The sequence below is a fragment of the Bacillus sp. SRB3LM genome (assembly GCF_015712745.1).
Lineage (GTDB): Bacteria > Bacillota > Bacilli > Bacillales > Bacillaceae_G > Bacillus_A > Bacillus_A thuringiensis_K.
In genome coordinates this window covers 288,357-346,027 of sequence record NZ_VWVQ01000103.1, presented here as the reverse complement: position 1 = coordinate 346,027, position 57,671 = coordinate 288,357, and the positions used below count along the sequence as shown (strand labels likewise).

Below are 57,671 nucleotides of genomic sequence, written 5' to 3'. Positions count from 1 at the left end.
AAAACGTGTTAGTTTTGGTTTTTGGCAAAGAAGGTTGCCGCCTTTTTTAAAAATTCATTTTCCTTTTTTAATGCCTGGATTTCTCTTCGTAAAGAACGTAGTTCTGCCATATCAGTTCCCTTACTATCTAAAAGTGGAGAAGAATATTTTTTTATCCATGAATTAAGAGTCCCATGTCCTAGATCAAATTCTCTTTGAATACTGGAAATTGTACGCCCTTCTTTGATTACCAATTCAACACATTGTTTTTTAAATGTTTCATCATACTGTTTTTTCATCTGAAACACCTCTTATATAGAATAATTTATCTCTATACTGTGTTCCAGTTTTACTGTACCACCTCAAAATGAATAAAAGTAACGAACAGAAAAAGGGCGCTCATAAGAGCGTTTTTTCTGTTTGTAGAATTCTAAACATATTTTATTTTTCAATATACATAGAAAGTATAATTGTACATGTATATGGGTGTCCTGTTTTATTTATTCCTTTCACATCAATTATAAGATTGTATATATCCGATTGCTCTATATGCTGTAACGTAGCAGATAAAATATTTGTATCTACTTGTCGAAATCCATCAGATTATGAACTCAGTGTAGCTGTCCAATGAACAACGCGAATCATAATAGAGACCACCTCCGCTTCAACAGTTTTTTATCAAAAGATGGGATTTTTAATTTTGCTTTATTAGCGGGTATTTTCAAATGGAAAGGTGCTTATTGTTGATACCGTACCATCATTAAATAGGCATCTTTACCTTCCGTGTTCATACGTATCTGCCAGTCTCCCACTTTCATACTTTTTAGTTGAAACATATGAATGAAAACCCCTTTAAAAAGATATTATGACCCTTTGTTACTAATGTATCTTGTTTATTATAAACCTTCCCTGATGAGGAAATAAGTTGTATCTCTACCTGTTTACTCGTTATTAAAATTAATACGGTTCCTGTTTTTAACGTATCTACAGAAAACATTGTGCCATTTTCTTAATGGGGAATCAGTTCTACACCTAAAATCGTTTGGTTTTCTGTCGTTCCTAACTCTGTATAGGGCTCACTCATAGAAGGAAAGGAAGATGTTGACTGCACTTCCTTTCCGAATGGAATCATGGTCTAATGTAACATCAGAAAAAAGGTGGATAGCGTACGGCATAAGTAAAAAGCAAAAGCTTGATAGCCATTATTAATGTTTTTGAGGTTTTACCTAATATTGAAATCATTCAAGCCAATGGACACGATTCACAGTTTACACATAGTGATTATAATCCTATGAGTACTGTGTTTACGGGGATTCAAATCCATTGGAATTACATTAAAGGCTCAAACGAATCAATTGGAAAAAATGAGGTTTGTAGCAGTTGTTGATTCAGGTGTTCAGAGCACACATCCTAATTTAAAGATAAGATAAACCTCGGTTATGATTATGTACGAAATAATATGGTTGATGTTTAAATAATGTAATTCCTTTTACGTCGAAAAAGAGAAGTCTGGAATGTAAATTTCCCTTTTTTGACTCACATATACACATACTTTTACTTTTTGAACAATTTTGTCAGACTACGGAAAACATTGTAGTTTTTTATATAAAGAAAATAACAGGAATAAACAGAGTATTTCACGTATATCTTAAAATGGTGATAACAACCCAAAACATTCCATTCACACAAAAAAATATGTTTATAATACCAATAAAACATATAAAGCTCTGAGTTTCTTCACCGTCTCGAAAAGAGAGTATGCTATATCAAATCCATTTTTATAGGGGGGTATTTTATGAATTCATTACAAGAACAATCCATTATTCCTTATAATGTACTGGTAAGCCCGCCAAGGGGCACTGCAGGGAGTCAATTTGGTGATTTTGAGGACCTTATTACTTCCCTAAAAGAAGCATGGGTGGAATTTCAAAAAACAGGTAGTGACAAATTATTAACAACGGTTCTACAGAACGGATTCTCAGCAGCGAGTGGGGGAAGCTTCAATTATCTAGCAGTTTTACAAGCTGGTATAGGAATATTAGGAACAGTTTTAGGCGCTGAAATTCCTGGCGTTGCTGTTGCAGCACCAATTCTCAGCATGGTGATTGGTTGGTTGTGGCCACACAGTAGTAAAGATGATACTCAACAATTGATTAATTTGATTGATGCAGAAATTCAAAAACAGTTGAATCAAGCCTTATCTAATCAGGATAAAAATAATTGGCAGGGGTATTTGAATGCTATTTTTACATTAGCGAGCGAGGCAGCGGACACCGTAGTCGATGCGCAGTTTACTGGCGTACAAGGAGATCAAAACAGACAACCAAGACAACCAAGCCCTTCAGATTATGTAAATGTTTATAATGAACTTGTTGCGGCTAATTCCGCTTTTATTATCGCCCTAAGTCAAATGGTCACTGGAAATTTTGACACGCTTGCGATACCTTTCTTTGTTATAGGAGCAACTGTACAATTATCAACGTATCAATCTTTTATCCAGTTTGCAAATAAATGGATTAATGTAGTGTACCCAGATCAAACACAAGGTGATGGGCTTACACAAAAACAAAATCTAGTTAGAATAAAAGGAATCATGCGGACAGCTATTCATGACAACACACAAAAAGTGTTTGATGCTTTTAAATCGGGGATGCCTTCATTAGGATCTGATAAAGCTTCGATCAATGCCTACAATGTATATATTCGAGGAATGTTGTTAAACGGCTTAGATATGGTTGCAACATGGCCTTCCATGTATCCTGATGATTATACTTCTCAAACAGAATTAGAACAAACACGTGTTATTTTTTCAGATCTAGTAGGGCAAGATCAATCTCGTAATGGAAATGTAACGATTCGAAATATTCTCGACAATACAACTAGCTATCAACATGGGACAATAGATTTTAACTCTATTTTTTATTTCCCTGATGAATTACAGAAGGTGCAAACCAGAGTCTATAGTTATAATCACGGTTCCTATTGTGGTGATTGTTACTGCTGGCCATATGGAGTTATTCTAAACTATCCAAGTAACACGTATAGATATGGTGATAATGATCCAGGTACCTCAGGTGATCATTGGCAAAACGCTCCTATAACAAACATTAATGCTGCAACTCAACATACGACATATGTTGATGGGGAGAACATGTGGGGAGATGTTAGTAGTTTTTCAGGTTGTAATCTACCTGGATACTGTTCTGGAGACTGCTCACCAGGAGGCAGTTGTCCGAGTAATAATGGCTATTTTCAAAGTTGTAATAGTCAGCTACCAAATCAAAAAATAAATGCGCTATACCCTTTTACACAAACAAATGTGTCGGGAGCATCTGGGAAATTAGGAGTAATGGCGAGTTTCGTTCCCTATGGTCTAAGTCCAAACAATGTTTTTGGTACAATCGATCCTGATACACTAAATATCGTTGGAAAAGGGTTTCCGGCAGAAAAGGGATTTCTTACGAATGGGAACCGTCCTGTAGTGGTAAGAGAATGGGTGAATGGTGCGAATGCTGTAAACCTTACTCCGGGAAATACTTTGTTGATAACAGCAACAAACTTAACAGCGGGAAAATATAAAGTTCGTGTACGTTATGCAAACGCTGGTACAACTACTGCATCTTTAACGCAAAGTGTAGTAGCAAATGGTGGCCAGATTCAAGGTGGTGGATGGGGATTTAAAAGTACTACAAATGCCAATATACAAGCAAACTTCCCAAATCAAGTATATGTATCGGGACAACAAGGAAATTATGTAGTCCAAGACATCTCATGGCCTGCAGGTGGCGGATCTGGTGATCCTCTTACTTTACCTTCAGGAAATGTGGTAGTAGCACTTACCTTACAGCCACAGGAAACAAACACACAAGTATTTATCGATCGCATTGAGTTGATTCCTATGCCTTATAATGCTGAAAACCTTAATTATACGATTACATCCCCAGTCCCTGGCGGCGCGAGTAATAATATGGACATTTACCCGACGATATGGACGGCACAATCAGGAGAACGTGGCGTTACTGCTACTATAACTATAGCTGGACTTAATGATGGTTGGCTGCGTGCGGCCCTTCTAGCTAAAACTGGTCAGGGATCTGACTCAGACCCAAATAATTGGGATTATATGTGTCCAGTCGGTTATCAAACAACTACGTCTCTAAGTAATGGCACATACAATTTTGACTTTCAACGTCCTTCTCAAGACTCTCAAGGGGTCTGTGCTGATAAGTCTTTTACAGCAATAAAATTGTCATCTTCCGGGTATGATACTAACCAAACTCTCAACACTGGAACATTTACTGGTACAGTTAATACAGAGAAAATTTAATGTTTTCTAAATTATAAGAAGAACCTCTTCTAATAAACAATTTAAAGGAGTGGTGATATGGCAGCAAATATGAATCAAGTAGCATCGGCCTTAACCACATCTAACGATATGGTTCTTTTGCAAAAATAGTGGGTTTATGAAAAATGAACAAAAGATTCCTAACGGAATTGAAATTTATGCTGTTAAACCAAAGATTTCATCGATAAGATACATTTGCTTTTGAACAGACTTCTCCCCTTGGAGCGTTTGTCCTTTTTTGATCAATATGCATAGCTTCCATTCCAGCGATCATTTTTGTAGCCGTTCGCAAGGATTTCAATCCAAGCATATTCCGAATCCGTTTTTTGATAAATCGATAATCTTGCTCAATGAGGTTCTGTTGCAAAGTTTTTTAAATGCAGCTAAACTGTAGGGAAAATGTGCTGAGGAGAATGAGACATGAGATATTTTAAAGGAAAGCAATTCAAAAAAGATATTATTTTAGTAGCCGTTGGCTATTACTGCCGTTTTTCTTTAAGTTATCGCGATGTATCTGAACTTTTGAGAGAGCGTGGAATATCGGTTCATCCAACAACTATCATGCGTTGGGTCCATGAATATGGGAATTTGATTTATCAAATCTGGAAGAAGAAAAACAAGCAGGTACGATCATCGTGGAAATTAGACGAGACTTATATAAAAGGAAAATGGGTTTATTTATATCGTGTGATTGATAAAGATGGATACACATTAGATATTCAGCTTCGAAAAACACGAGATCATCAGGCGGCATATGCCTTTATGAAAAGATTGGTAAAGGCTTTTGGAGAACCAACGGTTCTCACAACAGATAAAGCCCCAGCGTTACTATGTGCATTTAACAAATTAAAAGAACAAGGTTTTTATAAACATACAACTCATTGCACTATCAAACATCTGAATAATCTTATAGAACAGGACCGTAGGCATGTTAAAAGACGTTTTGTTAAATCCGCAGGATTTCAAAACCTTCGACATGCTTCTCGTACCTTGAAAGGCATTGAAACCGTTCATGCTTTATATAAAAGAAACCGAAGTCTTGGCTCAGACTTCGGTTTTTCAATGTACAATGAATTACAACAATTACTCACAATTGCATAAGATTCAGATATACTCAATTTCACCTTTTTATTTCTTAAGAAACTTTGCAACAGAACCTTTCACCTAATATTGGAATCATTCAAGCCAATGGACACGATTCACAGTTTACACATAGTGATTATAATCCTATGAGTACTGTGTTTACGGGGATTCAAATCCATTGGAATTACATTAAAGGCTCAAACGAATCAATTGGAAAAAATGAGGTTTGTAGCAGTTGTTGATTCAGGTGTTCAGAGCACACATCCTAATTTAAAGATAAGATAAACCTCGGTTATGATTATGTACGAAATAATATGGTTGATGTTTAAATAATGTAATTCCTTTTACGTCGAAAAAGAGAAGTCTGGAATGTAAATTTCCCTTTTTTGACTCACATATACACATACTTTTACTTTTTGAACAATTTTGTCAGACTACGGAAAACATTGTAGTTTTTTATATAAAGAAAATAACAGGAATAAACAGAGTATTTCACGTATATCTTAAAATGGTGATAACAACCCAAAACATTCCATTCACACAAAAAAATATGTTTATAATACCAATAAAACATATAAAGCTCTGAGTTTCTTCACCGTCTCGAAAAGAGAGTATGCTATATCAAATCCATTTTTATAGGGGGGTATTTTATGAATTCATTACAAGAACAATCCATTATTCCTTATAATGTACTGGTAAGCCCGCCAAGGGGCACTGCAGGGAGTCAATTTGGTGATTTTGAGGACCTTATTACTTCCCTAAAAGAAGCATGGGTGGAATTTCAAAAAACAGGTAGTGACAAATTATTAACAACGGTTCTACAGAACGGATTCTCAGCAGCGAGTGGGGGAAGCTTCAATTATCTAGCAGTTTTACAAGCTGGTATAGGAATATTAGGAACAGTTTTAGGCGCTGAAATTCCTGGCGTTGCTGTTGCAGCACCAATTCTCAGCATGGTGATTGGTTGGTTGTGGCCACACAGTAGTAAAGATGATACTCAACAATTGATTAATTTGATTGATGCAGAAATTCAAAAACAGTTGAATCAAGCCTTATCTAATCAGGATAAAAATAATTGGCAGGGGTATTTGAATGCTATTTTTACATTAGCGAGCGAGGCAGCGGACACCGTAGTCGATGCGCAGTTTACTGGCGTACAAGGAGATCAAAACAGACAACCAAGACAACCAAGCCCTTCAGATTATGTAAATGTTTATAATGAACTTGTTGCGGCTAATTCCGCTTTTATTATCGCCCTAAGTCAAATGGTCACTGGAAATTTTGACACGCTTGCGATACCTTTCTTTGTTATAGGAGCAACTGTACAATTATCAACGTATCAATCTTTTATCCAGTTTGCAAATAAATGGATTAATGTAGTGTACCCAGATCAAACACAAGGTGATGGGCTTACACAAAAACAAAATCTAGTTAGAATAAAAGGAATCATGCGGACAGCTATTCATGACAACACACAAAAAGTGTTTGATGCTTTTAAATCGGGGATGCCTTCATTAGGATCTGATAAAGCTTCGATCAATGCCTACAATGTATATATTCGAGGAATGTTGTTAAACGGCTTAGATATGGTTGCAACATGGCCTTCCATGTATCCTGATGATTATACTTCTCAAACAGAATTAGAACAAACACGTGTTATTTTTTCAGATCTAGTAGGGCAAGATCAATCTCGTAATGGAAATGTAACGATTCGAAATATTCTCGACAATACAACTAGCTATCAACATGGGACAATAGATTTTAACTCTATTTTTTATTTCCCTGATGAATTACAGAAGGTGCAAACCAGAGTCTATAGTTATAATCACGGTTCCTATTGTGGTGATTGTTACTGCTGGCCATATGGAGTTATTCTAAACTATCCAAGTAACACGTATAGATATGGTGATAATGATCCAGGTACCTCAGGTGATCATTGGCAAAACGCTCCTATAACAAACATTAATGCTGCAACTCAACATACGACATATGTTGATGGGGAGAACATGTGGGGAGATGTTAGTAGTTTTTCAGGTTGTAATCTACCTGGATACTGTTCTGGAGACTGCTCACCAGGAGGCAGTTGTCCGAGTAATAATGGCTATTTTCAAAGTTGTAATAGTCAGCTACCAAATCAAAAAATAAATGCGCTATACCCTTTTACACAAACAAATGTGTCGGGAGCATCTGGGAAATTAGGAGTAATGGCGAGTTTCGTTCCCTATGGTCTAAGTCCAAACAATGTTTTTGGTACAATCGATCCTGATACACTAAATATCGTTGGAAAAGGGTTTCCGGCAGAAAAGGGATTTCTTACGAATGGGAACCGTCCTGTAGTGGTAAGAGAATGGGTGAATGGTGCGAATGCTGTAAACCTTACTCCGGGAAATACTTTGTTGATAACAGCAACAAACTTAACAGCGGGAAAATATAAAGTTCGTGTACGTTATGCAAACGCTGGTACAACTACTGCATCTTTAACGCAAAGTGTAGTAGCAAATGGTGGCCAGATTCAAGGTGGTGGATGGGGATTTAAAAGTACTACAGATGCCAATATACAAGCAAACTTCCCAAATCAAGTATATGTATCGGGACAACAAGGAAATTATGTAGTCCAAGACATCTCATGGCCTACAGGTGGCGGATCTGGTGATCCTCTTACTTTACCTTCAGGAAATGTGGTAGTAGCACTTACCTTACAGCCACAGGAAACAAACACACAAGTATTTATCGATCGGATTGAGTTGGTTCCTGTTAGTCAACCTACTCAGTCATCCGATAATATTATAAATTATACAATTACAAGTCCGCTTTGGGCTTACTGGAATGAATCCGGGGTAGGACCAGATAATTTTCCAACAATCTGGACAGCTAGCTCTGGTGAAAATGGGGTTTCTGCTAGCATTAATGCAACAAACCTTGATAACAATGTAACTTTTATTGCTATGAATGGAGATGATTGGTCTTCGGCAGTTCCAATGCAAGATGCAACTGGGGATTATTCGATAAGTAATGGGGATTATATTTTAAAACCTTATGGAGACCAGCCGTTCACCGTAATAAAAATAGGTAGCTATTCTTCAAACTACGTTACACGAGGAACGATTACTGGTACAGTGAATATACCTCAAAACTAATATGTTCCATTATTAATTAGTAGAGCCAAAGAAATAGTATGTCCTATTAAAGATCTAAAGGAGTGATTATATGATGATAAATACAGATCAAATAACATCCGCTGTTAAATTCCCTTTCAACAATTTGGCACAAACACGTGTGATGACACAAAGTCTTTTTTCGACCGATAATCCGAATCAACTAGCTCCCGGTGTGACCGATTACTGGATTGATTATGTGCATCAACAAGTTCAATCTCTACCAAATAGTTATGCAATAGAAAAACGGGAATTAAATACACAAGTGAATCAGGCAAAACGTCTGAGTAAATCACAAAATGTATTGCGCAGTGGGAGTTTTACAGGTGAAGGGTGGCAACTTGGACGCAAGGTGTTCATCTCATCAGGAGACTCACAATACGCGGGGCAGCAACTGGTGTTACCTCCTTCTTCCCTTGTATATCCATCTTATGCCTATCAGACTGTACCGGAATCAGTATTAAAACCGTATACACGTTATTATCTATCCGTTTTTGTCTTACAAGCGGATTCTCTACAAATTATGGCTTCCCGCTATGGAAATGAAGTCAATCAAGTCGTGAATGTAGCCTATTCTACGTCTCTGCCAACTTCTGTAGAAGGTGTTAACAGTAGTCCAAACTTCTTTCAATATCCAATTGATGTAGGTGCATTACATCCAGAAGCGAATATAGGCATTACAGTTGGTTTTACCGTACCGTCGAATGGATTCGCAAAAATAAGTCAAGTTTCCTTGACAGAGGGACGCCCACTAACTGCGGCAGAAATAAGAAAAGCACAAAACCAAGAGGAACAATGGCTACAACCCTATTTGGCGCAACAGGCACAAATCACTGCGGGTTTACAGCAGGCTACAAATCAATTAAATGCCATGTACGATTCATCCAATTGGAGCGGAACGATCGGACCAAACGTAAGTTATACCGATATAGAGAACTTAACAGCACTTCAAAACAGTGCTCCTCAAGAAGGATCTATGCCAGGTATACCAATGCAAGATCGATATGCACAACAAAAAGCAGCAATCTATCAAGCCGCTCTTCGCGCTTGGAATCAACTACAAGCACGGAATATTGTTCAAAATGGTTTGTTTCTTCAACAAGCACAAAACTGGAATATAGCCGGTACAGTGAGTTTCCCACAAGACAGTAATCGGAAACCTGTCTTGACATTATCGAATTGGGATAGCACAGTTACTCAAATCATTACCTTACCAAGTGAGGGCGGCAACACAGAGTATCGTGTTCGCGTTCGTGCCAAAGGACAAGGAACGATTTCCATTGTGCCACCAGGAAATCAAAGACATATGTTATTCTTCACCCAACCTACTTTTATGACCCAAGAATTCTATTTCTATCCAGATGCGAATACGAGCCAAGTGGATTTGATTATTCAATCAGAGGGTGCAGAGTTTACGGTAGATTGGGTAGAAGTACAAGAAATGATATATGAAGAAATCACACCACATAGTGTTTCAGGTGGAGATACAGTAATAAATACCATTGGGGTTGCTACTCCACTCGCACAACCAGGAGCATCTATAATGGCAACGGACTCTTCTCTAGGAGCACAGACAAACGTATCTGCGAATAACGCGAATTGTCAGTGCGGGCAACCTTCAAATAATATGAAGTCGCCTTGCCAATGTAAATAATCTGTTGTATTTTGGCTGTTTTACTCCAGAGAGAAAGGGCCTGATAAAAGAGCACTCCTATGTGCCATAGGAGCAAATTAGCCCATAAAAACGGAGTTGGAGGTATATGGTATTACCCCCTATAGGTAGACAGTAAAAAAAGAGTCCATCTGATATGATGGACTCAATACTGTTTTATCTGGAGGGGATTTTTTTATGGCAAGAAAAGGACAATCATTTCAAAAATATACAGAAGAACTAAAGCGAGAAGCAGTTCGTCTTCGATTAGAAGAGAGAAAATCATTGCGAGAAATTCGTGAACAACTCGGTGTGAAGAGCGATGCCCAGATTATTGAGTGGGTAAAACGTGCGCAACAGGGGGAGTCCTTTGATGATCAACGTGGTGTCTGGAATCGAAAGAATTTTAATAGTCTAGAAGAAGAAAATGCTTATTTGAAGGCACAGGTTGAGTATTTAAAAAAGCGCAATCCAAATCTACATGGGAAGGAATGGTCCTAAAGAAAGAACGATTTTCTCTTATCGATTCATTACGCCAAGCCTATCCACTCCGATGGTTGCTTCAAATCGCGGAAGTTTCTAAGGCTGGCTACTATAAATGGCGGAAATATCATAACGTGCAGCGTTTACGTCAGAAAAGGGATAGGTGGCATAAAGAACATATTTTATCTATTCATCGTCAGCACCCTTACTATGGGTATAAACGTATGACTCGTGCTTTGGCTCGAGAAGGAATGGTAATGAATCATAAACGTGTTCGTCGTCTTATGAGAGAGCTGGGTATTCAATCTATCATTCGAAAAAAACGTCCGTTTTATGGAAGAAAAACATCTGTGGTATTTAAAAATCATTTGAATCGAGAGTTTCAAGCTGAAAAGCAAAACCAAAAATTCGTAACAGATATTACTTATGTACGAATCGGAGAACAATTTGCCTATTTGTCAGCTGTGTTAGATCTATACAACAATGAAATTGTTGCCTGGAAGCTATCTTCAAGAAATGATTTAGATTTGGTTTTAACTACATTACGTCAATTAGAAGGGAAGTCATTAACTACTAAGCCCCTTTTCCATTCAGATCAAGGGTTTCAATATACATCTAAATCCTACGCAAAACAGTTAGAGAAATTAGGATTTGTCGGTAGTCATTCTAGACGTGGAAACTGTTTTGATAATGCGTGTATCGAATCATTCTTCTCACATTTAAAAACAGAGAAGTTGTATTTAGTGCGCCCAAAAACATATGAAATGGCCTACCGAGCAATTCAAGAATATATTCAGTTTTATAATACAGAAAGATTCCAAGAAAAACTTCACGGCCTTTCCCCGATAGAATATCGGGAAAAGGCCGTGGCATAATACTCTTTTTATTACTGTCTACTTGACAGGGAGATGACCAATATTCCAAACTTAAAGTCTTGTTTTATTGTGTATAATATACATAATAAAATGTTGTTATTAGTTTTATAAAAAAGTTTAGGTAGGTGTTGTTTATATGAAAACGATAGGTCTTATAGGTGGTATGAGTTGGGAATCAACTTCAGAATATTAGCGAATTATTAATGAAGAAATAAAAGAGAGATTAGGAGGGCTACATTCAGCAAAATGTTTGATTAATAGTGTGGATTTTGAAGAGATTGAACGATGTCAGTCTAGCGGAGATTGGGATGGTGCTGGAGAAATTCTAGGGAATGCGGCATATTCATTACAAAAGGGAGGAGCAGACTTTATAATTATTTGTACAAATACAATGCATAAGGTAGTTGGAAAAATAAAGGCGAAAATTGATATTCCAGTCTTACATATTGCTGATGCAACTGCAAAAGAAATTAAAAGAAAAGACATTCAAAAGGTTGGTCTGCTTGGAACTAAATATACAATGGAGCAAGATTTCTATAAGTCACGTATAGAAGAAAATAATATAAAAGTAATAGTACCATCAGAAAAAAATAGAAAAGAAATAAATAAAGTAATATATACAGAATTATGTTTAGGAAAAATAGTATCTCAATCTAAAGAATATTATAAAAGAGTCATCGAAGAGTTAGTGCAAAAAGGAGCACAGGGAATCATATTAGGTTGTACAGAAATAGGATTATTAATAAAGCAAGAAAACGTATCTGTCCCGATATTTGATACAACTCATATACATGCAATTGAAGCAGTCAAGGTAGCTCTAGATAGAGTATAATTATATTATGTAAACTTGATTCGTATATCTGGAAAACATTCAGAAAATATTTTATAATGTAAGTGGTTACATTTAAGGGGGAATGCGTATGTTTTCAGTTCAACTAATCGCATTTGTACATAATGAAAGAAAGGAAATAAAAGATGATGAGTGGGGGAAAGTAAGATCCCGTATAACTTTAACTGAAATGTATGCAGAAGAAAGTATACAAGGGATTGAAGATTTTTCTCATATTGAAGTTGTTTTTTATTTTCATAAAGTAACTGACGAGCAAATTCAGTATTTTGCTAGACATCCTAGAAATAATAAGGATTATCCTGAAGTAGGTATTTTTGCACAGCGCGGGAAAAATCGTCCGAATCGCATAGGTGTAACAATTGTCAAGATGATCAAAAGAGAAGGTAAATCAATTATTGTTGAGGGATTAGATGCTATTGATGGCACTCCTATATTGGATATAAAACCAATAATGAAAGGGTTTATGCCGACAGAAGAAATACACCAGCCTAAATGGGCAACGGATATAATGAGACAGTATTGGAAGGGGAATGGAGTAAAATGAGAATATATGAGGCAACAATTGCAGATTTAGATGGACTAGCATCAGTTTTTAATAACTATCGCATATTTTATAGACAAGATTCTGATTTAGAAGGGGCAAAAGTATTTTTACGAAATCGAATTGAGAGAAAAGAGTCCGTTATTTTCGTAGCAGTTGAAGACGGCGAATATATTGGGTTCACGCAACTATATCCATCATTTTCTTCCATTTCAATGAAAGAATTATGGATTTTAAATGATTTATTTGTACAAGCTACTAAGCGCGGGGCAGGAACAGGTAAAAAATTATTAGAAGCTGCTAAAGAATACGCATTAGAAAATGGAGCAAAAGGTGTAAAATTGCAAACAGAGATTGATAATTTATCAGCACAACGATTATATGCTGAAAATGGCTATTTGAGAGATAATCGTTATTTCCATTATGAATTAACGTTTTAAATAATAATAGATTAAAAGAGGCGCTTTCATTTTGAAAACGCCTCTTTTAATTTGTATTATAGTTGATTTAAAATCCAGTTTGTTGCATCTTCAAAGTTATCTGCAATGTAGTTTGGTTCAATATGTGCCCATTTGTCTCGGTACGTATGCAAAGCATCATACCCAGCGCCTGTTCGGACTAGAATCGTTGTCGCATTTACTTTTGCCCCTGCAACAATATCAGTCCAGCGATCGCCAACTACAGCACATTGTGTTAAATCAAGTCCATGTTTTTTTGCTGCTTTAAGCAGCATGCCTGTACTTGGTTTACGGCATTCACAACCATCACCGTGTTTATGAGGACATACATAAACATCATCAAAACCGAAGCCTTCTAATTCTTGTACAAAATCGGCTACAGTTGCTATTCCATCTGCGATACCAGGTTGATTTGTGAAAGAGAAAATTTTTATATTTTTAGCTTTTAGTTTTTGCAAGGATGTTTTTGTGAATGGAAATAATGAAAAAGATCCTGGATAATGTATTGTAGTGTCACCACCAATTGTACCGTCACGATCAATGAAAATTGCTTTAATGTTTGTCATAGTTATAGTCCCTTCAATTTATAAGTAGTTTAAAAATGTTTTACAAATCGGTAGCCATTTACCTCATAGCCTAATTTTTTGTAAAAAGGATGAGCTTCTACTCTTTTTGTTCCACTAACTAGCCATGTGCCAATGCAATTATGTTTCTTTGCTAATTGTTCTGCATAATCCATCAAAACTTGTCCAATGCCTTTACGTCGTATGTTAGAATCAACGCTAATAATTGAAATCTCTCCATAACGTGTTACATCTTCTAAATTTTCACGTATACGAAATCCAAGTAATCCAAATATAGCTTCTTCTTCCTCGTAAACATATAAAAAATCAAACGGACTCATTTGTACGAATTGTAGGCGGTTGTTCATATCTTCATAGGAAATAGAGGAACCTTTTAATTCTTTCGTTAAAGAACAAAGTGTATCTATATCATCTATCGTTGCTTCACGAATTTGAAAAGACATATTATCAACTCCAATAAAATGTAATCAAACATTTAATATTCTGTTAAAAAATGTTTTTTCCTGCTATGAAAATAAATATTTTATAATGATATATAGATAGTTATATGTTATTCTTTTCCTTGATTGTATTGGAAACGGAAAGAAGGGGAATGCATGTTAAAAGTAAATATCCGCTCAGCTGGATATGAAATAGGCGAAAAAACAATTCATGATATAGCTTTTTCTATCGAAAAAGGTGAACTAGTTGCTCTTATTGGAGCAAATGGTGCTGGGAAAAGTACGACGATTAAAACGATACTCGGATTACTTGTAAATATGGACGGTGAAATATCATTCGGTGAAAAGAAAAATCCGTATGCATACGTACCAGAACATCCAACATACTATGATTACTTGACGCTCTGGGAACATATTGAATTATTAATGGCAGCTCGTGGAAGTGAAATGGGAAGTTGGGAAGAACGAGCGGAACAATTATTACATACTTTTCGAATGAATAAGCATAAACATGAGTATTTATCAAAGTTTTCAAAAGGCATGAAACAAAAATCTATGCTAATATTGGCGTTTTTAACTGAGCCAGATTTTTATATCATTGACGAACCTTTTATCGGTTTAGATCCAGTAGCTACGAAAGAGTTTTTAAATTATTTATATAAAGAAAAAGAGCGCGGGGCAGGAATTTTACTTTGTACGCACGTATTAGATACTGCTGAAAAAATTTGTGAAAGATTTTTACTCATTTCACAAGGTACATTAGTCGCAGATGGACATTTAGAATCTATTCAAATATTAGCGGAAATGCCGGGTAGTTCATTATTAGACTGCTTTGATGTAATTGTAAGGCGTGAACAACATGATTAAACAACAATTTTATAAGAGATTACGCCATGAACTTGAGCGGAAATGGAAGTCTATACGTTCGGTAACAGATTGGACAGTCGCATTATATATTATTATTCCAGCACTTATATTTATGGGAATCTATTATCGATCGCTATGGATAAATGAATTATCAACGGAAGAGACGATTTATTTCGGATTAGGATTACTCGCATTTTATCTAGTAACATATCCAAGAGGAGTTCGTTCATTTTTTGAGCAAGCGGATAGTTTATTTTTAATTTCGTATGCAACACATATGCGAAAATTAGTCCAGTATGGCATGATGTACACATTTGTTCGAATAGCGATAACGAATATAATAGTAGTCGTTATTATGTTACCGGTGTTGATGAAAAGTATCGGAGTAACAGAGATACAAGTCCTATTATTTTGGGTATTCTTTACTATATTTCGATTTATGTTGTCGTTGTTAACGAGATTTGTTCATGTACATGTGGGGAAACGATGGGTTTTATGGATTGTAAAAAATGTAGTATTTTCTATGAGCGTGTCCTTTTTTGGAATTAGTTTATTTTTTATTTATAAAAATCCGTTGTATTCAATTTTATTTATCGGTCTAGTAATTTTCTTAAGTAGTGTATTAGTAAAAGAGAAAATGAATTATAAAAAGTTCTTTTTTAAAGAAATCGAGAAAGAAAAGGAGGAAAGCATGCGCTGGACGAGCGGAATTATGCAAGTTGGTGGTCATGCGGCTAAACCGAGTAGTTCGAATAAAAAACCGTGGATGTTTCCGCGCTCTAAAAGACTTTTAGGGAAAAAAGCTGATTCTCGTATTGTCGAATCTTTTTTGAAAGAATTTTTCCGTACAAGTACTGCACGAATATTTTATATTCAAATTGTATGTATCAGTACTGCAAGTATAATTATGACTCCAAGGTGGATTGCAGCTATTGTTCTCGTATTTGCTGTAGTTGCAATTTCTCGCTATGCACGTGATTATTGGAATGAATTTACGAATAAGATGTTTCTTCGTTTATATTGTGATGAAGGGAAATTACTATTGTTAAGATGGAAGGCAGATCGTTATTTACTATTACCAGCAATACTTTTATATGGAATAGTTATACTTTCACAGTTTTATTTATTGCCAGCTGTGGTAGGCAGTGTTGTTTTTATTTTATTAATTGTATGGATTGTATTTCTACCATTAAAAAAGAGCCATTGACGGCTCTTTTTCTAGTCTGTAACACATTGATAAATAAAATATACTAAAACGAGTATACTTGCGGCGGAATACATGACATCTAAAGTCATCTGATCGCCTCCTTATTGTTGTTGTATTTTTATTGTATGAAATCTTACAATTTCATATTCAAATGAAAAATATGTGAACGTTAACAAAATTGTAAAGTGCAAAAATTATAATCATTTTGTATAATAGAAGAAACCACCGTTATATAAAAAATAATGAGTGAAAGGGGAGGGAACATAAATGCCAAATTGGTTTAGAAAAACCTTAGTCGCATTAATTACCGTATTTACATTTGGTTTAGTGACGCCTCCTTCCATATTACTTGATAATGCCAAAGCTGCGGACAAGCCTACGAGCACAGCTGGGCAACAAAGTTTGGAGAGCACGTCCTATACATATGAAGAAACGAATGACAGGTTAACCACCGATACTTTTATTACTTATGCAATGCAAGAAGCAGAGAAGCAGTCGATGCAAAAGTTTGGTACTAAAATTGGTCCAGTAATTGAAGATGAATTTAAAGATGTAATATTACCAAAAATTGAAGAGGCAATTGCTGAGCTTGCTAGTGATGTACCAGAAGACTCACTACAATCATTAGCGATTTCTCAAAAACCAGCTGGTGGAAATAATGAAAAGATTTTTCACGTCTACGATACGAAATCAGGAAATGATTTATTGCGTTTCCATGTAAGAAGAGATCATCCGCCGCAAGATGGTTATTATTTTAATTTCCATTATCACCGTTTTGATGATGGATACTCTGGACATCATGAGTTAGGAAATATTTATTGGAATACAAATGTACCGCCGAAATGGTTGTCTTAAAAAGAACAAGAGAAAATCTTGTTCTTTTTTATTTTTATAGAAGGGACAGACAACTATGTTGTTGAATAACATAGGTTTAGAAAAAAGAAGCAAAAGGAGTATGGAGATGCAAAAATATATTGTTTTTGACTTTGATGGCACATTAGTAGATTCACAAAATATATTTGTACGGATTTATAATCAACTTGCTGAAAAACATGGGTATAAAGCAGTAAAGGAAGAAGAAATTGAGCATTTACGTAAATTAACGATGCCAGAGAGATGTAAACAACTTGATGTACCACTGTATAAATTACCGATATTAGCGTTGGAATTTTATAAATTATATCAGCCTGCTATAAAAAATCTCGTTTTGTTCCATGGAATGAAAGATGTATTAGATAAACTACATAAAAAAGGCTACGGAATTGCAGTCATATCATCGAACTCAGAAGAGCATATTCGGGCTTTTTTACACAAGAATGGTATCGAAAATATTCAAGAAGTGTATTGTTCTAAAAATTTGTTTGGTAAAGATAAAATGATAAAAAGGTTTTTAAAATCGAAAAAAATAACAGAGAAAGATATGTTATACGTTGGTGATGAACAGCGAGATGTAGCAGCGTGTAAAAAGGCTGAAGTGAACGTAATTTGGGTATCTTGGGGATATGATGTTATTGAAACAGTGAAAAAAGATGCACCAGATTATATGGTTCATAAGCCGATGGAAATTGTGGAAGTAGTACAAGGAGCGTATTCTTAATATGAATACACTTCGAGCAGGCATTCATCATATTGAATTTTGGGTAGCGAATTTGGAGGAGTCCATTTGTTTTTATAATAAGTTGTTTTCCATAATTGGATGGAGAAAGTTAAATGAAGTAGCATATAGCACAGGAGAAAGTGAAATATATTTTAAAGAAGTAGATGAGGAAATCGTAAGGACGTTAGGGCCTAGACATATTTGTTATCAAGCTATTCATAGAGAGGTAGTTGATGAAGTAGCAGATTTTCTTTCTAGTACGAAAGTGAAGGTAATACGTGGTCCAATTGAAATGAATCATTATTCGGAAGGTTACTATACGATTGATTTTTACGATCCAAATGGATTTATTGTAGAAGTTGCCTATACACCAAATGCAGAAATGTAAGGGGAATAGATATGAAGATAATTACAGCACGGCAAAACAATATACAAATTGTAAAAGATGCAGTGGATATTAAAGAAATTTCTAAAGGTTTTTCGCCTGATAAGAAATATATAATTACGAGTGCGAATAATGAAAAATATTTATTGCGGACAGGCGATATAAAAGAGTATGAAAGAAAGAAAATAGAGTTTCAAATTTTAAATGAAATGCAAAACCGTAGTGTGCAAGCACAAAAACCAATTGAAATGGGTTTGTTGGCAGAAGAAGGTTTATGCTATGGTATCTTTTCATATTTAGAAGGGGAGGAGGCGAAGAAGCTATTGCCTACGTATTCACCAAAAGAACAATATGATATTGGTATAGAGGCAGGAAAAGATTTAGCAAAAATGCATACATATGAAGCTCCTAATGATATACTTCCATGGTATGAAAGAGCAATGAAGAAACATAGTAAATATGTAGAGGCATACAAAACATGTGGAATAAAAATAAAAAATGATGATAAAATCATAAAGTTTATAGAAGAAAATGAAAAATATTTAAAGAACCGCCCGAATCGATTTCAACACGATGATTTTCACTTAGAAAATATAATTGTACGGGATGGAAAATATGTAGGTGTTGTTGATTTTAATGGCTACGACTGGGGCGATCCACTTCATGATTTTGTAAAAATTGCACTGTTTGCAAGGGACATTAGTATTCCGTATTCAATCGGACAAATAGAAGGATACTTTAATAGGAAAATACCAGAGGAGTTCTGGAAATTATACACGGTGTATGTTGGCATGACAGTTTTCTCCTCGATTGTCTGGACATTACGAACAGCGCCGCATATGTTAGATGATATGTTAGAGCGTCTTACTATAGTTTTAGAGGATCATAATAACTTTGAGTTATCGAAGCCAATTTGGTTTCAACTAGATAAGATTGATAAGGAATAGAAAAGGTAGGTGTAATTCGCACCTACCTTTATTTTTTACCATCAAAATACTTATTTAATTTTCTTAAATGTAAGCGGCTGAGTACTTAATGTAGCTGGTACATATAACTGAAGGGATGGGAATTCACCACTTACATTCATTTCATAAGCGAATAATAAGCTCATTTTCATTTGGAATAAGTCAACTTTTGCAGAGAAGATGTCGTAATGATGATGCCCTAATTGAATATCCATTTCCATAAATTGTACATATAACGAATCATCTCGTTTGTATACTTGTAATGTTCCGTATGCAGGATGTTCAAAAGTACCAGTATAATCCTCTAACTTGTGCGAAGGTGTAGTCCCTTTAATTTGTTCAGGGAGGGATTCAGTTGCTTCTTTCATCATTTCCTTCATTTTTTTAGTATCTTCTACAGCACGTTTATGCCAATCAATGGATTCTAATTCAAGTAGTTCGTCATAAATTTGATTAGCCAGATAAGTAGGAAGTAATGTTCCTCCAGCATTCGTTAAAATGACAAGGCCTATGTTTTCTGTTGGTATGAATGAAACAAGCGCTGAAAATCCATCGATATTACCGCCATGATGAATCACTTTTTTACCACGATAAGCGCTAATAAACCAACCAAGACCGTAACTATTTAATGGAGATTCAGGGAGTGATAAAACCGGTTGATCTGGAATTGAATTGTGTGGTGTATACATTTGTTGTAATAATTCAGAGGAGATTAATTCATGATCTCCAAATTTTCCTTCATTTAAGTGGAGAAGTACCCAGTTTGCCATATCTTCAATTGTAGAATTAATACACCCAGCAGCGCCAACTGTATCGATGTTATGGAATGGAACTTCTTTTATTTCACCTTCATTTTCAACGTAAGGTAAAGCATAATCATCTGTAGTTTGTGAATCTGTAACAGAGAAGTTTGTTTGATTCATATTTAAAGGCTCTAAAATATGTTCTGTAGTGTATTGCTCCCACGTTTGATTTGTAATGTTTTCAACAATGTAGCTAATTGTTGCATACATTAAGTTGTTATATAGAAATGCAGTCCGGAACGGTGCATCAAGTGGTAAATGTTTTATTTTTTCAACGAGATCTTTTCGAGATAAGGAAGAACTGTACCAAAGGGCCTCATGACGACTCACTCCAGTTCGATGAGAAGCTAAATCCAGTCCTGTAACTTGTGAGCTAGCAAGTAGTTCAGATAAAGTAAAGTTAGGTATATAAGACTGGATAGGGGTATCCCAATTAAACTTTTTTTGCTGTGCTAACAAACTTAATGAAAGTGTGCCAAATGCTTTCGTTGAGGAACCGATTGCGAATCGAGTATTCGGTGTAACAGCCTCTTTTGTTACTATATTACGATAGCCAAAACCTTCTGAAATAATAACGTCACCGTCTTTTATAACAGCGACAGCAGCACCAGGAACATTTAAATCCTTCATCATTTTTTCAACCGTTGTTTGTAAAGAAGTCATAACAGGCGTTCCAAGTTTAGACATACTTCTAACCTCCAAATATAAATTTTGTTCTACCGCACTATACTTTCGGTAATAGAAAATGAAAACCTTTTAAAATATGGAAAGTTAATAATTTTGTAAGAATTAATGTAAGAAATTTTATTAATTAAGATTATTAAATTTACCATTTTTCATGTTATGATAAATTGCATATACGATTGAAAGAAGGTTTTCCTACATATGAAACATGCTGAAAATGAATACTTAAATTTATGCCGCCATGTAATGGAACATGGTACGAAGAAAGAAGACCGTACAGGGACAGGCACTGTATCTGTATTTGGATATCAAATGCGTTTTGATCTAAGTAAAGGTTTTCCTTTATTAACAACAAAGAGAGTACCGTTTCGCCTTGTAGCAAGTGAACTGCTTTGGTTTATGAAAGGTGATACAAATATTCGCTATTTATTGCAGCATAATAATAACATTTGGAATGAATGGGCGTTTAAGAGCTGGGTAGAAAGTGATGAGTATACTGGTCCTGACATGACTGATTTTGGTCTTCGCTCACAACAAGATGAAGAATTTAAAGTACAGTACGATGAGCAAATGGAATTGTTTAAAAAGAACGTTTTAGAAGATGATGAGTTCTCAAATAAATATGGTTATTTAGGAGACGTTTACGGTAAACAGTGGCGTGCTTGGAAAACGACAGCTGGTGAGACACTTGATCAATTAAAAGATGTAATTGAAATGATTAAAAAAACACCAGACTCACGTCGTTTAATCGTTTCTGCTTGGAATCCTGAAGACGTACCAAATATGGCATTACCCCCTTGTCATACATTATTCCAATTTTATGTAGCGGACGGAAAACTTTCTTGTCAGCTATATCAAAGAAGTGGTGACATATTCCTTGGAATTCCATTTAACATCGCAAGTTATTCACTACTAACACATTTAATTGCACATGAATGTGGTCTTGAAGTAGGAGAATTTGTTCATACAATTGGAGATGCACACATTTATACGAATCATTTTGAACAAGTAGAAAAGCAATTGGCACGTGAACCACGTCCATTCCCGAAACTTACATTAAATCCAGATGTGAAATCTGTTTTCGATTTTGAAATGGAAGATTTAACGATTGAAGGATACGATCCGCATCCAGCAATTAAAGCACCGGTTGCAGTATAATTGAAGAGGAGATGAAAAAATGATTGTTTCATTTATGGTCGCTATGGACGAAAATAGAGTAATTGGTAAAGATAATAATTTACCTTGGCGTTTACCGAGTGAATTACAATACGTGAAGAAAACAACGATGGGTCACCCGCTTGTTATGGGAAGAAAGAACTATGAAGCGATTGGTAGACCACTGCCTGGAAGACGTAATATTATTGTAACTCGTAATGAAGGGTATCATGTTGAAGGCTGTGAAGTTGTTCATTCTGTAGAAGAAGTGTTCGAACTATGTAAAAATGAAGAAGAGATTTTTATTTTTGGCGGAGCGCAAATTTACGATCTCTTTTTACCTTATGTAGACAAGTTGTATATAACAAAAATCCATCATGCATTTGAAGGAGATACATTCTTCCCAGAAATGGATATGACAAATTGGAAAGAGATTTTTGTAGAAAAAGGTTTAACGGATGAAAAAAACCCGTATACGTATTATTACCATGTATATGAGAAACAACAATAATAATAAAGATTGATGTGAGAATTCACGTCAATCTTTTTATTTATATTCACCAATATAAGTTTATAGATGAGATTCGATAGTGCTATAATGAGAGGTAGCATGTAAAAATGCTAAAATTTTCAAAAGTACTAATATAGAAAGAGGAGGAGAATCGATTGAGAAAGATATGGGGGATTCTTTTTCTTTGCTTAACATTCATGTTAGTTGGATGTGGTAAAGAAGAAAAACCACAAGAAGTGTTTGATACATATGTAAAAGCGTGGAATAAACAAAAATTTGCAGATATGTATGATCAACTATCAAAAAATGCAAAAAAAGATATTTCAAAGAAAGAGTTTACTGAAAAATATGAGAAAATTTATTCTGGTATCGAAGTGAAAGACTTAAAGGTAGAAACAGGGGAAGTAAAAGAAGATAAAAAAGATGAAGGCCCTGTTCCTTTTAAAGTAAGCATGGATACAGTTGGTGGTAAAATTACATTTGGTCATGAAGCAAAAATGGTGAAAGAAAAAGATGGAGATAAAGAATCTTGGAAAATAGATTGGACTCCTGATTTTATTTTCCCTGGCATGACGAAAGATAGTAAAGTGCGTATGCAGACAACACAGCCAAAACGTGGTGAAATATACGATCGTAATGGAAAAGGTCTTGCAACGAATGGGAAAGCTTCTGAAATCGGATTGATTCCTGAAAAGTTAGGCGATACTGCTCCGCAAACGAAAGAAACAGTAGCGAAGTTGTTAAATATGTCTGTAGAAGAAATTGATCAAAAATTAGCTGCTAAATGGGTAAAACCAGGGTATCTCGTACCAATTGGAATTTTGCCTGAAGGGGCAACACAAAATACGTACATTGATTTACCAGGTGTTTCAACAAAACCTGTAAATGTTCGTACATATCCGTTAGGGGAAGCGGCAGCTCATCTGACTGGTTATATTGGAAAGGTAAATGCTGAAGATTTAAAAACGCTACAAAAGAAAGGCTATCAAGCTGATGATCCAGTTGGTAAAGCTGGTTTAGAGCAAGTATTAGAGGAAAAGCTACGCGGTAAAAAAGGTGGCCGTGTCTTTGTAGAAGATGCGCAAGGAAAAGAAATTAAAAACTTGGCAAAAACAGATGCTGTTGATGGAGAAAATGTAACTTTAACTATTGATAGTGTTGTTCAAGAAAAAACGTATAATGAAATGAAGGGCGAAGCTGGTTCAAGTGCAGCAATTAATCCGAAAAGTGGAGAAACAATTGCACTAGTAAGTAGTCCAGCATATGATCCTAATATAATTGCACGAGGGACATCAAAGGCACAACGCGAAGCGTGGAATAATGATCCGAAAAAACCAATGACAAATCGCTTTACACAATTGTCGGTACCAGGTTCTGTATTTAAACCTATTACAGCTGCAATTGGTCTTGAAACGAAAACGATTGATTCAAAAGAAGAGTTGAAAATTGAAGGATTAAAATGGACAAAAGATTCTTCTTGGGGTAATTACTATGTAACGCGTGTGAAAGATGCAAATCCGATTGATCTTGATAAGGCGATGAAATACTCGGATAATATTTACTTCGCACAAGAAGCTTTAAAAATCGGAAAAGACAAGTTTATGAGTGAAGCAAAAAAATTCGGATTCGATGAGAAACTACCAATTGAATATGGATTCCCTGCTTCTAAAATTGCAAATGACGGTATTAAAAATGATATTCAAATGGCAGATACAGGATATGGACAAGGACAAGTATTAATGACTCCTCTTCATTTAGCTTTAACGTATGCGCCAATTGTAAATGATGGAGCGATTCCGTCACCGTATATTATTAAAACAGATAAACAACCAAAAGCTTGGAAAGAAAATGTAATTTCTAAAGGAAATCAGGATATATTAAAAACTGCAATGACGAAAGTAATTAATGATCCAGATGGTACAGGGAAAATTGCTAAAATTGATGGCATGACTCTTGCTGGAAAAACAGGTACAGCGGAATTAAAAGTATCAAAAGAGGCCGAAGGAAAAGAACTAGGTTGGTTCGCTGCATTTGATTTAAATTCACCAGATGTGGTCATTACAATGATGATTGAAGATGTAAAAGGTAGAGGTGGAAGTAACATTCCAGCTGAAAAAGTAAAACATGTTTTTCAAAAATAATATGTAATAAAAGACTATCTCTATAATTTATAGAGATAGCTTTTTTGTGTGAGAAGTCTTAATATCTGTATACTAAATTTTAAAGAAACAAAATAAATCATTAACTTACGAAAAAAAAGTAGCTATTTTTTATTGACATCGATTGAAACTTTTTGTATCATACTTACATAAGGTAAGTTATTAACTTTTGAAAAATAAATCTTGAATTAAAGATAAAGAGAAAAAAGGGAGAGAATACAATGACAAAAGTACTATTTATTACAGCAAATCCAAATTCAGCAGAAGGTTCTTTCGGAATGGCAGTAGGGGAAGCTTTCATCGAAGCTTATAAAAACGAACATCCACAAGACGAAGTTGTAACAATTGATTTATTCAACACTACAGTACCAGCAATTGATGCAGATGTATTTGCTGCTTGGGGTAAATTTGCAGCAGGTGAAGGCTTTGAAGCTTTAACTGAAGTTCAACAACAAAAAGTAGCAGCAATGAACACAAACTTAGAAACATTTATGAATGCAGATCGTTATGTATTCGTAACTCCAATGTGGAACTTTAGCTATCCACCAGTAGTAAAAGCATACTTAGATAACGTAGCAATCGCAGGTAAAACATTCAAATATACTGAAAATGGTCCAGTCGGCTTATTAGAAGGTAAAAAAGCACTTCACATTCAAGCAACAGGTGGTGTATATTCTGAAGGAGCATACGCAGCTGTAGACTTCGGTCGCAATCATTTAAAAACTGTTTTAGGATTTGTTGGTGTAAATGATACTGAATATATTGCAGTTGAAGGTATGAATGCAAACCCTGAAAAAGCACAAGAAATTAAAGAAGCCGCAATTGCTAATGCTCGTGAATTAGCAAAACGTTTCTAATATAGAATGCTTAAAAAGTCCAAACACTTGCTGTTTGGACTTTTTTTCTTCTTTTTCCTTCGTTTGTCTAGTATAATGAAGGTCGGAATGATAATAGGTGGGGGTTCTGTATGATTCAAACGTTTTTTAAAATCTTTTATTTAATTTTAATTGTAATTGCGATTACACCAAGAATGTGGCGTCTTAAAAGACAAGTAAATATGATGGCGCCAAAAGAAAAAGATAATGCTGTGTACAAAACGACAAATTGGTTTGGTAAGAAAATGGTACGTGTAGCTGGAGGGACAGTAGAAGTTAAAGGACTTGAAAATGTTCCGAAAGACAAGCCGGTACTAGTTGTAAGTAATCACCAAAGTAATATGGATATCCCTGTTTTACTAGGTTACTTAAATAAACCAATTGGATTCGTGTCAAAAGCAGAGATTAAAAAGTTCCCAGTTGTACCAACTTGGATGGAACTGATGAATTGTGTATTTATGGATCGTAGCGATCGTCGTCAATCTCTTAAAGCAATTAAAGATGGAATCGAACTATTAAAGAATGGACATTCTATCGTAATTTTCCCAGAAGGAACGAGAAGTAAGGGTGGGGAAGTTGGAGAGTTTAAGGCTGGTAGTTTCCATCTTGCAGTAAAGTCAGGTGTAGCAATTTTACCTGTAACGTTAGATGGTACATATAAGATGTTTGAAGCGAATGGAAATCGTATGAAGCCAGCTCATGCAATAGTAACAATTTCTAAGCCGATTACACCTGAAGATTATGCGAATATGGATATTAAAGAATTAACGAAGCATACACAGGAAGTTATCGCATCACAATTACATAAGTAATAAAAAAGGTTTCAGCTTATAGTAAGCTGAAACCTTTTTTATTATGCTGTAGGTAAGACATAAAAGAGTACACAGAAGAACATCATCGCACTACCACCTAAAACGAAAAGATGCCATATGGCATGGTTGAAAGGTAGCTTTTCCCAAAGGAAGAATATAGCTCCGACAGAATATAAAATTCCTCCTGCTAAAAGTAGTGAAAAACCATGTCCAGTTAGATTTTCATAAAGTGGTTTAATGGCAACGATTATGAGCCAGCCCATAATGATGTAACATAAAGTTGATGCCTTTATAAAGCGACGTACAAAGAAAATTTTGAAGATGATACCTCCGATTGCAAGTGTCCATATAATAGCAAGCAACGTCCATCCTAATGGCCCACGAAGTGTAATAAGTAGAAAAGGAGTATACGTGCCAGCAATTAATAAGTAAATGGCTGAATGATCTAAAATAGTAAATACTTTTTCTACTCTAGGATGATGAATGCTATGTAGCAACGTTGAAAACAAGTACAGTAAGAACATGCTTACACCATAAACAGTAAATGCAACTACAGCTGATGCGGTACCATGCTTTGAAGCATGAATAATCAATATGATTAAGGCAGGGATGCTTAAAATGGCACCGATACCATGTGTAATTGCATTTGCAATTTCTTCTTTTACAAATTGGGTCATTCGTGTCATTTTTTCAGTCATAATGCAAATCCTTTCTACTATCATAAAGTGAAACTTTAATCAGTGGGGGGGATCCCCCACTGATTATTAGTTGAACCAATCGGGCTTTTACGGGCAGTTGAGCCCCCACGTAACTTCTTGGCTTGCATTGAATTTTGAGGTGGTGGTTCTTACTGCCCGTTAAAGCGGGATAAAATAATATGTCATTTCCCTTACCATATCATACACAAGAGCAATAGAAAATGAAATTTGTATAATTGATTATATTTTTGAATTTTTTTGACAAAAGACAATGGATTTGTTGACGTTTTCAAACTTTTTTGACAAAATAAAATTATGTAATAGTAGGACAAGGAAACTACTAATAAAGGGGATGGGGAAATGTTTTCAAATATTGGCTTTCCAGGGTTAATTTTAATTTTAGTAGCAGTACTCATTTTATTTGGACCTAAAAAATTGCCGGAAATCGGGAAGGCTTTAGGGGAAACGTTAAAAGAGTTCAAAAAATCAACGAAAGAATTGACAGATGACGCATTTCAAGAAAAGGAAAAGAAAGAAAAAATGTAGTGTATTTTCCTTGTAATGGATAAATAAAGTGTGGTGAACGAGATGGAAGATCGGGAAATGAGCGTAGTAGAACATATTGTTGAGCTTCGAAAAAGAGTAATATATACGGTGTTATCCTTTGTACTATTTTTAATTATTGGATTTACTTTTACAAAGGATATTTATTTTTGGCTTGTAAAAGATTTACCAATGAAATTAACTGTTCTCGGTCCAAGTGATGTATTGTGGATTTTTTTCTCGATTGCTACAGTATTTGCTATCGTTTGTACAATTCCTTTTGCTGCTATACAAATTTGGTTATTTGTAAAACCAGGTTTACATCCAAATGAACAAAAGTTGACAATAATGTATATACCGGTATTGTCTATATTATTTATTGCAGGTTTATGCTTTGGATATTTCGTTGTAATGCCGTTTTTATTTCATTTTTTAACTACGATAGGTAATGAAATGTTTAATACGATGTTTACGACAGAAAAGTATTTTCATTTTGTTCTTAATTTAACAGTTCCATTTGCTGTAATTTTTGAATTGCCTGTAGTAGTAATGTTTTTAACGAGTATTGGACTATTGACGGCGGAACTTCTAATAAAAATAAGAAGGTATGCTTACGTAGCATTGATTATCATTGCGTCGTGTATATCACCGCCAGATTTTTTATCTCATAGTTTAGTTGCGGTACCGCTTATTTGTATTTATGAAATTAGTATTGCTTTATCAAAGATTGTTAGTAAGCGAAAAAAGAAAAGAGAAGAAGAAATTCAGTCGAAAAGTGCCTCGTTATAAAGGCACTTTTTTTATTTATTTGTTATACTCTAGCTATAAACGTATACAATATAGAGAAGAAAAAAAATATAGAATCTCCAAAATTTAGACAAACTTTGCGCTTTTATAAGTTTATACTAAATATATTAAGCAATATACGGATAACGAGTCCTCGTCTTATTAGAAATTTAGGATGAGGGATGGATTAGGTGGAGATGAATAGAGTATAAATCTTCTAACCATAAGGACTACAGAGATTGTCTAAGGATACTTTTGTATTCATGGGAGTCGCCACTTTAAACAACGTGTTACAAGCGTAAAGTAGAAGTTCAAAAATCCAATGAAAAAGAGGATTGATATTGTGATTACGAAAAGTTTTTATTTCACTCATTCAACAGGGGATTGTATTAAAATATTTGAAATCCCTGTCCTACAGGCACAGCATCCATTATCGTTTCTAATTCAGTCTCGTCTTCAATTATTTATTGCAAAAATTCAAAAACAAAAACACCCAAGATTTTCATATTCTTTCCGTGAATATTTACAAAAATGTTTGAAGTGGAATGATTATTTAAATGTATATAAAACAAATACCCTTGAAAAAAATGCATGATACGAAGTACGGACAGGGTTAGTAAACTCTGTCTTTTTCATTTTAGGTATGAAAATATAATTAATTTGATGAAATTTCGTTCCAAATTGTTGAAAGCAATGGGAATACTAGTATAATAACAAGGAGAGCGTATTGGAAAGGGAAGAAGTATAGTATGCAAAAAATTAAAATTGTAACAGATTCAACGGCAGATTTATCACAAGACGTAATCGAAAAATATGACATTCATGTTTTACCATTATCAATCTCTGTAAATGGACAAACATATTTAGATCGCGTTGATTTACAACCTGACGAATTTATTGAAGAAATGATTAAATCAGAGGAATTACCAAAAACATCACAACCAGCTATGGGTACATTTGTAGAAATGTATGACAAGCTAGGGGAAGATGGAAGCGAAGTCCTTTCTATCCATATGACAAGTGGAATGAGCGGTACTGTAGCAACTGCAAATAGCGCTGCATCAATGACCGATACAAAAGTAACAGTTGTTGATTCTCAATTTATTACACATGCTTTAGCATATCAAGTAATTGAAGCTGCAAAAATGGCAAATGACGGACGCTCACTAGAAGAAATTTTAAAACGTGTAGATGAAGTAAGAAAGAATACTCGTTTATATGTAGTAGTGGATACATTAGAAAACTTAGTGAAGGGTGGACGTATCGGTAAAGGAAAAGCGTTTATCGGTTCGCTACTTAATATAAAGCCAATTGCTAGTCTTGAAGACGGTGTTTATAATCCTGTAACGAAAGTTCGTAGCCAAGGCCAAATTGTAAAAACATTAGCTAAGTTATTTGAGCAAGATACGGCTGGAAAAGTTGTAAAAGCTGTTGCAATTCCGCATGCGAAAGCAATTCCTTTAGCTGAAAGTATGAAAGCGGCGGTTGAAAAAGTGAGTGGATTTGCTCAATCAGAAATTTTCTATACAACGCCTATTATTAGTACTCATACAGGTCCGGGCGCAATCGGATTTATGTATTTAGCAGAGTAATAAAAAAGCTACTTGAAAATATATTTCAAGTAGCTTTTTTATGTAAATAGAAAGTAAGAAATAAGAAGAGCTACACAGGCACTACCGCTAATGATATAGCGAGTCTGTAAATATTCATTCATAGAAAACACCCTTTATCCCGCTATTTGCGGACAGTAAAACTCTCTACCTCAAAATTAGCTGGAGCAAAGAGGTAAGGTAGCGGGCTGCCCGTAAAAGCTTGATTATTTGCCTTCACTATAGGATTTTCTATATTATATGTTGGATATAGAAAATCAGTCATTACGTTACACATGTAAAATTTCAATTTTTTCGTTTATTTGCTTATCATTTGTTGCGTTACTATAAATAAAAGTTTGGCCTAAAAAGAGTACATGCAGTTGTTCCCATGGTAACATGCGCAAATTCCAATTATTTCGAAGTCTAGTTATTGCCTCGCGGGGTGTTTCATCGGCGAGTGCAAAAGCTCCGTAATGCATCGGTATAAAATGCGTAGCGTTTAAATCTAAATAAGCTTGCACGGCCTCTTCAGGTGAAACATGAGATACTTTCATAAACCATTCTGGTTCATAAGCGCCAATGGGCATAAGAGCAATATCAATTAAAAAGCGTTCACCAATTTCTTTGAAACCTTGGAAATAGCCACTGTCGCCACAAAAATATATGGTTTCCATATTCATTTCATTATCAATAATCCATCCGCCCCAGTGAGACGTATTCATATCAAATAAGAATCTTCTTGTCCAGTGCTGAGCAGGTACGAAGTGAAAAGAAACTTCGTTAATTATCGTACTTTCCCACCATTTATACTCTTCTACATGTTTAAATTTCTTACGAGTAAATAATTTTTTTAATCCAATAGGTACAAGATATAGAACATCATCATTCAACTGACGAAGAGTTGAAAAATCTAAATGATCATAATGACCATGTGAAATAAGGACAATATCAATTTTAGGTAGTTCTTCTATAGAGAGTCCAGGTTCGGTAAGTCTTGGAACTAGCTTTAATTTATTAGCCCATACTGGATCTGTTAATATATTAAGTCCATTCGTTTGAATAAGAAAAGTGGAATGCCCAATCCATGTGACAGTCGTTTTTTCAACATTGCTTTGCAAAAATGCACTTTGTTTAACGGGTGATTGTTCTACTAAGAAAGAAAAATCTTTTTTGTTTTGCTTTCGTTCTTTACGCCAGCGTAAAAAAGAGCGAATTGATTTTTTTGTACTAACATTATCCATATTTTCATAGCGCTTTGCCATGAACATCACCTCATTTAAAATCGTTGTATTTGTATTGTACCGAAATGTTGTTAAGGAATACAGTGTAAAACATGGATTAATGTTTAAGGAATTGTTAAAAAATAGGGAGAGGTATTTACAAAAGTAACAATAAAATTAGTTTTATCAATTCTATTTAGAGAAATAATAGTAAAAAAATATATTTTGTCTAGTAATTCGCTTGAAATAAAGAAGTAACATGCGTAAAATCGTACGATTTCGTGAACAAATGTAGTAAACAATTTTCTCGTAGTGTTAACTTTTGTTATTATAAACATAACCTATTTTTAGGATAGAGAAAAGAGGTTTATAAATGAAGCGTTATCAAAAAATAATTGGTCTTATGGTTGTATTTTGTCTCTTTGTACTTGCCGGATGTAGTGAATCAGGTTCAAAGCTTCGTAAACCATTAAATTGGGATTTAGAAACTTTCCAATTTACAAATCAAGATGGAAAGCAATTCGGTACAAAAGATTTAAAAGGGAAAGTTTGGGTTGCAGATTTTATGTTCACAAATTGTCAGACAGTTTGTCCGCCAATGACTGCAAATATGGCCAAGCTGCAAAAGATGGCAAAAGAAGAGAAATTAGACGTTCAGTTTGTTTCATTTAGTGTAGATCCAGACCTTGATAAGCCAGAAAATCTGAAAGCTTTTATTCAGAAGTTTACAGAGGATACTAGTAACTGGAATTTATTAACAGGGTATTCGTTAGAAGATATTACAAAGTTTTCAAAAGATAATTTCCAATCACTTGTAGATAAGCCGGAGAACGGTCAGGTCATACATGGTACATCATTTTATTTAATTGATCAAAACGGAAAAGTAATGAAAAAGTATAGTGGCATTAGTAATACGCCATATGAAGACATTATACGTGATATGAAGCGATTAGTGGATTAAAAATAAGGGTGCATAGCACCCTTATTTTTTTGCATTAGTCTATGGATAAAATGTCATGTTGCTGGGGAAGTTTCGGCGCTCGAATTTCTAATACGCCGTTTTGATAAGAAGCTTTTGCCGCTTTTTTATTAATTGAATACGGTAACTTAATCAATCTTGATGCTTCTGAAATGGAACGTTCTCGGCGATAATAGTTATGGGATGTTTGTTCTTCTTCCTCTTCAAGTATCTCTTCTTTTACAGAGACTTTTAAGTATTCACTTTGTATTTCAATTTGAATTTGTTCTTTTTGTATACCTGGTAGTTCAGCTGTAACAACGAGTTCTTCACCAACTTCATATAAATCTACAGGGAATGTTAATAAACGGTTTCCTTTTTGGAAAAAATGATTTAAATCAGCGATTACATTGCGAAGAGGTGTTTGCTCGAAGAAATCATCAATTTGCTTTAAGTAATTACGAACCGGTGGGCGAGAAGAATCTTTTTTTTCTTCACTCATGGTATTCCCTCCTAGAAATCAATTTGCAATATCATATGACAAAAGCGGAGAAAGGTGAGTGCCTAGTTTTCATGTTTTCATAAAAAATTGTTAAAAATGTGAAATGGAGTGATTTTTTTATAGTTTTTGGTCGCCATATTCAGTTGATTATGCTAGTATAAATAGGGTTGATATAGTAGTATAGAGACAGAATGAAAACTGAAAGAGGGTAAGAAGTATGTGTGGTTTTGTAGGATGTTTATGTGAAAACCCTAGAGAGTTTTCAGAAACAGAAAAACATCAATTTGAAAATATGAACACGATGATTTTCCACCGTGGTCCAGATGACGAAGGATATTTTCGTGATGAACATGTACAATTTGGCTTCCGCCGTTTAAGTATCATTGACTTAGAGGCAGGACATCAGCCGCTAACTTATGAAAATGATCGATATGTAATTATTTTTAATGGTGAAATTTACAACTATGTAGAATTACGTGAAATGTTACTTGAAAAAGGTGCAACGTTTGCAACGCAATCTGATACAGAAGTTATCATTGCATTGTATGCACATATGAAAGAAAAATGTGTAGACTACCTTCGTGGTATGTTTGCATTTATGATTTGGGATCGTGAAGAAAAGAAACTTTTCGGTGCACGTGACCACTTCGGTATTAAACCTTTATACATCGCACAACAAGGTGATACTACATTCTTCGCATCTGAGAAGAAAAGTATTATGCATGTGATGGAAGATAAAGGCGTTAATCCAACGTCACTACAACATTACTTTACGTACCAATATGGTCCAGAGCCAGAAACGTTAACAATTGATGTTAATAAAATCGAGCCTGGTCATTATTTCGTAAAAGAAATCGGTAAAGAGATGGAAATCCATCGCTACTGGAAACCTTATTTCAATGCTTCAAGTGCAACGAAAGAGGAGCATATCCAAGCGATTCGTGATGTGTTATATGATTCAGTAAAAGTGCATATGCGTAGTGATGTACCAGTAGGTTCATTCTTATCTGGTGGTATCGATTCATCTATCATCGCTTCTATCGCAAGAGAAATGAATCCAAATCTTTTAACATTCTCTGTTGGTTTTGAGCAACGTGGTTTCAGTGAAGTTGATGTTGCGAAAGAAACTGCTGAGAAATTAGGCGTTAAAAACCATAACGTATTCATTTCAGCGAAAGAATTTATGGATGAGTTCCCAAAAATCATTTGGCATATGGATGATCCTTTAGCTGATCCAGCAGCTGTACCATTGTACTTCGTTGCGAAAGAAGCACGTAAACATGTAACAGTTGTTCTTTCAGGTGAAGGCGCAGACGAGCTATTTGGTGGTTATAACATTTACCGTGAGCCAAACTCACTAAAAATGTTCTCTTACATTCCTAGCCCAGGTAAGAGCGTTCTAAAAGCATTAAGTGGTGCTCTTAAAGAAGGGTTTAAAGGTAAGAGCTTCCTAGAGCGTGGATGTACACCAATTGAAGAGCGTTACTATGGAAATGCTAAAATCTTCCGTGAAGAAGAAAAAGCTGAATTAATGAAGTATTACAATGAAAGTGTTAACTATATGGATATCACGAAACCATTGTATAATGAGATTAAAGATTATGATGATGTAAGTAAAATGCAGTACATTGACATGTTCACATGGTTACGCGGTGACATTTTATTAAAAGCTGATAAAATGACAATGGCAAACTCATTAGAACTTCGTGTACCGTTCTTAGATAAAGAAGTATTCGATGTTGCATCTAAAATTCCAACTGAATTTAAGATTGCTAACGGAACTACGAAAGCTATTTTACGTGAAGCAGCACGCGGAATCGTTCCAGATCACGTATTAGATCGTAAAAAACTTGGATTCCCAGTACCAATTCGTCACTGGTTAAAAGACGAAATGCATGATTGGGCTATAAATATTATAAACGAAAGTAAGACAGAGCATTTAATCGACAAACAGTATGTATTAAACTTACTGGAAGCACATTGTGCAGATAAAGGCGATTATAGCCGTAAAATTTGGACTGTACTTGCGTTTATGGTATGGCACCAAATTTATGTTGAGCATAAATACGATACGAATAAGTTCCATGAAGAAACAAAACGTGCGTATAGCTTAGTTTAAATAGAAAAACCTTAAGATCGCATACGGTCTTAAGGTTTTTTTCATAAATAGGAAGTATTATTGATACAATAATAGTAAAAGGATGGACAACATATGATTACGTTTGAGAAAGTTACTGTAGAAAATGAAAGCGTTGTTAAAGAAATGTTTAAATCGCATAGTTTAGGTGAGAAAAAGGTACAGTACTGTGTAAAAGTTGATGATACATATATTGGTGTAATAGATTATAGTGTACAAGAGGAACAGGCTGTTTTATCACAGCTAATTATTCATTTTGATTACCAAGGTTACGGTTATGGTACAAATACGTATTTTACATTTGAAGAAATGATGAAACAAAGAAATGTGAAAGAAATAAAAGTGCTACAAGAGAAATTAACAGAAAAGGCGAAGTCTTTCATAGAGAGTTTTGGTTTTGCTTCAGAAGATGAAGAGTATGTAAAGAAAATATAACGATGATTATTTATGCGATACAATAAACATAAGGCAGGTGGATGTATGACGATGACTTCTGGTCTTGTATTAATTGGAGGGTGCTTTATAGTAGCAGAATTATGTCATATAATCATTCGGAAAAGAATGAGTAAGAAAAAAAAGCCGTATGAATTACAATACGTCTCTGTCTTTTTCATTATGTTTTGTATGCTTAGTACATTACAAAATCTAATGAACTTTCCACCACTTTTAAATGTTTTTTTAAAGTTCGGTTTACTTTATAGTGGTGTTGGAATAGCACTTTTATTTATTTTATTTTGCATACGTTATGTTCACTATCAATCGTATATATTTATTTTAAATTGGTTAAAGCAAGATGATAGAAACCGCCTTACATAAGGCGGTTTTTTTATTTGCAATTGTAACAGAACTTGTACATTTCACATAAAATAGGACGAGTAGAAATGCAAACATATTACAAGAAAGGGGCGGGGCAATAAAATGAAACTTGTTATAGACGCAGGGCACGGTGGATATGATTCTGGTGCTGTTGGTAATGGTTTAGTAGAAAAAAACTTAACACTTCAAATTGCTAGACGCGTTCGAGACATTTTAACGGTAAATTACCCAATTACAATTAAAATGACACGTGATAGTGATGTGTTTATTTCTTTATCGGAACGTGCTAATATTGCTAATGCTTTCAGTGCGGATTATTTTATTTCATTTCATATTAATAGCGGCGGGGGTACAGGTTTTGAAAGTTATATTTATAATGCGTTATCCAATACCAGCACTGCATATGCAAAGCAACAAAAAATGCATACAGCTGTCAATCCTGTATTAACAAAATACGGTCTTCGTGATCGAGGAGCAAAAAAAGAAAATTATGCGGTATTAAGAGAAACCAAAATGGATGCAATTTTAACTGAGACTGCTTTTATTGATACAGCGTTTGATGCAAATTTATTAAAAAATCCACAATTTATTGAAGATCTAAGTCAAGCGTATGCAAATGGAATAGCAGCTATTTTTGGAGTAGATCCAAATCCACAACCGACACCTCAAACGAAGGGAATCGCTTATATTCTTGGGAAAAATGTAAATTTAAGAAATGGTCCATCAACTTCTTCCTCAGTTATTCGTCAATTAAATTCTCCAGAATCTTACGTTGTATATCAGGAAAGTAACGAATGGCTAGATTTGGGGAATGGACAATGGGTGTATAATGATCCTTCTTACATTAATTTTGTAAAGACAAGCAACAGTGATGGAAGCCCGATTGGGGTTGCATATATACAAGGGATGAATGTAAATTTAAGAAGTGGTCAATCAACTACATCTGCAGTTATCCGCAAATTAAATTCTCCAGAATCTTATTTAGTATATATAAATGAAAATGGTTGGTTAAACCTTGGTGGAAATCAGTGGGTATATAATGACCCAGCATATATTAAATATACTCAATATTAGGAATTAAAATGATAATGCAATATGGATGCGTATTCTTGTTATGTATAACAAGAATACGCATTTTAATAACAACATTTATTTTCATACTTATGCACTATGTTTTAAAAAGAAACATTAGAAAAGCGGATAGAATCTAAATAGTATATATTAAAAAAGTTTTCTGATATACATTGACAATGTATGTAACATCCATTAATCTTTAATTGTTAATGATAATCGATTTCATCTAGGGAGGACATATGATACATACTAAAAAACTAATTATGTTCTGCATTACGATACTCATGGTTGTAATTGCAGGATGTAGTAAAGAAGAGAAAAAAGAAAATAATATATCAGCGAAAGCAAAAGATTCATATACGATAAAGCATGCAATGGGTGAAACGATAGTAAATGGTACACCTAAAAAAGTTGTTGTTTTAACAAATGAAGGCGCAGAGGCTCTCCTAGCTGTGGGCGTAACGCCAGTGGGGACTACGAAACCACGTGCTGGTGATGAATGGTATCCTCATATAGCGAAAGAGTTAAAAAACACGGAAGTTGTAGGAACTGAACGTGATATTAATTTAGAGGCTGTAATGAAGCTTAAGCCAGATTTAATTATCGGAAATAAAATGCGTCATGAAAAAATATATGATCAGCTAAAAGAAATCGCACCAACTGTTTATGCAGAAACATTACGCGGTGATTGGAAAGAAAACTTTACACTTTATACAAAATCTGTAAATAAAGAAAAAGAAGGGCAGAAAGCTCTTGATGATTATAAAAAACGTATTGAAGGAATGAAAGAGAAGTTAGGCGATAATTTGAATTCTAAAGTTTCTATTATTCGTTTCGTACCAGGTGACGTTCGTATTTATCAAAAAAACTCATTCTCGGGCGTTGTTTTAAATGATATTGGATTTAAACGACCACCATTACAAGATAAAGATGATTTTGCGATAAAAGGAATTACAAAAGAGCAAATTCCAAATATGGACGGAGACTACTTATTCTATTTCACGTCTGATAAAGATGCAGATAAGAATAATGAAGGAAATTCGTTAGCAAAGGAATGGATAGAAGATCCACTCTTTAAGCAACTACAGGCTTCTAAAAATAATAAAGTATTCCAAGTAGACGAGGTAATCTGGAATACAGCAGGCGGTATTAAAGCTGCGAACCTTATGTTAGATGATATTGAAAAATATTTCCTTAAATAAATGATAAAATACATCACTTTTACGAAGTGATGTATTTTTTGTTTGTGAAAATACAGAAAATTCCTTCTTTCAGGGTGTCATAAGTTGTACAATAAAATCAATCATGTGATAAAGGAGTGGGGAAGAATGAAAGCTACTCATAAAGATTGGATCTTGTTTAATGGGAGAATGATTAATACGAAGGAAGAACAGCCGATGGTCGCATTAGAAGAGCGAGGCTTCCAATTTGGTGATGGGATTTATGAAGTATTTAGACTATACGACGGCAAGCCTCATTTATTAGATTTACATTTGAAAAGATTCTTTAACTCTATGGCAGAAATAAAACTAATTCCACCATTTACGAAGGAAGAATTAGTAGAAGAGTTATATCAAATGATTGAAAAAAATCAATTTCAAGAAGATGGGAATGTATATTTACAAATATCAAGAGGTGCACAACCGCGCAATCATGTATATGAATCAGATTTACAACCGACATATTTTGCAAATCTTGTTTCGTTCCCAAGACCAGTTGCTTCAATGGAGGCAGGGATTAAGGTGACAGTAGAAGAGGACATCAGGTGGAAATTTTGCCATATAAAATCTTTAAATTTGCTTCCTAATATCATGATCAAAAACAAAATAAATGAACAAGGTTATCAAGAAGCAATATTAGTACGAGATGGTATTGTGACTGAAGGATGTCATTCCAATTTCTTTATCGTGAAGAATAATAAGTTAATTACACATCCAGCGGATCATTTCATTTTACATGGTATTACACGTCACTACGTAATTACATTAGCGAAAGAGTTACATATCGATGTAGAGGAACGAGAGTTTTCATTACAAGAAGTATATGACGCTGAGGAGTGCTTCTTTACAGCGACGCCACTTGAAATATTCCCAGTCGTTCAAATTGGTGATGAACAATTCGAGGCTGGTGAAAGAGGACCAATTACGAAAAAACTACAAGCTGCATACGAAGAGAGTATTCGTTTGTTTAAAGTGACAAATTAATCATGAAGAAAAAAGCTGGTATTCTTCCGGCTTTTTTTCATGATATAATTCAAGCATAGGACAAGTTTTGAAAACGCTGTAAAAAGGGGATTTAATATATGAATTATGAAAATTTTAAAGAAGTAATTCACGGAAGACGAAGTGTTAGAAAGTTTACAGATCAAGAAGTATCTACTAATGATATAAAAGAAATAATTGATTGTGCTCGTTACGCACCGAGTGATACCAATTCACAAACGTGGGAATTCTTAGTTATCATGAATCGAGAGAAGATTAAAGAAATTGAACAAATGACATGGGATGCATTACATAAACTTGCGGCAAAAGCAGCAGAAAATGGAGAAGAGAAAGCAGGGAAATTACTTACACGTTCTTTCGGACCATATGCAACAGCTTTCTCGGAGGCACCAGTATTAATCGTATGTTTGGCAACACCATATGAATCAAAGTTCCGTGAAAAGATATTTGATCCAATTGCTTTTGTTCCAAATTCAGTTTGGGAAGAAGAAGGCATTAAGAGTAGTTGTTTAGCGGCACAAAACTTAATGTTAGCTGCACATGCAAAGGGGCTTGGTACTTGTCCAATGACAGGGCCAGTATTGCTAGCTCAAGATGAACTGCGCCAATATTTACAAATTGAGCTTGAAAAACAAATAAATATGGTTATTTCACTCGGATTTCCGAAAGATAAACCGAAGAAACTTCCAAGAAAAGAAGTAGATGAGATTACAACGTTTGTTTTTTAATTGCTGTATAGAAAAGACATTGAACTAACAATGTCTTTTTATTTTTGAGGGTATGTAATTCATATGTTGGGCTAAAATGATAGATAAGAGGAAATTACTATTTATTTCATAAAAAAAATTAATGTTCTATTAAGGAAAGTATGATACATTAATCGTGAGCAAGATTCTATTTGTTCATGAAAGTGTTGAAAGTAGTCTCAAAATTTAAAAGTTATTTTTGTATAATAAATTATAATGAAGTTACAGGGGGGATGAATTTTGAAAAAATTCATAATCACTGGATTGTCTGTATTGTTATTAGTTGGTTGCGGTGCTCCACAGGAAAAAGAGGACGCGCAATCAAAACAGGAAGAACAAGTTGTAAACGCAAGTGATGAGAATATGGTTGAATTTCCTGAAGGAGCAATGTCAATTGGAGAAGGGAAAGTAAAAGTTATTACTCCAGATGGTACTTCAGAAAACGGCAATATACCGACTGTATTCATCAAAAAGGATACGTTAATTCAGCAAGTTGAATTAGAACTTTCTAATTTTCAAAGTGATAAAGAAACATTCGTATTTGTAGATCAAATGTATACGGATAAACATCAAGTAACTAGTACAACGCAGACAACAGTGCAGTTAAAAGAAAAAACGCTGGAAACAGGTAGTCATACAATTACTGCAGTTCAGTATGAAAACAATGACCCGAAAGGAAAGGTTATTAGTTTTAATCAAGCAACATTTGAGACAAAACCAGCGTCTTAATATGAATAAAAAGTACATTACTCAAAAAGTAGTGTGCTTTTTTGTTTGGACTAGAGTGTGCAAGAGTGAATAACTTATTTCATTTTCTAATACGATTAAATAGGAAGTAATCACTTGTTACTACTATGACAGAGAAAGAGGTTGAAGATGTGAATCGGTGTATTCGTATCATTTTGATTAGCCTAATGATGGCAGTAATTTGGTTTACGATACAAGAGATGATTCAAGCTACGCTCAATTATCAAATTCATGACTTGTTAATAGGAGCTATTTGTTTTACCATTGTTTATCTATTATATGATAAACTCGGACTAAGGTAAGTTTCAGAAGAAAAATGTAGGTATTTCATTTAAAATGTCGAATAGTACACATGATGTCGTAATAACAAATTTTCTATTGTTTACTGTGAAACAGAAGAAGGAGAGATGGTGGTTATGAAACGAGCTCTTATTAATATTGATTATACATATGATTTTGTAGCGAAAAAAGGTGCTTTAACTTGCGGAAAACCAGGACAGGAAATTGAGAAGGAAATTGTACATATAACGAAGCAATATATTGAAAATGGAGATTACGTTGTCTTTGCTATTGATAAACATGAAGAAAATGATGTATATCATCCAGAATCAAAGTTATTCCCGTCTCATAATATAGCTGGTACAAGTGGAAGAGATTTGTTTGGTGAATTACAAGATGTGTACGAAACATATAAAAATGCAGAGAATGTATATTACATGGATAAAACACGGTATAGTGCATTTGCTGGAACGGATTTAGAGATGAAGCTAAGAGAAAGAGGAATTGAAGAGGTTCATCTTGTAGGGGTATGTACTGATATTTGTGTTCTTCATACAGCAGTAGATGCGTATAATAAAGGGTTTAAAATTGTTGTTTATGAAAAGGCAGTTGCATCTTTTAATGCGCAAGGACATGAATTTGCACTTGGACATTTTAAATCTTGTTTACATGCAGAAGTGAAATAAAAAAAAAGGCCTTTAAAAAGGTCTCTTTTATTTGTCCTTGTTCATTGAAAACAGCTACCGCAACGCCTAATAAATTGAGTGGTCTTGATCCGACAACTTTTCTAAGTTCTTCAATATATCCCATTGTATGTAACCTCCGTAAGAAAAAATAAGAGCAAATAAACTATTCGTTATTATGTAAATATATTTCTCTTTATAAGGGGAGAGATGACATATAACTTATTTGTGTTATTTGGTAAAATATACATCAAAAAAGGTCAAATAAAATCTTTGACCTTTTTTGACCAAGTGTTATAATAAAGGCAGAAAGAGATAATCTTTCATTCATAAATAATAAGGAGGAAAAAATATGCGTAATTTATTTCCAGAGATAACAAAACGTCAAAATGGTATTTTTGATTTTGGGCCTTCTTTATTAGAAGGGATGACAGATGCTTTCTTTAAGCCACTGAACATGGATACTTTTAAAGTAGATGTTCATGAGCAATCTGATAAATATACTGTGAAAGCAGATTTACCAGGTTTTCAAAAAGAAAACATTCAAGTTGATTTTGAACAAGATGTATTAACGATTCAAGCAACTAACCATAATGAAGTAGAAGAAAAAAATGAGAATGGCACATATATTCGTAAAGAACGTTCTATAGGTTCTGTAACTCGACGCTTTAGTTTTAAACAAGTTGAGGCAGAAAATGTTAGAGCAAATTATAAAGATGGCGTACTGACAATAGAATTACCAAAATTGAAAGAAGAAAAAAACAGTAAGACAACAATTAACATCGAATAAAAGAGCTGATGATTTCAGCTCTTTTTTGTACTTAGTTAATAAATTAATTGAAATCTTAATGAGTAGAATAAAGTTGTAATATTAAAAATCACTATTAGCTCCCTTTAGATTATTAAAAAGGGTATATTTAAAGGGAAAGGAAAAAGAACACCTAGACATACTGTTTAAAGTGAATTAGTAATAGAGTCAAAATACATAGTAAGGGTAGTGGCATTTAAGATTAGGATAATAGATTTTTCTAGAACAAACTTAGGCGATTACGAATTTTTTAATTAGTAAGGAAGTGGTTAAATGAGCTTATTAACGCATACTGAAGAATTTTTTAATTATGTAAGAGAGTTTTTACTTTTAAGATTTTTACTATTTGCTTTAGTTTTAATCATTATTTCTTTTGTAATAAACCGTATTATTGATTGGTTTTTTAGGAAATCAAGCTTTTTTGATGAAGAGGTAGAGCAGACGATTCAAAGTGTAATTCGATCTATTTTTAGATATATCATTATCATCAGTCTTATCATATATTTAATTAGCCAATTTGTAGATATAAAAAGTATTATTGCAGGTGCAGGGATAGCTGGAGTTGTCATCGGTTTTGCTGCACAACAGATGCTAAAAGATGTTATATTAGGCTTTGCAAGATTAGCGGACAAAGAGTTTCGGGTTGGTGATTTTGTAACTTTTAACGGAACAAATTCAGGAACTATTGAAGAGATTAGTATTCGTTTTATGCAAATTCGTGAATGGTCAGGAAAACTACTTACCATCCCGCACGGAGAGATTAGAACGATACAAAATTTTAATAAAGGATGGATGCGTGTAATTGAACGCATCACTGTAAGTTATCAGGAAGATCCAACAAGAGTGAAGGAATTATTAGAAGAAGTATGTGTTATATGCAATGAAAAATTGAATCAAACTCTTTATAGAGTAGAGGATGAGGCTGTTGAACCATTTAAATACGTCGGTGTTACAGACTTAAATCCTAACTTGAAATATGTTGGGTATGAATTTTGTATTACAGGTTTAATAAAGCCAGAAGATTATTTTGAAACTTCTAGACAAGTAAGATTTGAATTAATGTCTATGTTCCATAAAAATCAAGTGCAAATGCCAGCAGCGAATATGGTTGTTACTACTGAAGGCTTACAGCATATCCATGGTGGACAATCTTTATCGGACAGCTAAAGTAGAATCATTTGTTAACAAAAATTTTGCTTCCAACATTGGATAGAATAACAATAATAAAATGATTGATATAAAGAAAGGGCTGAAGGAATTCGGTTCTTTTTTTATTTATAGAATTTAGAAATTTCTTAATGTTATAATTGTAGTTGGTGATGAGAATGAGCTTTGAAGAAAAAGAGATGCATCGTTTAGAAGCATTAAAAGAAATTGCTGAATTATTAAATGAAGCAACAAACTTACAGGATATGTTAGAAAAAGTGTTGCATACATTGTTACAAGTTATGAACTTACAAACAGGGTGGATATTCTTTATTGATGAAAGTGGAAAGCACAGCATGCTTGTAGACGAAAATTTACCAGAGGCTCTTACGTGGCAAGAGAAGAAGCCGATGTGTGAAGGAAACTGTTGGTGTGTAGAACGTTTTGTGAATGGGAGATTGGAAAAAGCGACTAATATTATTGAATGTAAGCGAATAGAAGATGCAATTGAATGTAATTGGGGAGAGACAGAAGATGTTACACATCATGCGACAATTCCGCTTAGGTCTGGATTGGAAAAATTCGGTATACTAAATGTGGCTGCACCTCACAAGACTCATTTTTCAGAGGAAGAGTTAGCGTTATTAGAATCAATTGCATTTCAAATTGGAACGACAATACAACGTATTCAATTAGTTGAGAAAGAACGTAAATATGTAGTGGTAGCGGAAAGAAATCGACTTGCACGTGATTTACATGATTCAGTAAAACAATTGTTATTTTCTATTATGCTAACAGCGAAAGGTACTCTGAATATGACGCAAGATAGAGAATTGCAAGAGATGTTAAGTTATATTGGAGAATTATCACAAGAAGCATTACAAGAGATGACGCTATTAATTTGGCAATTAAGACCTGAAGGATTAGAGAAAGGATTAGCAGAAGCAATTCAAAATTACGGGAAGTTATTAGGAGTTCAAGTGGAAGTTCGAATTGATGGGATGGTTTTAATTGGGGATGAAATAGAAGAAGTTTTATGGCGTATTAGCCAAGAGGCGTTACATAATTGTAAAAAGCATGCTTCGTGTGAAAAGGTACATGTTCTTTTAAAAATAGAAAATAACCAGTTACATTTTTACATAGAAGACAATGGAATAGGATTTATACAAGAACAAGTAAGGGAATCAGCACTTGGTCTGAAAAGTATGAAGGAACGTATTCAGTTAATGAAGGGATCGTTTCAAATTACAACAGAGCTGAAAAAGGGTACAAAAATAGAAATTCAATTGCCGATTTGAAGGGGAGAATAAGGTTGAAGATTAAACTGCTACTAGTTGAGGATCATCATATCGTTCGAAGAGGACTTGTATTCTTTTTGAAAACGAGAGAAGAATTTGAAATTATTGGGGAAGCGGAAAATGGCGAAGAGGCATTACATTTCGTGCAAAAAGAAAAACCGGATGTCGTACTAATGGATGTATCGATGCCGAAAATGGATGGAATTGAGGCAACAAAACGTCTAAAGCAATACGATGAGACGATAAAGGTACTTATATTAAGTAGTTTTTCAGAGCAAGATTATGTTATACCAGCACTTGAAGCTGGAGCAGATGGTTATCAATTAAAAGAAGTACAACCTGAACAACTTGTCGCTTCTATTATTGCAGTATATCAAGGAAATGCGAATTTTCACCCGAAAGTAACACCTGCATTAATAGGGCGTTCCGCAGTAAAGAAGGAAATAGAAAATCCTTTTTCAATGTTAACGAAAAGAGAGCAAGAGGTACTTCGCGAAATTGCGAAAGGAAGAAGCAACAAGGAGATTGCAGCAGAACTTTATATTACAGAACAAACTGTGAAAACACACGTTTCAAACGTTTTAGCTAAATTGGAAGTGGACGATCGTACGCAAGCCGCATTATACGCAGTTAAACATGGGGAGAATTATTCATAAGTATGAATAATTCTATTATATCGTATGACAGAATACATAGGAGCAATTAAATTTATAGTAATCCCTAATATAGGTTTTTCTTCTTTCAATAATTAGGTACAATAAAGTGAAACTCTAATCAGTGGGGGACCATCCCCACTGATGATTAGTTTAACTAATCGGTTTTTACAGGATAAAGCTACGATGGAAGGGGAGGATATGCTATGCCTGATACAAGAAGTGGGATTGGAAAGATTCAGGCTTCGTTAAATGGTTTATCACCGAAATTGCGAAGTATTGCCGAACATATTTTGAAACATCCACAAGATGTTGTACATAAATCTATTACAGAATTAGCTGAAGTTACGAGTAGTTCCGAAGCTACGATATTCCGCTTATGTAAACACCTTGGTTTGCAAGGTTTTCAAGATTTAAAGATTACATTAGCTCGTGAAATTGTACATACACCGATGCAAAATATTCATGAAGAGGTATCAGCAGAAGATAGTATGGTAACTGTTGCTAAAAAAGTTTTTCATTCGCATATTACAGGACTGCAAGATACTTTACATTTGCTAAATGAAACGGCACTTGAGCAGGCTGTACGAGCCTTGCAAGAAGCAAGTCGAATTGAGTTTTATGGAAATGGTGGCTCTGGTATTATTGCAATGGATGCGTATCATAAGTTTATGAGAACGGGTATTTCTTGTATCGCTCATACTGATTCGCATTTTCAAATTATGGGAGCAGGTTTACTCTCAAAAAACTCAGTTGTTATTGGTATTTCTCATTCTGGTAGCAATAAAGGATTACTTGAAGCATTAGAAGTAGCGAAAGCAAGAGGGGCCAAAATTATTGCGATTACGAGCTATAAGAAATCAGCATTAAGTCAACTTGCTGATATAACGTTATATACATCAACACGTGAGACTGAATTCCGCACAGAAGCAAGTTCATCCAGATTAGCACAGTTAAGCTTATTAGATACTTTGTATGTAGGGTTGTCGTTGCAGCGACAAGAGGAAACTCTAAAAAATTTACAAAGTATACGTGAAACGATTTCGATGAAGCGAATATAAAAAAGCTCTTCAAATGAAGAGCTTTCAGACTGTAGACAAACTATTTTTGGAGAGTTCAAATGCTAAAAGTAGTTTGTTTCTTATTTTAGGGATAATTTATCCAATGACATTTATATGTAGTGCTTTCTATACTATAATTTACTATAAGTGAGGAAGGTGTCTTATGAAAATATCTGTTTATGTTGCAAGTGCATTTAGCAAGGATCATAAAGGCGGAAATAAAGCAGGAGTGGTATTTATTGAGGATACATTGACCACTACTCAAAAAATGGAAATAGCCAAACAACTGGGCTATGCGGAAACCGCATTTATATCAGAATCTGAACTTGCTGATTATAAATTTGAGTATTTTACACCGAAAGAAGAAGTTGATTTATGTGGTCATGCCACAATTGGCTCTTTCGCGATACTAATGCATTTAAATAAACTTTTCAGGAATCGCTATACGATTGAAACGAACAGCGGTGTTCTTACTATTACTATAAAAGATGACATTATATTCATGGAACAAAATAAACCGATATTCTATGATGTTGTATCTCCAAACGAGTTCACCGACTGTTTTGATAGTAAAGATATAGACAATAAATACCCAATTCAAATTGTCTCCACGGGCTTAAAAGATATTTTAATTCCTATAAAAAGCGAAACACAATTACATGCACTGCAACCTAATTTTGAAAAAATTAAAGAAATCAGCAAGTATTATAATGTTGTCGGGATGCATCTATATACTTTTAATGACAATCGAATTATATGCAGAAATTTTGCTCCGCTATACGACATCAATGAAGAAGCAGCGACTGGAACTTCGAACGGTGCATTAGCTTGCTATCTTTATGAACAGGACTACTTGAAAAAAGAAGTCTATGTATTTGAACAAGGTTATTCTTTACACTCGCCTTCTGAAATATTAGTTAAATTAGCAACCAATAGCAAAAATAAAATAGAAAAAGTTTATGTTGGTGGCAAAGGATATTACTGTGAAACTAAGTGTTTACATGTAGAAAATATTGAGTGAAGAGCTTTTTTATCGGTGAGAAGTTTGTTAATTTATTTTGTTTTAGAAATATGTGACTTACTTATAGTCAATGATAAACTCTCATTTTTAAAAATTTAAAATAAAGACCGATTTGTGTAATAATTCAAATATTGTTCATAATTTCACAAGCTGTTTATGAAGTGTCATGTTATGATGAAGATGTAATGATGATTGAACACTTAAATTTGGTACAATAACTAGCCAAAGTAGTGAAGAAAGTAGTTGTGAGATAAACTCATTAAAATGCTAAAACACTAAAGGGGAGATCACATATGAAAGCAGTAGTGGTTAATAAAAACAGCAAAGCAAACATCGAAGTGATTGAAAAAGAATTACGTCCGTTACACTCAGGTGAAGCGTTAGTAGATGTAGAGTATTGTGGAGTTTGCCACACTGATTTACACGTTGCAAATCATGATTTTGGTAACACTGATGGCCGTATTCTTGGTCATGAGGGTGTAGGTATTGTTACGAAAATAGCTGATGATGTTACTTCACTAAAGATAGGTGACCGTGTAAGCATTGCATGGATGTTCCAATCTTGTGGACGTTGTGAATATTGCGTAACTGGTAGAGAAACATTTTGCCGTGAAGTTAAAAATGCTGGTTATTCAGTGGATGGTGGTATGGCTGAACAATGTATCGTTACAGCTGATTATACGGTAAAAGTACCAGAAGGATTAGATCCTGCTCAAGCATCATCAATTACTTGTGCTGGTGTAACTACATATAAAGCTATTAAAGTATCAGATATTAAACCTAGTCAACCTATTGTAATCTATGGCTGCGGTGGATTAGGTAACTTAGCTATCCAATATGCTAAAAATGTATTTGGTGCAAAGGTAATCGCAGTAGACATTAATGATGACAAATTAGCCTTAGCAAAAGAAGTTGGTGCTGATATGACTATCAATCCAATTTCTCAAGGTCCTGCTGATAAAATTGTGCAAGAGGAGTTTGGTGGCGCTTATGCTGCGGTAGTAACAGCAGTCTCTAAAGTAGCCTTTAACTCAGCAGTTGATGCAGTACGTGCTTGCGGTAAAGTAGTTGCAGTAGGGCTACCAGTAGAAACAATGGACTTAAACATCCCACGACTTGTACTGGATGGAATTGAAGTAGTTGGTTCTCTAGTTGGTACTCGTAAAGATTTGGAAGAGGCGTTTATGTTCGGGGCAGAAGGAAAAGTAGTGCCGGTTGTTCAAACTTGTTCTCTAGATAAAGTACAAAATGTATTCGAAGAAATGGAACAAGGTAGAATTCAAGGGCGTATGGTAATTGATTTTAAAAAACATAATAATTGTGATTGCAAATAATTCACTTTAAATATAAAAAGCATGAGTCTAGCAAATACATGTAAAAAAGTTAGACAGCATAAGAAGATGATCCCTGTATTTAATAGGAATCATCTTCTTTATTTTCTAATAATATCAATGCAAATTAATACTTGATTAATGAGAAATGATTAAAGGTTTACTTTATTTGCAAACGAAAAAGAATCTTTATGTTTAACAAATTTTTTATGATCTGGAACGTTTTGAATTGCTACAATTTGCGAATCTCTTGCTTTCAGTGAATCTTGAATCCCGATGGTCATAAGCTTAATAAATAGAATGGTAATAAAGAATGAAGCGAGAGTATAAAAAATAATCCACCATGAAAGATTCATTTCATTACGATTTAATCCAATAAGGCCTGCCCAATCATTAGATAGAGAAACAGGTTTGAGCACTCCGTCATAGAGTTCACGCATTTGTATGCCGCCAATTACAATGTTAAGCAACGCTAAATGGATAACGAGTATGAGTGTTTGGACGATATGTTCCATAAATAATACAAATAAGCGGTCAAGTAATAAGACTCGTAAGTGTTTTTTAATAATATGAAAACGACTAGCCCCCAGTAATTGTGAACTTAAGATGTAATCTTGTTTCATAAATTCATCAACCTCTGAGGATATGTATAAAGAAAGTGTAGGCAGAGCGACAAAAATAAGTACGAGTACTTGATAAAACGTAAATGAAATATTTGGATCTACCCCATCAGCATTTGATGTAATTATAATATTAACGGGCGTGATGAGTATGAATGCGATAAATAGAGTTGGAATATAATAAAAAACTTCTGAGCATGACTGGAAAAATCTCTTGAGTTTTGGAGCAAATAAACTTAAGAGGATTCCTATACATGTTCCGCATAAAATTCGAAAGAAGCTAATTGCCACGGCTAATAAAATAGTGAATTTTGCTCCTTCTACAATTTGTAAGAAAACAGACTCTCCAAAACGATCAGATCCAAAAGGTGGAATTAACGATGGCGGAAAGGGGGCCTTTCCAAGTAATTCGTTATTGTCATTGTAAAGTAACTGAGGAGGTTTTGGGATGTTATCTTTAAAGAACCAACTATAAATAAAACTAGCTGAAATAAGTATGAATAGATAAGCAAAGCCGATTAAAAAGCGTTTTGATTTCCAAATAGATTTCATAATGATACTCCTTTCAATTGCTTTTTCCATCTATTCATCATGAATGAGGCTATTTGGAAAATGGCGTAAAATGGTAAAATTATCATAACAAGTATGATAAATGCAGCTGGAGGTGAAACAAACGCCTTATTAAATAAAAATTGAATAATGCCTTCCATATTAAAAACAAATTCTAAAATGAATAAATTAGAAAGTAAGAAAACAAAAATTGTTTTTAAATGGTGGAAGAAGTGGATAGATATATTTTTGAATAAATGGATGCATAGTATATAACTTGAGGTAAGGCCTTTTCCATATGCAACCTCTACGTAATGTTTTCCTTGCTCTTCTTTTATGTATAACACCATCATCCGAAACATTTGTAATGTAGGTAAGACAGCTAATGATAAAATAGGGAGTAAATAAGCTCGATTTTCATTAAAAGAAATAATAGTGACAGGAGATTCCCCAAATTTCTGAAGTACCCATATGAAAAATATTTGCAAACAAATCATCATCATCATATCAGGGACAGCTTCTAATATGAACACAATTCGGTTTATCCATTTTTTTATATAATCTTTTGCTAAAAAATAAAAAAATGCCATGCTAGATGATAAAAAGAGAGCAAGAAAAAAGGCTGAAAATAATATAGTAAATGAATATAGGTAAGGTTCTAAAACAGTTGGAAATAATGGTGTTTTTTTGAAATGGCCAAACTTCGGGTCTGATCCTATAATCACTAATGATTCAGGGGAAAAAACCTGTTTTAACATAGTAACGGTCTGATTAAAAAAATAAATTGGTTGAAAGGTAAATCCTTGTTGGGTGATAAATAAATAAGGTAAATTTAATAATAGTAAGAGTGATAAAAGAATTGATGAAAGCTTAATTGTGAATTGAGATATTTTATTTAACATTAAATCCCTCCGACATCTTTTTACAACATTATACAATAAATTCCGTGTTATTGTTTTTATTTTTCTGAAAAATAAAAATACTTTTGGTTTTATAGTATGCAAGATATATTTACAAGATAAAAAAGGGTTAGTAGGGGGCCGCGCTCTATGTTTATCAAGATAAAAGACTAGTGAACCTAAAACAATAAATAAGAGCAAAATGCACAGAATTCTCATTCTGCGGTTAGTTACTTTTCTTGGCTTGATGGTGATGTTACGTGACCGCTAAAAATGAATATTGTTTTTTAACTCTTTCTTCAAGCAAATAAGTAGAACGTATGGAGGACTATGTATGTGTTGTTAATGAGAGGAAAGAGTGTATTGCGTAACGAATATAACGTAATTTTACCGCATGGAAAAGCTAAATGTAGTATATAAGTGAAATGGAATGAGGGGATTTATTTTTCGATATGAAAAAAATTTTCTTTTTATAACTTGATAAATGAAAAAATATTTTATATACTAATTCATGTAAACGGTTTACTAAATCGTATTTTGCTAGAAATGAAGGGAAGATTCGCATGGAAACAAGGGGGAGAGTAATCGGGATTGATATCGGTACCACAAGTACAAAAACGGTTGTGTTCACAGAAAAAGGAAAAGTCATTGCATCACATGCAATCGATTACCCAATTATTCAACCGAATGTAGGATGGGCTGAGCAAGATCCTGATGTAATATGTGCCGCTGTATACAAAAGTGTAAGCGTTGCCATTGAAAAAGGTAATGTATTACCAGAAGATATTTCTTCAATCGGTATTAGTACAGCTATGCACGCATTAATTGCAGTAGATGAAAATGGTGCGCCATTAACGCGTTCTATCATTTGGGCAGATAATCGAAGTACGAAGCAATCAGAAAAATTATTACAACAAATGAATGGGCATGAAATTTATAGACGTACAGGTACACCGATTCATCCGATGTCACCACTTTCTAAATTGTTATGGATGAAAGAAGAGGAACCAGAGTTATATACAAGTGCCTATAAATTCATTTCCATTAAAGAGTATGTGATTTACCAATTATTTTCACGCTACGTAGTTGATTATTCGATTGCTTCTGCTACGGGGTTATTTAATTTAGAAACATTAAACTGGGATAAAGATGTTTTAACTATGTTACATATGTCACCAGAACAATTATCAACCCCTGTACCAACTACATATATTTTATCAGGTATGAAGCCAGAATTAGCACAGAAGATGGGGATAAGTGCAGAAACACCAATTGTCATCGGAGCAAGTGATGGGGTTCTTGCAAATGTAGGAGTTGGTGCGATATCACCGGGTGCGGCTGCAATTACGATTGGAACGAGTGGTGCGGTTCGAACAATCTCATCAAATATAAATACAGATGAGAAAGGGAGAACGTTTTGTTACGCATTAACAGATGAGCACTGGGTAATCGGTGGTCCAACGAATAACGGTGGAATATTACTGAGATGGTTACGTGATGAATTTGGTAGTCCAGAGCAAGAAGTAGCAAGAAAGCTCGGCATTGATCCTTATGATTTATTAATTAAATATGCAGAAAGCGTACCAGCTGGAGCGGATGGACTATTGTTCTTACCTTTCTTATCTGGAGAACGCGCACCTTACTGGAATGCAAATGCTCGTGGTACATTCTTTGGAATCAATCTTCAACATAAGCGAGAACATTTTATACGTGCAGTGATGGAAGGTGTTTGTATGAGTGTATATTCAGTAGCACTCGCAATCAGGGATTGTACAGGGCCACTTACTGAAATACGAGTTTCAGGAGGGTTTGCAAAATCTGCATTTTGGAGACAAATGTTGTCCGATATGATGGGAAAAGAATTGCTTGTACCTGAAAGTCATGAAGCATCTGCGCTTGGGGCAGCAGCAGTTGCTTTGTATGCTGTAGGAAAAATTGATTCTCTTGAAGAGGTAAAGGATTGGATTGATATTGTCCATCATCATGTACCGAATAAAGAAAATACGGCTATATATTTAGAAATGTTTTATATGTATGAACGACTTTACAATCGCTTGAAAGAAGAATTTGATTGTATAGCTGCTTTCCAACGTAAACAATAGGGGGATTGGGAGAAATGGTAGTTGGGATCGTACTAGCGGCAGTTGTCATACTACTTTTACTTATTACGGTAGTAAAATGGCATCCATTTGTCGCATTAATTTTAACAGCAATTGGTGTAGGATTAGCAATGGGAATGCCTTTAATTGGAACTTCACCAAAAGATCCAGGGATTATTGATTCTATTAAACTAGGGCTTGGTAATACGTTAGGATTTTTAGCAATAGTTTTAGCACTAGGAACGATGCTTGGAAAAATGATGGCCGAATCTGGTGGTGCTGAACGTATCGCTAACACATTAATTAATCGTTTTGGAAAGAAACGAGTTCATTGGGCGATGATGTTCGTTGCATTTTTAGTAGGGATTCCGGTATTTTTCCAAGTTGGATTTGTACTATTAATTCCGTTAGTATTTACAATTGCGTTAGAAACTGGGGTATCACTTATTACAATTGGTATTCCGCTAGTAGCAGGACTGTCAGTCGTACACGGACTTGTTCCACCGCATCCAGCGGCAATGGCGGCAGTTGGTATTTTTAAAGCAGATGTAGGGAAGACAATTTTATATGCGTTAATTGTCGGACTTCCAACTGCAATTATTTCAGGTCCACTTTACGGGAAATGGATTGGTGCTCGTATACATAAGGAAGTACCATTAGATATAGCGGAGCAATTTATTGAAAAAGATAATAAAAAAGAGCTTCCTAGCTTTTGGAATACATTGTTTACAATTTTACTTCCAGTATTTCTTATGCTTGGTGCATCAATAGCAGAAGTTGCATTAAATAAAACGAGTCAACTAGCACAAGTATTACACTTTATTGGAGATCCGATTGTGGCTTTATTAATTGCAACCATTTACTCTTTCTTTAGTCTTGGATATGCAAAAGGTTTCTCAAAAGATAAAGTGTTACAATTTACAAATGATTGCCTTGGACCTATTGCAAACATATTGTTAGTGATTGGTGCAGGCGGTGCATTTAATAAAGTATTATTAGATTCTGGAATTGGAACGACAATTGCAGATATGGCGAAAGAATCACATATTTCACCGATATTATTAGGGTGGGGAATTGCGGCACTAATCCGAATCGCAACTGGATCGGCAACTGTTTCTATGATGACAGCAGCTGGTATTGTTGCGCCGATTGCAGCAAGCACACCAGGTGTAAATGTTGAATTATTAGCACTTGCAACTGGTGCAGGGTCATTAATTTTATCACACGTGAATGATTCAGGATTTTGGATGATTAAAGAGTATTTCGGAATGACTGTGAAAGAAACGTTATTAACATGGACTGCAATGGAGACTATATTATCTGTAGTAGCACTTGGGCTAATTTCGATATTAAATATATTTGTATAGAATAGGAGATTGATTAATATGAAACTAGGTTTAATTGGATTAGGAAAAATGGGATTCCCATTAGCTGAACACTTACATGAAGACAAGCATGAAGTAGTAGTATACGATGTAAATAAAGAGCTTGTTGAAAAGGCAGGAAAACTAGGAATTACTGCACGTCATACATTAAAAGAAATGATTGCTGAACTAGAAGCTCCTCGTACAATTTGGGTAATGGTGCCTGCAGGAGAAGTTGTAGAGTCAGTATTAAAAGATGTTTATCCGTTATTAGATGAAGGTGATATCGTTATTGAAGGCGGAAATTCATTCTATAAAGATACGTTACGCCGTGCTGAAGAAGCAAAAAGCTTCGGATTACATTATGTAGATATCGGTACATCAGGCGGTGTAGAAGGAGCTAGATACGGTGCTTGCTTAATGGTTGGTGGAGAAAAAGAAATTTACGACCAATTAGAACCTTTATTTAAAGATTTAGCAGTAGAAAATGGCTATTCTTATGCTGGCCGTGTTGGTAGTGGTCATTTCTTGAAAATGGTTCATAACGGTATTGAGTACGGCATGATGCAAGCAATCGCTGAAGGATTTGAAGTACTAGATAAGAGTGACTTTGATTTTAATTATGAAGATGTTGCAAAAGTATGGGCGAACGGATCAGTTATCCGTGGTTGGTTAATGGACTTAACTGAAAAAGCATTTGCAGAAGATCCGAAACTAGATGGCATTAAAGGTGTAATGAACTCTTCAGGAGAAGGAAAATGGACTGTTGAAACTGCACTTGAACTTCAAGCTGCAGCACCAGTTATCGCTATGTCATTATTTATGCGCTATCGTTCTCAGGAAGATGATACATTCCATGGAAAAGTAGTTTCAGCACTACGTAATCAGTTCGGTGGACATGAAGTTGTGAAAAAATAAGGATGTTTTTGAAAAGAAACTTGTGCATAAGCGCAAGTTTCTTTTTTATAGTTTAAGAAACTACTAATTTAAAAATACCAATCAATCATCGTTTTTTTGTCATAAATGACAGCTTCAACGTTCATTGAATGAACAATATATTCTATATTTTCTTCTTTAGCTAATAATAAGGTTATAAAGGAATTAAATATACTCATAAACGCATACTCATTATCTTCGCCAGTAATAATTAACTCATTATTGCTAATGTCCCAAATATCTAATGGAGTAGTATTATCTACCGCTAATAATCCGTTTGTATCAAGAATTGGTTCAGAGAAATATAAATTTTTTGCACCTTTAGAACCGAGGAGTTTAAGTAATTTATGTAATAAAAATATAGACGTATAATCTTCTGTTGGATAATAAAGATCTTTTTTTAAGTTTGAATATAGCTTTTCAGCTAAATCCTCTCTTTTATATTCTTCTGTAAAAGCACCAATGGAAGTCAACATGGCCATTGCTAATTCTGCGTATGAATGTAATCCACTATAAGACATCATTTCCTTCCAAGAAACGGATTTCCCATTATGAACGATTTCTTCAGCGCTAGGATAGATGTGCTCATATGGTCTTTTTCTCACAGACTTTTCCCATCCTAAAGGCATTTGGACAAAAGGGTGTAGCAATATAGCTGCAGATTTACAGGTGCTTGGTAGTTGTTCTAAAATTGGTGATTTGTCATCTAGCCAAATGTAATCCAACAAAATATAACCTCCTCTTAGACTTTGAAATGTACGGATTCCCGCATTATGTTTTTTGTATTGATTGTATCAAATATAAAGCGCTGCATGAAATATGTCCCAACATAAAAGTAAGAATAAATAAAATGAAGTTTTCATAAATAGTAAAAGGGTGCTTATGTCATCAGTATAGCTAAGAAATGTTGTTACATATGAGAAGAGCGTGTTAATAAAATATGAGGTGGTTAAATGGGAAATGAGCAAGTGAAGTCTGTAAAGGAAGAAAAAAAGTTATGTCTTTGTATGATCGTCAAAAATGAGTCTAGAATTATGGAAAGATGTTTAAATGCAACAAAATCAATTGTAGACTTTGTTTCTATTTGTGATACTGGATCGACGGATAATACGCCTGAAATTATTGAAAATTGGTGTAAGGAAAATGAGATACCTGGGACGGTTCATCATGAGCCGTTTAAAAACTTTGGTTATAACAGAAGCTTAGCTGTTTCGTTAGCGCAAAAAACATACCCAGAAGCAGATTATTTATTAATATTAGATGCAGATATGATTTTAGAGGTTGGTCCGAATTTCGATAAAACGAGCTTAACGGAAGATCATTATCTTACACTGCAATATGATGTTCATATTAAATATTGGCTTACGCGTCTTTTAAAAGCTTCTTTACCATGGAAATCTGTCGGTGTTACTCATGAGTATTGGGATATAGATCGTTCAAAAGTTGGAGCGAATTACAATACGAGGGTAGCTCGGTTAGAGACTCTTGTCGTGAATGATCCCGGAGATGGCGGGAGCAAAGCTGATAAATTTGAAAGAGATGAGAGGTTGTTGTTACAAGGAATAAACGACCCAGAAACAACGCCAGATTTGCATATAAGATATTTATTTTATTTAGCTCAGACTTATTTTCATTTAAGTCAATTTGAGAATTCAATTAAATGGTATAAAAAACGAGTGGAAGCAGGAGGATGGGTTGAAGAGGTATTCTATTCGTTATTGCGAATAGGATTTTGTTATGAGCAGTTAGCAAATCGTTCAGCAAATAAACAAAATGAAGTGACAGATGCTGATGAAAAAGAAACTGTTAAAGGGCAAGAAGAGCAATATTTAGCATTAGCTGTTTTTTATTTTCAAAAAGCTTGGGAATATAGACCAACCCGGGCTGAACCATTATACCAACTTGCAAGGTTGTATCGATTACGATCTCAAAACAATATTGCTTTGATGTATGCTCTGCAAGGGAAGGAAATTCCTTTTCCAAAGGATGATCTACTATTTGTAGATTATCATGTGTATGATTACTTATTTGACTATGAAATTTCTATTAGTGCTTTCTATATACCTCATAAAAAACATTTAGGAGCGGTGTCGCAGAAGTATTTGGAATCGATAAAAGAAAAGATTCCATTTCATATAGCAAATATAGTAGAGAATAATGCGAAATTTTATTAAATACATTTTCGGTTAAAGGAGTAGTGGAGTAATCATGGAATTAATGCGATGGGCGATTGAACTAGGAGAATCGGTGCATGGAAATACGTATGAAGAATTGATGCCACTACTAGACTATTATTATGATCGTGATCATTTAAAAGCGTATTGTATCGCAAATCTTCTTTTAAACATGGATGTATTAGATGAGGATCGGGAAAGAATCGAATTAAGAAGATGCATCGCTGCTTATTATGCTGGATTAT

At 34.5% G+C, this 57,671-nt stretch carries 58 protein-coding genes and 2 pseudogenes (2 of these 60 cut by a window edge); 46 read left to right on the top strand and 14 right to left on the bottom strand.

The window, feature by feature from the left end:
* The 3 genes from F3I02_RS28960 to F3I02_RS34525 all read right to left on the bottom strand — a co-directional run.
* Positions 1–54, bottom strand: partial view of an IS3 family transposase gene (locus tag F3I02_RS28960; protein ID WP_196477923.1) — the 5' portion only. 846 nt of this gene lie to the left of the window's left edge; only the first 54 of its 900 coding nucleotides appear in the window; the start codon lies at positions 52–54; its stop codon lies off the left edge, out of view.
* Positions 9–278: a transposase gene (locus tag F3I02_RS28955; protein WP_230876755.1), complete on the bottom strand. Its 270-nt coding sequence runs from the start codon at positions 276–278 to the stop codon at positions 9–11. Before F3I02_RS28955 ends, F3I02_RS28960 begins: the two co-directional genes overlap by 46 nt.
* 710 nt (positions 279–988) lie before the next feature.
* Positions 989–1,111, bottom strand: a complete 123-nt coding sequence (locus F3I02_RS34525; RefSeq protein WP_269061754.1) for a hypothetical protein — start codon at positions 1,109–1,111, stop codon at positions 989–991.
* 663 nt (positions 1,112–1,774) lie between these two features.
* Here F3I02_RS34525 and F3I02_RS28950 point away from each other — a divergent pair.
* Positions 1,775–4,306 carry an insecticidal delta-endotoxin Cry8Ea1 family protein gene (locus F3I02_RS28950; protein ID WP_196477899.1) on the top strand — a complete coding sequence of 844 codons (2,532 nt, stop codon included), beginning with the start codon at positions 1,775–1,777 and terminating at the stop codon, positions 4,304–4,306.
* A 174-nt stretch (positions 4,307–4,480) separates the two neighbouring features.
* Here F3I02_RS28950 and F3I02_RS28945 read toward each other — a convergent pair.
* Positions 4,481–4,682 (bottom strand): annotated as a pseudogene (locus F3I02_RS28945) (DDE-type integrase/transposase/recombinase); the annotation flags it as partial.
* Between the two features lie 62 nt (positions 4,683–4,744).
* Here F3I02_RS28945 and F3I02_RS28940 point away from each other — a divergent pair.
* From F3I02_RS28940 to F3I02_RS28910, 7 genes are all read left to right on the top strand, one after another.
* Positions 4,745–5,425, top strand: a complete 681-nt coding sequence (locus F3I02_RS28940) for an IS6 family transposase (RefSeq protein WP_196478668.1) — start codon at positions 4,745–4,747, stop codon at positions 5,423–5,425.
* Between the two features lie 632 nt (positions 5,426–6,057).
* Positions 6,058–8,544, top strand: coding sequence for an insecticidal delta-endotoxin Cry8Ea1 family protein (locus F3I02_RS28935; RefSeq protein ID WP_196478667.1), 2,487 nt, complete (start codon positions 6,058–6,060; stop codon positions 8,542–8,544).
* Between the two features lie 70 nt (positions 8,545–8,614).
* Complete coding sequence (locus F3I02_RS28930) at positions 8,615–10,216, top strand: hypothetical protein (RefSeq protein WP_196477777.1); 1,602 nt, start codon at positions 8,615–8,617, stop codon at positions 10,214–10,216.
* A 195-nt stretch (positions 10,217–10,411) separates the two neighbouring features.
* Positions 10,412–11,571 (top strand): IS3-like element ISBth8 family transposase gene (locus F3I02_RS28925; RefSeq protein WP_196477519.1). Its coding sequence is split into 2 segments (ribosomal slippage): positions 10,412–10,670 and positions 10,670–11,571, totalling 1,161 coding nucleotides; the frame shifts between segments, so codons are not numbered across the junction.
* 196 nt (positions 11,572–11,767) lie between these two features.
* Positions 11,768–12,403, top strand: coding sequence for an aspartate/glutamate racemase family protein (locus F3I02_RS28920; RefSeq protein WP_308018892.1), 636 nt, complete (start codon positions 11,768–11,770; stop codon positions 12,401–12,403).
* Between the two features lie 88 nt (positions 12,404–12,491).
* Positions 12,492–12,965, top strand: coding sequence for an SAM-dependent methyltransferase (locus tag F3I02_RS28915; protein WP_196478666.1), 474 nt, complete (start codon positions 12,492–12,494; stop codon positions 12,963–12,965).
* Positions 12,962–13,402 carry a GNAT family N-acetyltransferase gene (locus F3I02_RS28910; RefSeq protein WP_046946353.1) on the top strand — a complete coding sequence of 147 codons (441 nt, stop codon included), beginning with the start codon at positions 12,962–12,964 and terminating at the stop codon, positions 13,400–13,402. The genes F3I02_RS28915 and F3I02_RS28910 overlap by 4 nt, the downstream gene beginning before the upstream one ends.
* Before the next feature lie 56 nt (positions 13,403–13,458).
* Here F3I02_RS28910 and F3I02_RS28905 read toward each other — a convergent pair whose 3' ends face one another.
* Positions 13,459–13,986, bottom strand: coding sequence for an HAD-IIIA family hydrolase (locus tag F3I02_RS28905; protein WP_000181773.1), 528 nt, complete (start codon positions 13,984–13,986; stop codon positions 13,459–13,461).
* Between the two features lie 29 nt (positions 13,987–14,015).
* Entirely contained in the window at positions 14,016–14,447 is a 432-nt protein-coding gene (locus F3I02_RS28900) for a GNAT family N-acetyltransferase (protein ID WP_196478665.1), read from the bottom strand.
* A 153-nt stretch (positions 14,448–14,600) separates the two neighbouring features.
* On the opposite strand from F3I02_RS28900, the gene F3I02_RS28895 reads away from it, so the two are divergent.
* The 6 genes from F3I02_RS28895 (at position 14,601) to F3I02_RS28870 (ending at position 19,447) form a co-directional block, all read left to right on the top strand.
* Entirely contained in the window at positions 14,601–15,311 is a 711-nt protein-coding gene (locus tag F3I02_RS28895; RefSeq protein ID WP_017674125.1) for an ABC transporter ATP-binding protein, read from the top strand.
* Positions 15,304–16,518, top strand: a complete 1,215-nt coding sequence (locus tag F3I02_RS28890; RefSeq protein WP_074594801.1) for an ABC transporter permease — start codon at positions 15,304–15,306, stop codon at positions 16,516–16,518. The genes F3I02_RS28895 and F3I02_RS28890 overlap by 8 nt, the downstream gene beginning before the upstream one ends.
* 267 nt (positions 16,519–16,785) lie before the next feature.
* Positions 16,786–17,373: a YpjP family protein gene (locus F3I02_RS28885; RefSeq protein ID WP_001134421.1), complete on the top strand. Its 588-nt coding sequence runs from the start codon at positions 16,786–16,788 to the stop codon at positions 17,371–17,373.
* Positions 17,374–17,479: 106 nt separating this feature from the next.
* The gene (locus F3I02_RS28880) at positions 17,480–18,115 is read left to right on the top strand and encodes an HAD family hydrolase (protein ID WP_001175004.1); all 636 of its coding nucleotides are present in this window, start codon (positions 17,480–17,482) and stop codon (positions 18,113–18,115) included.
* A 1-nt stretch (position 18,116) separates the two neighbouring features.
* A complete protein-coding gene (locus tag F3I02_RS28875) occupies positions 18,117–18,503 on the top strand; it encodes a VOC family protein (protein WP_001094649.1) in 387 nt (128 codons plus the stop codon).
* A gap of 11 nt (positions 18,504–18,514) precedes the next feature.
* On the top strand, positions 18,515–19,447 hold the full coding sequence (locus F3I02_RS28870) for an aminoglycoside phosphotransferase family protein (protein WP_196478664.1): 933 nt from the start codon (positions 18,515–18,517) through the stop codon (positions 19,445–19,447).
* Positions 19,448–19,497: 50 nt separating this feature from the next.
* Here F3I02_RS28870 and F3I02_RS28865 read toward each other — a convergent pair whose 3' ends face one another.
* Positions 19,498–20,955 carry a serine hydrolase gene (locus tag F3I02_RS28865; protein WP_000040029.1) on the bottom strand — a complete coding sequence of 486 codons (1,458 nt, stop codon included), beginning with the start codon at positions 20,953–20,955 and terminating at the stop codon, positions 19,498–19,500.
* Between the two features lie 198 nt (positions 20,956–21,153).
* Between F3I02_RS28865 and F3I02_RS28860 the strand changes: the two genes are divergently transcribed.
* The 5 genes from F3I02_RS28860 to F3I02_RS28840 all read left to right on the top strand — a co-directional run bounded on the left by F3I02_RS28860 (position 21,154) and on the right by F3I02_RS28840 (position 26,464).
* Entirely contained in the window at positions 21,154–22,110 is a 957-nt protein-coding gene (locus F3I02_RS28860; RefSeq protein WP_000679607.1) for a thymidylate synthase, read from the top strand.
* Between the two features lie 19 nt (positions 22,111–22,129).
* On the top strand, positions 22,130–22,618 hold the full coding sequence (locus F3I02_RS28855; RefSeq protein ID WP_000637212.1) for a dihydrofolate reductase: 489 nt from the start codon (positions 22,130–22,132) through the stop codon (positions 22,616–22,618).
* A 155-nt stretch (positions 22,619–22,773) separates the two neighbouring features.
* A complete protein-coding gene (gene pbpC / locus F3I02_RS28850) occupies positions 22,774–24,759 on the top strand; it encodes a penicillin-binding protein 3 (RefSeq protein WP_001227260.1) in 1,986 nt (661 codons plus the stop codon).
* A 239-nt stretch (positions 24,760–24,998) separates the two neighbouring features.
* The gene (locus F3I02_RS28845) at positions 24,999–25,634 is read left to right on the top strand and encodes an FMN-dependent NADH-azoreductase (protein WP_000170025.1); all 636 of its coding nucleotides are present in this window, start codon (positions 24,999–25,001) and stop codon (positions 25,632–25,634) included.
* 110 nt (positions 25,635–25,744) lie between these two features.
* Positions 25,745–26,464: a lysophospholipid acyltransferase family protein gene (locus tag F3I02_RS28840; protein ID WP_000616574.1), complete on the top strand. Its 720-nt coding sequence runs from the start codon at positions 25,745–25,747 to the stop codon at positions 26,462–26,464.
* A gap of 41 nt (positions 26,465–26,505) precedes the next feature.
* Here the strand turns inward: F3I02_RS28840 and trhA are convergent, their stop codons facing one another.
* Positions 26,506–27,162, bottom strand: coding sequence for a PAQR family membrane homeostasis protein TrhA (trhA, locus tag F3I02_RS28835; protein ID WP_002163996.1), 657 nt, complete (start codon positions 27,160–27,162; stop codon positions 26,506–26,508).
* Positions 27,163–27,522: 360 nt separating this feature from the next.
* Between trhA and F3I02_RS28830 the strand changes: the two genes are divergently transcribed.
* The 4 genes from F3I02_RS28830 to F3I02_RS28815 all read left to right on the top strand — a co-directional run bounded on the left by F3I02_RS28830 (position 27,523) and on the right by F3I02_RS28815 (position 30,083).
* The gene (locus F3I02_RS28830; RefSeq protein ID WP_000492443.1) at positions 27,523–27,708 is read left to right on the top strand and encodes a twin-arginine translocase TatA/TatE family subunit; all 186 of its coding nucleotides are present in this window, start codon (positions 27,523–27,525) and stop codon (positions 27,706–27,708) included.
* Between the two features lie 42 nt (positions 27,709–27,750).
* Positions 27,751–28,494 carry a twin-arginine translocase subunit TatC gene (tatC, locus tag F3I02_RS28825; protein WP_000390118.1) on the top strand — a complete coding sequence of 248 codons (744 nt, stop codon included), beginning with the start codon at positions 27,751–27,753 and terminating at the stop codon, positions 28,492–28,494.
* Positions 28,495–28,834: 340 nt separating this feature from the next.
* Positions 28,835–29,086 (top strand): DUF2535 family protein, encoded by a 252-nt coding sequence (locus F3I02_RS28820; protein WP_000629011.1) that lies wholly within the window; start codon positions 28,835–28,837, stop codon positions 29,084–29,086.
* A 154-nt stretch (positions 29,087–29,240) separates the two neighbouring features.
* On the top strand, positions 29,241–30,083 hold the full coding sequence (locus F3I02_RS28815) for a DegV family protein (protein ID WP_001169470.1): 843 nt from the start codon (positions 29,241–29,243) through the stop codon (positions 30,081–30,083).
* 287 nt (positions 30,084–30,370) lie between these two features.
* Here the strand turns inward: F3I02_RS28815 and F3I02_RS28810 are convergent, their stop codons facing one another.
* Positions 30,371–31,345 carry an MBL fold metallo-hydrolase gene (locus tag F3I02_RS28810; RefSeq protein WP_163051549.1) on the bottom strand — a complete coding sequence of 325 codons (975 nt, stop codon included), beginning with the start codon at positions 31,343–31,345 and terminating at the stop codon, positions 30,371–30,373.
* 331 nt (positions 31,346–31,676) lie between these two features.
* Between F3I02_RS28810 and F3I02_RS28805 the strand changes: the two genes are divergently transcribed.
* Positions 31,677–32,264 (top strand): SCO family protein, encoded by a 588-nt coding sequence (locus F3I02_RS28805; RefSeq protein ID WP_000833333.1) that lies wholly within the window; start codon positions 31,677–31,679, stop codon positions 32,262–32,264.
* Positions 32,265–32,298: 34 nt separating this feature from the next.
* Here F3I02_RS28805 and F3I02_RS28800 read toward each other — a convergent pair whose 3' ends face one another.
* Positions 32,299–32,763 (bottom strand): Hsp20/alpha crystallin family protein, encoded by a 465-nt coding sequence (locus F3I02_RS28800; RefSeq protein WP_001288085.1) that lies wholly within the window; start codon positions 32,761–32,763, stop codon positions 32,299–32,301.
* Positions 32,764–32,980: 217 nt separating this feature from the next.
* On the opposite strand from F3I02_RS28800, the gene asnB reads away from it, so the two are divergent.
* The 10 genes from asnB (at position 32,981) to F3I02_RS28750 (ending at position 41,470) form a co-directional block, all read left to right on the top strand.
* Positions 32,981–34,882: an asparagine synthase (glutamine-hydrolyzing) gene (gene asnB, locus F3I02_RS28795; protein ID WP_000333816.1), complete on the top strand. Its 1,902-nt coding sequence runs from the start codon at positions 32,981–32,983 to the stop codon at positions 34,880–34,882.
* 93 nt (positions 34,883–34,975) lie between these two features.
* Positions 34,976–35,335 (top strand): GNAT family N-acetyltransferase, encoded by a 360-nt coding sequence (locus tag F3I02_RS28790; protein WP_000627518.1) that lies wholly within the window; start codon positions 34,976–34,978, stop codon positions 35,333–35,335.
* Between the two features lie 51 nt (positions 35,336–35,386).
* Positions 35,387–35,716: a hypothetical protein gene (locus tag F3I02_RS28785; RefSeq protein ID WP_000200462.1), complete on the top strand. Its 330-nt coding sequence runs from the start codon at positions 35,387–35,389 to the stop codon at positions 35,714–35,716.
* 102 nt (positions 35,717–35,818) lie between these two features.
* Positions 35,819–36,790, top strand: a complete 972-nt coding sequence (locus tag F3I02_RS28780; protein ID WP_196478663.1) for an N-acetylmuramoyl-L-alanine amidase — start codon at positions 35,819–35,821, stop codon at positions 36,788–36,790.
* A gap of 239 nt (positions 36,791–37,029) precedes the next feature.
* Positions 37,030–37,992, top strand: a complete 963-nt coding sequence (locus tag F3I02_RS28775; RefSeq protein ID WP_000581997.1) for an ABC transporter substrate-binding protein — start codon at positions 37,030–37,032, stop codon at positions 37,990–37,992.
* 126 nt (positions 37,993–38,118) lie between these two features.
* Entirely contained in the window at positions 38,119–38,994 is an 876-nt protein-coding gene (gene dat / locus F3I02_RS28770) for a D-amino-acid transaminase (protein WP_000648388.1), read from the top strand.
* A gap of 98 nt (positions 38,995–39,092) precedes the next feature.
* A complete protein-coding gene (locus F3I02_RS28765) occupies positions 39,093–39,740 on the top strand; it encodes a nitroreductase family protein (protein ID WP_001105564.1) in 648 nt (215 codons plus the stop codon).
* Between the two features lie 258 nt (positions 39,741–39,998).
* Entirely contained in the window at positions 39,999–40,487 is a 489-nt protein-coding gene (locus F3I02_RS28760) for a putative periplasmic lipoprotein (protein ID WP_000713492.1), read from the top strand.
* 125 nt (positions 40,488–40,612) lie between these two features.
* Positions 40,613–40,807, top strand: coding sequence for a hypothetical protein (locus F3I02_RS28755; RefSeq protein WP_000136532.1), 195 nt, complete (start codon positions 40,613–40,615; stop codon positions 40,805–40,807).
* Positions 40,808–40,921: 114 nt separating this feature from the next.
* Complete coding sequence (locus F3I02_RS28750) at positions 40,922–41,470, top strand: cysteine hydrolase family protein (protein ID WP_000816794.1); 549 nt, start codon at positions 40,922–40,924, stop codon at positions 41,468–41,470.
* Here F3I02_RS28750 and F3I02_RS28745 read toward each other — a convergent pair.
* Positions 41,439–41,594 carry a hypothetical protein gene (locus tag F3I02_RS28745; protein WP_230876926.1) on the bottom strand — a complete coding sequence of 52 codons (156 nt, stop codon included), beginning with the start codon at positions 41,592–41,594 and terminating at the stop codon, positions 41,439–41,441. The two genes, F3I02_RS28750 and F3I02_RS28745, sit on opposite strands and share 32 nt — an antisense overlap.
* A gap of 225 nt (positions 41,595–41,819) precedes the next feature.
* On the opposite strand from F3I02_RS28745, the gene F3I02_RS28740 reads away from it, so the two are divergent.
* The 7 genes from F3I02_RS28740 (at position 41,820) to adhP (ending at position 48,788) form a co-directional block, all read left to right on the top strand.
* The gene (locus tag F3I02_RS28740; RefSeq protein WP_001245051.1) at positions 41,820–42,257 is read left to right on the top strand and encodes an Hsp20/alpha crystallin family protein; all 438 of its coding nucleotides are present in this window, start codon (positions 41,820–41,822) and stop codon (positions 42,255–42,257) included.
* Between the two features lie 291 nt (positions 42,258–42,548).
* Positions 42,549–43,442 (top strand): mechanosensitive ion channel family protein, encoded by an 894-nt coding sequence (locus tag F3I02_RS28735; protein WP_000055370.1) that lies wholly within the window; start codon positions 42,549–42,551, stop codon positions 43,440–43,442.
* A 158-nt stretch (positions 43,443–43,600) separates the two neighbouring features.
* Positions 43,601–44,719, top strand: coding sequence for a two-component system sensor histidine kinase CasK (gene casK / locus F3I02_RS28730; RefSeq protein ID WP_089148440.1), 1,119 nt, complete (start codon positions 43,601–43,603; stop codon positions 44,717–44,719).
* 14 nt (positions 44,720–44,733) lie between these two features.
* Positions 44,734–45,375, top strand: a complete 642-nt coding sequence (gene casR, locus F3I02_RS28725; RefSeq protein WP_000694627.1) for a two-component system response regulator CasR — start codon at positions 44,734–44,736, stop codon at positions 45,373–45,375.
* A 203-nt stretch (positions 45,376–45,578) separates the two neighbouring features.
* On the top strand, positions 45,579–46,433 hold the full coding sequence (locus F3I02_RS28720; protein WP_001113484.1) for a MurR/RpiR family transcriptional regulator: 855 nt from the start codon (positions 45,579–45,581) through the stop codon (positions 46,431–46,433).
* 163 nt (positions 46,434–46,596) lie between these two features.
* On the top strand, positions 46,597–47,454 hold the full coding sequence (locus F3I02_RS28715; protein ID WP_046946347.1) for a PhzF family phenazine biosynthesis protein: 858 nt from the start codon (positions 46,597–46,599) through the stop codon (positions 47,452–47,454).
* Positions 47,455–47,747: 293 nt separating this feature from the next.
* Positions 47,748–48,788, top strand: coding sequence for an alcohol dehydrogenase AdhP (adhP, locus tag F3I02_RS28710; RefSeq protein ID WP_046946346.1), 1,041 nt, complete (start codon positions 47,748–47,750; stop codon positions 48,786–48,788).
* 149 nt (positions 48,789–48,937) lie between these two features.
* On the opposite strand, the gene F3I02_RS28705 is transcribed toward adhP, so the two are convergent.
* Complete coding sequence (locus F3I02_RS28705) at positions 48,938–49,957, bottom strand: ABC transporter permease (RefSeq protein ID WP_000836556.1); 1,020 nt, start codon at positions 49,955–49,957, stop codon at positions 48,938–48,940.
* Positions 49,954–50,856 (bottom strand): ABC transporter permease subunit, encoded by a 903-nt coding sequence (locus F3I02_RS28700; RefSeq protein ID WP_046946344.1) that lies wholly within the window; start codon positions 50,854–50,856, stop codon positions 49,954–49,956. Before F3I02_RS28700 ends, F3I02_RS28705 begins: the two co-directional genes overlap by 4 nt.
* A gap of 560 nt (positions 50,857–51,416) precedes the next feature.
* Between F3I02_RS28700 and gntK the strand changes: the two genes are divergently transcribed.
* From gntK to gnd, 3 genes are read left to right on the top strand one after another with little or no spacing between them, the layout of a single operon-like run.
* Positions 51,417–52,955 carry a gluconokinase gene (gene gntK, locus F3I02_RS28695; RefSeq protein ID WP_196478662.1) on the top strand — a complete coding sequence of 513 codons (1,539 nt, stop codon included), beginning with the start codon at positions 51,417–51,419 and terminating at the stop codon, positions 52,953–52,955.
* Positions 52,956–52,969: 14 nt separating this feature from the next.
* Positions 52,970–54,319 (top strand): GntP family permease, encoded by a 1,350-nt coding sequence (locus tag F3I02_RS28690; RefSeq protein ID WP_000260203.1) that lies wholly within the window; start codon positions 52,970–52,972, stop codon positions 54,317–54,319.
* Positions 54,320–54,337: 18 nt separating this feature from the next.
* A complete protein-coding gene (gnd, locus tag F3I02_RS28685) occupies positions 54,338–55,234 on the top strand; it encodes a phosphogluconate dehydrogenase (NAD(+)-dependent, decarboxylating) (RefSeq protein ID WP_000765982.1) in 897 nt (298 codons plus the stop codon).
* 68 nt (positions 55,235–55,302) lie between these two features.
* Here the strand turns inward: gnd and F3I02_RS28680 are convergent.
* Positions 55,303–56,066 (bottom strand): annotated as a pseudogene (locus tag F3I02_RS28680) (DUF2711 family protein).
* A 139-nt stretch (positions 56,067–56,205) separates the two neighbouring features.
* Between F3I02_RS28680 and F3I02_RS28675 the strand changes: the two are divergent.
* Together F3I02_RS28675 and F3I02_RS28670 are read left to right on the top strand one after the other, a co-directional pair.
* Positions 56,206–57,426 (top strand): glycosyltransferase family 2 protein, encoded by a 1,221-nt coding sequence (locus F3I02_RS28675; protein ID WP_000526227.1) that lies wholly within the window; start codon positions 56,206–56,208, stop codon positions 57,424–57,426.
* A gap of 34 nt (positions 57,427–57,460) precedes the next feature.
* Positions 57,461–57,671 carry the 5' end (the start) of a CgeB family protein gene (locus F3I02_RS28670; RefSeq protein WP_000422329.1) on the top strand. It continues 944 nt past the right edge of the window, so the window shows 211 of its 1,155 coding nt (coding positions 1–211); it begins with the start codon at positions 57,461–57,463; its stop codon lies off the right edge, out of view.

Coding starts and splice junctions, on each gene's coding strand:
- F3I02_RS28955 (WP_230876755.1), bottom strand. CDS start 278: ATGAAAAAACAGTATGATGAAACATTTAAAAAACAATGTGTTGAATTG.
- F3I02_RS34525 (WP_269061754.1), bottom strand. CDS start 1,111: ATGATTCCATTCGGAAAGGAAGTGCAGTCAACATCTTCCTTTCCTTCT.
- F3I02_RS28950 (WP_196477899.1), top strand. CDS start 1,775: ATGAATTCATTACAAGAACAATCCATTATTCCTTATAATGTACTGGTA.
- F3I02_RS28940 (WP_196478668.1), top strand. CDS start 4,745: ATGAGATATTTTAAAGGAAAGCAATTCAAAAAAGATATTATTTTAGTA.
- F3I02_RS28935 (WP_196478667.1), top strand. CDS start 6,058: ATGAATTCATTACAAGAACAATCCATTATTCCTTATAATGTACTGGTA.
- F3I02_RS28930 (WP_196477777.1), top strand. CDS start 8,615: ATGATGATAAATACAGATCAAATAACATCCGCTGTTAAATTCCCTTTC.
- F3I02_RS28915 (WP_196478666.1), top strand. CDS start 12,492: ATGTTTTCAGTTCAACTAATCGCATTTGTACATAATGAAAGAAAGGAA.
- F3I02_RS28910 (WP_046946353.1), top strand. CDS start 12,962: ATGAGAATATATGAGGCAACAATTGCAGATTTAGATGGACTAGCATCA.
- F3I02_RS28905 (WP_000181773.1), bottom strand. CDS start 13,986: ATGACAAACATTAAAGCAATTTTCATTGATCGTGACGGTACAATTGGT.
- F3I02_RS28900 (WP_196478665.1), bottom strand. CDS start 14,447: ATGTCTTTTCAAATTCGTGAAGCAACGATAGATGATATAGATACACTT.
- F3I02_RS28895 (WP_017674125.1), top strand. CDS start 14,601: ATGTTAAAAGTAAATATCCGCTCAGCTGGATATGAAATAGGCGAAAAA.
- F3I02_RS28890 (WP_074594801.1), top strand. CDS start 15,304: ATGATTAAACAACAATTTTATAAGAGATTACGCCATGAACTTGAGCGG.
- F3I02_RS28885 (WP_001134421.1), top strand. CDS start 16,786: ATGCCAAATTGGTTTAGAAAAACCTTAGTCGCATTAATTACCGTATTT.
- F3I02_RS28880 (WP_001175004.1), top strand. CDS start 17,480: ATGCAAAAATATATTGTTTTTGACTTTGATGGCACATTAGTAGATTCA.
- F3I02_RS28875 (WP_001094649.1), top strand. CDS start 18,117: ATGAATACACTTCGAGCAGGCATTCATCATATTGAATTTTGGGTAGCG.
- F3I02_RS28870 (WP_196478664.1), top strand. CDS start 18,515: ATGAAGATAATTACAGCACGGCAAAACAATATACAAATTGTAAAAGAT.
- F3I02_RS28865 (WP_000040029.1), bottom strand. CDS start 20,955: ATGTCTAAACTTGGAACGCCTGTTATGACTTCTTTACAAACAACGGTT.
- F3I02_RS28860 (WP_000679607.1), top strand. CDS start 21,154: ATGAAACATGCTGAAAATGAATACTTAAATTTATGCCGCCATGTAATG.
- F3I02_RS28855 (WP_000637212.1), top strand. CDS start 22,130: ATGATTGTTTCATTTATGGTCGCTATGGACGAAAATAGAGTAATTGGT.
- F3I02_RS28845 (WP_000170025.1), top strand. CDS start 24,999: ATGACAAAAGTACTATTTATTACAGCAAATCCAAATTCAGCAGAAGGT.
- F3I02_RS28840 (WP_000616574.1), top strand. CDS start 25,745: ATGATTCAAACGTTTTTTAAAATCTTTTATTTAATTTTAATTGTAATT.
- trhA (WP_002163996.1), bottom strand. CDS start 27,162: ATGACTGAAAAAATGACACGAATGACCCAATTTGTAAAAGAAGAAATT.
- F3I02_RS28830 (WP_000492443.1), top strand. CDS start 27,523: ATGTTTTCAAATATTGGCTTTCCAGGGTTAATTTTAATTTTAGTAGCA.
- tatC (WP_000390118.1), top strand. CDS start 27,751: ATGGAAGATCGGGAAATGAGCGTAGTAGAACATATTGTTGAGCTTCGA.
- F3I02_RS28815 (WP_001169470.1), top strand. CDS start 29,241: ATGCAAAAAATTAAAATTGTAACAGATTCAACGGCAGATTTATCACAA.
- F3I02_RS28810 (WP_163051549.1), bottom strand. CDS start 31,345: ATGGCAAAGCGCTATGAAAATATGGATAATGTTAGTACAAAAAAATCA.
- F3I02_RS28805 (WP_000833333.1), top strand. CDS start 31,677: ATGAAGCGTTATCAAAAAATAATTGGTCTTATGGTTGTATTTTGTCTC.
- F3I02_RS28800 (WP_001288085.1), bottom strand. CDS start 32,763: ATGAGTGAAGAAAAAAAAGATTCTTCTCGCCCACCGGTTCGTAATTAC.
- asnB (WP_000333816.1), top strand. CDS start 32,981: ATGTGTGGTTTTGTAGGATGTTTATGTGAAAACCCTAGAGAGTTTTCA.
- F3I02_RS28790 (WP_000627518.1), top strand. CDS start 34,976: ATGATTACGTTTGAGAAAGTTACTGTAGAAAATGAAAGCGTTGTTAAA.
- F3I02_RS28785 (WP_000200462.1), top strand. CDS start 35,387: ATGACTTCTGGTCTTGTATTAATTGGAGGGTGCTTTATAGTAGCAGAA.
- F3I02_RS28780 (WP_196478663.1), top strand. CDS start 35,819: ATGAAACTTGTTATAGACGCAGGGCACGGTGGATATGATTCTGGTGCT.
- F3I02_RS28775 (WP_000581997.1), top strand. CDS start 37,030: ATGATACATACTAAAAAACTAATTATGTTCTGCATTACGATACTCATG.
- dat (WP_000648388.1), top strand. CDS start 38,119: ATGAAAGCTACTCATAAAGATTGGATCTTGTTTAATGGGAGAATGATT.
- F3I02_RS28765 (WP_001105564.1), top strand. CDS start 39,093: ATGAATTATGAAAATTTTAAAGAAGTAATTCACGGAAGACGAAGTGTT.
- F3I02_RS28755 (WP_000136532.1), top strand. CDS start 40,613: ATGACAGAGAAAGAGGTTGAAGATGTGAATCGGTGTATTCGTATCATT.
- F3I02_RS28750 (WP_000816794.1), top strand. CDS start 40,922: ATGAAACGAGCTCTTATTAATATTGATTATACATATGATTTTGTAGCG.
- F3I02_RS28745 (WP_230876926.1), bottom strand. CDS start 41,594: ATGGGATATATTGAAGAACTTAGAAAAGTTGTCGGATCAAGACCACTC.
- F3I02_RS28740 (WP_001245051.1), top strand. CDS start 41,820: ATGCGTAATTTATTTCCAGAGATAACAAAACGTCAAAATGGTATTTTT.
- F3I02_RS28735 (WP_000055370.1), top strand. CDS start 42,549: ATGAGCTTATTAACGCATACTGAAGAATTTTTTAATTATGTAAGAGAG.
- casK (WP_089148440.1), top strand. CDS start 43,601: ATGAGCTTTGAAGAAAAAGAGATGCATCGTTTAGAAGCATTAAAAGAA.
- F3I02_RS28720 (WP_001113484.1), top strand. CDS start 45,579: ATGCCTGATACAAGAAGTGGGATTGGAAAGATTCAGGCTTCGTTAAAT.
- F3I02_RS28715 (WP_046946347.1), top strand. CDS start 46,597: ATGAAAATATCTGTTTATGTTGCAAGTGCATTTAGCAAGGATCATAAA.
- adhP (WP_046946346.1), top strand. CDS start 47,748: ATGAAAGCAGTAGTGGTTAATAAAAACAGCAAAGCAAACATCGAAGTG.
- F3I02_RS28705 (WP_000836556.1), bottom strand. CDS start 49,957: ATGAAATCTATTTGGAAATCAAAACGCTTTTTAATCGGCTTTGCTTAT.
- F3I02_RS28700 (WP_046946344.1), bottom strand. CDS start 50,856: ATGTTAAATAAAATATCTCAATTCACAATTAAGCTTTCATCAATTCTT.
- gntK (WP_196478662.1), top strand. CDS start 51,417: ATGGAAACAAGGGGGAGAGTAATCGGGATTGATATCGGTACCACAAGT.
- F3I02_RS28690 (WP_000260203.1), top strand. CDS start 52,970: ATGGTAGTTGGGATCGTACTAGCGGCAGTTGTCATACTACTTTTACTT.
- gnd (WP_000765982.1), top strand. CDS start 54,338: ATGAAACTAGGTTTAATTGGATTAGGAAAAATGGGATTCCCATTAGCT.
- F3I02_RS28675 (WP_000526227.1), top strand. CDS start 56,206: ATGGGAAATGAGCAAGTGAAGTCTGTAAAGGAAGAAAAAAAGTTATGT.